This is a genomic window from Hymenobacter glacialis, from assembly GCF_001816165.1.
Taxonomy (GTDB): domain Bacteria; phylum Bacteroidota; class Bacteroidia; order Cytophagales; family Hymenobacteraceae; genus Hymenobacter; species Hymenobacter glacialis.
Genome location: NZ_MDZC01000050.1, coordinates 1 through 56,000 on the forward strand (window position 1 = coordinate 1; position 56,000 = coordinate 56,000).

At 60.7% G+C, this 56,000-nt stretch carries 55 protein-coding genes and 1 tRNA gene (1 of these 56 running past the window's edge); 29 read left to right on the top strand and 27 right to left on the bottom strand.

Annotated features, from left to right (window positions below; translation table 11 throughout):
- The first annotated feature begins 308 nt into the window (after positions 1-308).
- The gene (locus tag BEN48_RS18675) at positions 309-899 is read left to right on the top strand and encodes a class I SAM-dependent methyltransferase (RefSeq protein ID WP_125932506.1); all 591 of its coding nucleotides are present in this window, start codon (positions 309-311) and stop codon (positions 897-899) included.
- Entirely contained in the window at positions 859-1,500 is a 642-nt protein-coding gene (locus BEN48_RS06465; RefSeq protein WP_083320830.1) for an alpha-ketoglutarate-dependent dioxygenase AlkB, read from the top strand. The genes BEN48_RS18675 and BEN48_RS06465 overlap by 41 nt, the downstream gene beginning before the upstream one ends.
- Positions 1,501-1,574: 74 nt before the next feature.
- Here the strand turns inward: BEN48_RS06465 and BEN48_RS06470 are convergent, their stop codons facing one another.
- Entirely contained in the window at positions 1,575-2,042 is a 468-nt protein-coding gene (locus BEN48_RS06470; protein WP_070733793.1) for a M15 family metallopeptidase, read from the bottom strand.
- A gap of 1,129 nt (positions 2,043-3,171) precedes the next feature.
- On the opposite strand from BEN48_RS06470, the gene BEN48_RS06475 reads away from it, so the two are divergent.
- From BEN48_RS06475 to BEN48_RS06505, 7 genes are all read left to right on the top strand, one after another.
- A complete protein-coding gene (locus tag BEN48_RS06475) occupies positions 3,172-3,495 on the top strand; it encodes a hypothetical protein (protein ID WP_070733794.1) in 324 nt (107 codons plus the stop codon).
- Positions 3,488-3,883 (top strand): hypothetical protein, encoded by a 396-nt coding sequence (locus BEN48_RS06480; RefSeq protein WP_070733795.1) that lies wholly within the window; start codon positions 3,488-3,490, stop codon positions 3,881-3,883. Before BEN48_RS06475 ends, BEN48_RS06480 begins: the two co-directional genes overlap by 8 nt.
- 48 nt (positions 3,884-3,931) lie before the next feature.
- A complete protein-coding gene (locus tag BEN48_RS06485) occupies positions 3,932-4,126 on the top strand; it encodes a hypothetical protein (protein ID WP_070733796.1) in 195 nt (64 codons plus the stop codon).
- 56 nt (positions 4,127-4,182) lie between these two features.
- On the top strand, positions 4,183-4,497 hold the full coding sequence (locus tag BEN48_RS06490) for a DUF3846 domain-containing protein (RefSeq protein ID WP_070733797.1): 315 nt from the start codon (positions 4,183-4,185) through the stop codon (positions 4,495-4,497).
- 71 nt (positions 4,498-4,568) lie between these two features.
- On the top strand, positions 4,569-5,294 hold the full coding sequence (locus tag BEN48_RS06495; protein WP_070733798.1) for a hypothetical protein: 726 nt from the start codon (positions 4,569-4,571) through the stop codon (positions 5,292-5,294).
- 69 nt (positions 5,295-5,363) lie between these two features.
- The gene (locus BEN48_RS06500; protein ID WP_070733799.1) at positions 5,364-5,609 is read left to right on the top strand and encodes a hypothetical protein; all 246 of its coding nucleotides are present in this window, start codon (positions 5,364-5,366) and stop codon (positions 5,607-5,609) included.
- A gap of 20 nt (positions 5,610-5,629) precedes the next feature.
- Positions 5,630-6,271, top strand: coding sequence for a PD-(D/E)XK nuclease-like domain-containing protein (locus BEN48_RS06505; RefSeq protein WP_070733800.1), 642 nt, complete (start codon positions 5,630-5,632; stop codon positions 6,269-6,271).
- Between the two features lie 100 nt (positions 6,272-6,371).
- On the opposite strand, the gene BEN48_RS06510 is transcribed toward BEN48_RS06505, so the two are convergent.
- From BEN48_RS06510 to BEN48_RS06520, 3 genes are all read right to left on the bottom strand, one after another.
- Entirely contained in the window at positions 6,372-6,788 is a 417-nt protein-coding gene (locus BEN48_RS06510; RefSeq protein ID WP_070733801.1) for a hypothetical protein, read from the bottom strand.
- An 86-nt stretch (positions 6,789-6,874) separates the two neighbouring features.
- Positions 6,875-7,621 carry a hypothetical protein gene (locus BEN48_RS06515; protein WP_070733802.1) on the bottom strand — a complete coding sequence of 249 codons (747 nt, stop codon included), beginning with the start codon at positions 7,619-7,621 and terminating at the stop codon, positions 6,875-6,877.
- A 65-nt stretch (positions 7,622-7,686) separates the two neighbouring features.
- The gene (locus tag BEN48_RS06520) at positions 7,687-8,271 is read right to left on the bottom strand and encodes a thermonuclease family protein (RefSeq protein ID WP_241502198.1); all 585 of its coding nucleotides are present in this window, start codon (positions 8,269-8,271) and stop codon (positions 7,687-7,689) included.
- 70 nt (positions 8,272-8,341) lie between these two features.
- Between BEN48_RS06520 and BEN48_RS06525 the strand changes: the two genes are divergently transcribed.
- Positions 8,342-8,536, top strand: a complete 195-nt coding sequence (locus BEN48_RS06525) for a hypothetical protein (protein ID WP_070733804.1) — start codon at positions 8,342-8,344, stop codon at positions 8,534-8,536.
- Between the two features lie 78 nt (positions 8,537-8,614).
- Positions 8,615-9,145: a hypothetical protein gene (locus BEN48_RS06530; protein WP_070733805.1), complete on the top strand. Its 531-nt coding sequence runs from the start codon at positions 8,615-8,617 to the stop codon at positions 9,143-9,145.
- A gap of 6 nt (positions 9,146-9,151) precedes the next feature.
- Here the strand turns inward: BEN48_RS06530 and BEN48_RS06535 are convergent, their stop codons facing one another.
- The 9 genes from BEN48_RS06535 to BEN48_RS06570 all read right to left on the bottom strand — a co-directional run bounded on the left by BEN48_RS06535 (position 9,152) and on the right by BEN48_RS06570 (position 14,677).
- Positions 9,152-10,516, bottom strand: coding sequence for a site-specific integrase (locus BEN48_RS06535; RefSeq protein WP_070733806.1), 1,365 nt, complete (start codon positions 10,514-10,516; stop codon positions 9,152-9,154).
- A 163-nt stretch (positions 10,517-10,679) separates the two neighbouring features.
- Positions 10,680-10,756 (bottom strand) — tRNA-Asn (locus tag BEN48_RS06540).
- A 111-nt stretch (positions 10,757-10,867) separates the two neighbouring features.
- Positions 10,868-11,272, bottom strand: coding sequence for a Rieske (2Fe-2S) protein (locus BEN48_RS06545; RefSeq protein WP_241502199.1), 405 nt, complete (start codon positions 11,270-11,272; stop codon positions 10,868-10,870).
- 85 nt (positions 11,273-11,357) lie between these two features.
- On the bottom strand, positions 11,358-12,206 hold the full coding sequence (locus tag BEN48_RS06550) for a 3-hydroxyacyl-CoA dehydrogenase NAD-binding domain-containing protein (protein WP_070733807.1): 849 nt from the start codon (positions 12,204-12,206) through the stop codon (positions 11,358-11,360).
- A gap of 78 nt (positions 12,207-12,284) precedes the next feature.
- Complete coding sequence (gene ftsY / locus BEN48_RS06555; protein WP_070733808.1) at positions 12,285-13,256, bottom strand: signal recognition particle-docking protein FtsY; 972 nt, start codon at positions 13,254-13,256, stop codon at positions 12,285-12,287.
- A 185-nt stretch (positions 13,257-13,441) separates the two neighbouring features.
- On the bottom strand, positions 13,442-13,606 hold the full coding sequence (locus BEN48_RS18070) for a DUF4295 domain-containing protein (RefSeq protein ID WP_083320826.1): 165 nt from the start codon (positions 13,604-13,606) through the stop codon (positions 13,442-13,444).
- Between the two features lie 8 nt (positions 13,607-13,614).
- A complete protein-coding gene (gene rpmG / locus BEN48_RS06560; RefSeq protein ID WP_035567317.1) occupies positions 13,615-13,797 on the bottom strand; it encodes a 50S ribosomal protein L33 in 183 nt (60 codons plus the stop codon).
- A 373-nt stretch (positions 13,798-14,170) separates the two neighbouring features.
- Complete coding sequence (gene rpmB / locus BEN48_RS06565; protein ID WP_070733809.1) at positions 14,171-14,410, bottom strand: 50S ribosomal protein L28; 240 nt, start codon at positions 14,408-14,410, stop codon at positions 14,171-14,173.
- 84 nt (positions 14,411-14,494) lie between these two features.
- Positions 14,495-14,677: a DUF5522 domain-containing protein gene (locus BEN48_RS06570; RefSeq protein ID WP_070733810.1), complete on the bottom strand. Its 183-nt coding sequence runs from the start codon at positions 14,675-14,677 to the stop codon at positions 14,495-14,497.
- A 79-nt stretch (positions 14,678-14,756) separates the two neighbouring features.
- Between BEN48_RS06570 and BEN48_RS06575 the strand changes: the two genes are divergently transcribed.
- The 6 genes from BEN48_RS06575 (at position 14,757) to BEN48_RS06595 (ending at position 20,003) form a co-directional block, all read left to right on the top strand.
- Entirely contained in the window at positions 14,757-15,266 is a 510-nt protein-coding gene (locus tag BEN48_RS06575; protein ID WP_125932507.1) for a hypothetical protein, read from the top strand.
- A gap of 69 nt (positions 15,267-15,335) precedes the next feature.
- Positions 15,336-16,586, top strand: coding sequence for an ornithine--oxo-acid transaminase (rocD, locus tag BEN48_RS06580; protein WP_070733812.1), 1,251 nt, complete (start codon positions 15,336-15,338; stop codon positions 16,584-16,586).
- A gap of 88 nt (positions 16,587-16,674) precedes the next feature.
- A complete protein-coding gene (locus tag BEN48_RS06585) occupies positions 16,675-17,817 on the top strand; it encodes an NAD(P)/FAD-dependent oxidoreductase (protein WP_070733813.1) in 1,143 nt (380 codons plus the stop codon).
- A 330-nt stretch (positions 17,818-18,147) separates the two neighbouring features.
- Positions 18,148-18,399: a hypothetical protein gene (locus BEN48_RS18680; protein ID WP_125932508.1), complete on the top strand. Its 252-nt coding sequence runs from the start codon at positions 18,148-18,150 to the stop codon at positions 18,397-18,399.
- A gap of 98 nt (positions 18,400-18,497) precedes the next feature.
- Positions 18,498-19,484 carry a porphobilinogen synthase gene (hemB, locus tag BEN48_RS06590; RefSeq protein ID WP_070733814.1) on the top strand — a complete coding sequence of 329 codons (987 nt, stop codon included), beginning with the start codon at positions 18,498-18,500 and terminating at the stop codon, positions 19,482-19,484.
- A gap of 12 nt (positions 19,485-19,496) precedes the next feature.
- The gene (locus BEN48_RS06595) at positions 19,497-20,003 is read left to right on the top strand and encodes a GNAT family N-acetyltransferase (RefSeq protein WP_070733815.1); all 507 of its coding nucleotides are present in this window, start codon (positions 19,497-19,499) and stop codon (positions 20,001-20,003) included.
- Here the strand turns inward: BEN48_RS06595 and BEN48_RS06600 are convergent.
- Positions 20,000-20,575: a hypothetical protein gene (locus tag BEN48_RS06600; RefSeq protein WP_070733816.1), complete on the bottom strand. Its 576-nt coding sequence runs from the start codon at positions 20,573-20,575 to the stop codon at positions 20,000-20,002. The genes BEN48_RS06595 and BEN48_RS06600 overlap by 4 nt on opposite strands.
- A 23-nt stretch (positions 20,576-20,598) precedes the next feature.
- Positions 20,599-21,984 (bottom strand): APC family permease, encoded by a 1,386-nt coding sequence (locus tag BEN48_RS06605; protein ID WP_070733817.1) that lies wholly within the window; start codon positions 21,982-21,984, stop codon positions 20,599-20,601.
- A gap of 375 nt (positions 21,985-22,359) precedes the next feature.
- Between BEN48_RS06605 and BEN48_RS06610 the strand changes: the two genes are divergently transcribed.
- The 3 genes from BEN48_RS06610 to BEN48_RS19945 are packed head-to-tail and all read left to right on the top strand — an operon-like array spanning position 22,360 to position 25,063.
- Positions 22,360-23,307: a cation diffusion facilitator family transporter gene (locus BEN48_RS06610; RefSeq protein WP_070733818.1), complete on the top strand. Its 948-nt coding sequence runs from the start codon at positions 22,360-22,362 to the stop codon at positions 23,305-23,307.
- Between the two features lie 45 nt (positions 23,308-23,352).
- Positions 23,353-24,525, top strand: coding sequence for an amine oxidase (locus tag BEN48_RS06615; RefSeq protein ID WP_070733819.1), 1,173 nt, complete (start codon positions 23,353-23,355; stop codon positions 24,523-24,525).
- A gap of 46 nt (positions 24,526-24,571) precedes the next feature.
- A complete protein-coding gene (locus tag BEN48_RS19945) occupies positions 24,572-25,063 on the top strand; it encodes a methylated-DNA--[protein]-cysteine S-methyltransferase (RefSeq protein WP_070733820.1) in 492 nt (163 codons plus the stop codon).
- A 145-nt stretch (positions 25,064-25,208) separates the two neighbouring features.
- Here the strand turns inward: BEN48_RS19945 and BEN48_RS06625 are convergent, their stop codons facing one another.
- Positions 25,209-26,093: an alpha/beta hydrolase gene (locus BEN48_RS06625; protein ID WP_070733821.1), complete on the bottom strand. Its 885-nt coding sequence runs from the start codon at positions 26,091-26,093 to the stop codon at positions 25,209-25,211.
- Between the two features lie 187 nt (positions 26,094-26,280).
- Between BEN48_RS06625 and BEN48_RS06630 the strand changes: the two genes are divergently transcribed.
- Positions 26,281-27,054: a tetratricopeptide repeat protein gene (locus BEN48_RS06630; RefSeq protein WP_125932509.1), complete on the top strand. Its 774-nt coding sequence runs from the start codon at positions 26,281-26,283 to the stop codon at positions 27,052-27,054.
- A gap of 141 nt (positions 27,055-27,195) precedes the next feature.
- Positions 27,196-27,867, top strand: coding sequence for a hypothetical protein (locus tag BEN48_RS06635; RefSeq protein WP_125932510.1), 672 nt, complete (start codon positions 27,196-27,198; stop codon positions 27,865-27,867).
- A 141-nt stretch (positions 27,868-28,008) separates the two neighbouring features.
- Here BEN48_RS06635 and BEN48_RS06640 read toward each other — a convergent pair whose 3' ends face one another.
- Both BEN48_RS06640 and BEN48_RS06645 read right to left on the bottom strand, forming a co-directional pair.
- Positions 28,009-30,444: a M4 family metallopeptidase gene (locus BEN48_RS06640; protein ID WP_206599830.1), complete on the bottom strand. Its 2,436-nt coding sequence runs from the start codon at positions 30,442-30,444 to the stop codon at positions 28,009-28,011.
- Between the two features lie 539 nt (positions 30,445-30,983).
- Positions 30,984-32,297: an amidohydrolase gene (locus tag BEN48_RS06645; RefSeq protein WP_070733825.1), complete on the bottom strand. Its 1,314-nt coding sequence runs from the start codon at positions 32,295-32,297 to the stop codon at positions 30,984-30,986.
- Between the two features lie 155 nt (positions 32,298-32,452).
- Between BEN48_RS06645 and BEN48_RS06650 the strand changes: the two genes are divergently transcribed.
- The gene (locus BEN48_RS06650) at positions 32,453-33,178 is read left to right on the top strand and encodes a phosphatase PAP2-related protein (RefSeq protein WP_070733826.1); all 726 of its coding nucleotides are present in this window, start codon (positions 32,453-32,455) and stop codon (positions 33,176-33,178) included.
- 21 nt (positions 33,179-33,199) lie between these two features.
- On the opposite strand, the gene BEN48_RS06655 is transcribed toward BEN48_RS06650, so the two are convergent.
- From BEN48_RS06655 to BEN48_RS06675, 5 genes are all read right to left on the bottom strand, one after another.
- On the bottom strand, positions 33,200-33,418 hold the full coding sequence (locus BEN48_RS06655; protein ID WP_070733827.1) for a PID-CTERM protein-sorting domain-containing protein: 219 nt from the start codon (positions 33,416-33,418) through the stop codon (positions 33,200-33,202).
- Between the two features lie 94 nt (positions 33,419-33,512).
- Positions 33,513-37,313, bottom strand: a complete 3,801-nt coding sequence (locus BEN48_RS06660) for a DUF4331 family protein (protein WP_070733828.1) — start codon at positions 37,311-37,313, stop codon at positions 33,513-33,515.
- Positions 37,314-37,378: 65 nt separating this feature from the next.
- Complete coding sequence (locus BEN48_RS06665; RefSeq protein WP_083320832.1) at positions 37,379-39,214, bottom strand: DUF4331 domain-containing protein; 1,836 nt, start codon at positions 39,212-39,214, stop codon at positions 37,379-37,381.
- 578 nt (positions 39,215-39,792) lie between these two features.
- Positions 39,793-40,572: an SDR family NAD(P)-dependent oxidoreductase gene (locus tag BEN48_RS06670; RefSeq protein ID WP_070733829.1), complete on the bottom strand. Its 780-nt coding sequence runs from the start codon at positions 40,570-40,572 to the stop codon at positions 39,793-39,795.
- Positions 40,573-40,747: 175 nt separating this feature from the next.
- On the bottom strand, positions 40,748-41,563 hold the full coding sequence (locus tag BEN48_RS06675; protein ID WP_070733830.1) for a phytanoyl-CoA dioxygenase family protein: 816 nt from the start codon (positions 41,561-41,563) through the stop codon (positions 40,748-40,750).
- 469 nt (positions 41,564-42,032) lie between these two features.
- On the opposite strand from BEN48_RS06675, the gene BEN48_RS06680 reads away from it, so the two are divergent.
- Complete coding sequence (locus BEN48_RS06680; protein WP_070733831.1) at positions 42,033-43,595, top strand: hydroxymethylglutaryl-CoA reductase; 1,563 nt, start codon at positions 42,033-42,035, stop codon at positions 43,593-43,595.
- 119 nt (positions 43,596-43,714) lie between these two features.
- Here BEN48_RS06680 and BEN48_RS06685 read toward each other — a convergent pair whose 3' ends face one another.
- Both BEN48_RS06685 and BEN48_RS06690 read right to left on the bottom strand, forming a co-directional pair.
- Positions 43,715-44,239, bottom strand: a complete 525-nt coding sequence (locus tag BEN48_RS06685; protein WP_070733832.1) for a hypothetical protein — start codon at positions 44,237-44,239, stop codon at positions 43,715-43,717.
- 44 nt (positions 44,240-44,283) lie between these two features.
- Complete coding sequence (locus BEN48_RS06690) at positions 44,284-45,489, bottom strand: homogentisate 1,2-dioxygenase (protein WP_070733833.1); 1,206 nt, start codon at positions 45,487-45,489, stop codon at positions 44,284-44,286.
- Positions 45,490-45,843: 354 nt separating this feature from the next.
- Between BEN48_RS06690 and BEN48_RS06695 the strand changes: the two genes are divergently transcribed.
- Positions 45,844-46,569, top strand: a complete 726-nt coding sequence (locus tag BEN48_RS06695) for an outer membrane beta-barrel protein (protein ID WP_083320828.1) — start codon at positions 45,844-45,846, stop codon at positions 46,567-46,569.
- 302 nt (positions 46,570-46,871) lie between these two features.
- Here the strand turns inward: BEN48_RS06695 and BEN48_RS06700 are convergent, their stop codons facing one another.
- Positions 46,872-47,537 (bottom strand): hypothetical protein, encoded by a 666-nt coding sequence (locus tag BEN48_RS06700; RefSeq protein ID WP_125932512.1) that lies wholly within the window; start codon positions 47,535-47,537, stop codon positions 46,872-46,874.
- Positions 47,538-47,833: 296 nt separating this feature from the next.
- On the bottom strand, positions 47,834-49,282 hold the full coding sequence (locus BEN48_RS06705; protein WP_070733836.1) for a S41 family peptidase: 1,449 nt from the start codon (positions 49,280-49,282) through the stop codon (positions 47,834-47,836).
- A gap of 657 nt (positions 49,283-49,939) precedes the next feature.
- Here BEN48_RS06705 and ruvX point away from each other — a divergent pair.
- The 4 genes from ruvX to BEN48_RS06725 form a co-directional block, all read left to right on the top strand.
- Positions 49,940-50,365: a Holliday junction resolvase RuvX gene (ruvX, locus tag BEN48_RS06710; RefSeq protein ID WP_070733837.1), complete on the top strand. Its 426-nt coding sequence runs from the start codon at positions 49,940-49,942 to the stop codon at positions 50,363-50,365.
- A gap of 140 nt (positions 50,366-50,505) precedes the next feature.
- Entirely contained in the window at positions 50,506-51,105 is a 600-nt protein-coding gene (gene def, locus BEN48_RS06715; protein WP_070733843.1) for a peptide deformylase, read from the top strand.
- Between the two features lie 489 nt (positions 51,106-51,594).
- The gene (locus BEN48_RS06720) at positions 51,595-54,807 is read left to right on the top strand and encodes a SusC/RagA family TonB-linked outer membrane protein (protein ID WP_070733838.1); all 3,213 of its coding nucleotides are present in this window, start codon (positions 51,595-51,597) and stop codon (positions 54,805-54,807) included.
- Positions 54,808-54,826: 19 nt separating this feature from the next.
- A protein-coding gene (locus tag BEN48_RS06725) for a SusD/RagB family nutrient-binding outer membrane lipoprotein (protein WP_070733839.1) crosses the window boundary here: on the top strand, positions 54,827-56,000 show its 5' portion. It continues 362 nt past the right edge of the window; 1,174 of the gene's 1,536 nt are visible here — the first part of the coding sequence; the start codon lies at positions 54,827-54,829; the stop codon falls past the right edge of the window.

Consider the following 56,000-nt stretch of genomic DNA (forward strand, 5'->3'; position numbering starts at 1 on the left):
GGCGGCGTCATAACGCCGACGTTTGGCGGGTTGGGGGCTGTCTTTCATGACAATCGAAAGTTAAGACCCTATTCTGTCCAGATTTATCCGACCACCTCAAACGTACCCGCTACGAGCGCCCACTCGGCTACGACAATGACACCATACGGCACCGTATCCTCGAATACGGACGCGCTGATTTCCGAGTGCCTTGCCGAATCGTAAGCCCAGAGGCATCACCAGCCGACCGTGTCCTTCTTTATTGCTACTCGAACCTACGGAAGCATTTTTTCACAACACGCTATGTACTGGGGAAAATCATCCGCTCAGTGTCTAAGCAACTCCGTTCTGGTGCTCGACCTGTCTTTGTCGATTTGGGTTGTGGCCCCCTAACCGCTGGCTTGGCACTAGCTGACCTTCACCAAGAGGAATTTGGCAGCCCGCTACTTACCCATTATGTGGGTATAGACATAGCTCCTGCCATGCTGGATAAAGCACGAGAGTTTAGCAAAAGTCCTGTCTTTGCACCCGAAAGCACATTCAGTTTTTTCACTGATTGGCATCACTCTCTCGACCTATTGAGTGGTGATTTAGTGCAACTGACCAACCCTGTCATTTTGAGTGCCTCTTACTTATTTGCAAGTAACTCCCTTGAAGTAGAAAGTTTGGCTTTGTTTGTGGCGGAATTACAACGACGCTGTCCCAGCGCCCCAATTTACTTTGTTTTCCAAAACCCTAACCGCGACGACCGTAACGTAAACTATACAAACTGGAAAAAACTTTTATCAGGCATCAAGCTGTTAGAACGTGGGGCCACAAGAGTATATTACAGAACAAACCCCCGGTCTAATTGGCCACCCAGCAGCGAGGAGGTATACTATGAACTACTCACTTTTCAACCAAGTACCTTCCGCAGCTAGCGCACCTACACCATGGAAGCGGGAGCAAGACCACCTTGTTTCTGCTCCACCAGCAGGGCTACGGTACTTGCCCGGTTACGTTACTCCTAAGCTAGAAGCCCGACTTCTTGCCCTCCTTGACGAAGCCACTTGGCTTGACGACCTCAAGCGCCGCGTTCAACACTATGGATACCGGTACGATTACAAGTCCCGCCGTATCGACCATTCGATGTACTTAGGGCCTTTGCCTCAGTGGTGCGAATACTATGCGCAACAGTTTGCGGCTGAAGGCATTTTTAGCAGTCCGCCTGACCAAGTCATTATCAATGAGTATTTGCCTGGTCAGGGCATTGCGCCTCATATTGACTGCACGCCATGCTTCGAGGATACTATAGTTTCATTGAGCATAGGGTCTGCTTGCGTTATGAATTTCACGCAATTAGCTGACCCTACCCAACACTACAATCAGCTTCTGGAGCGTGGCAGCGCCGTCGTCCTCCAACACGCTGCTCGCTTTGAATGGCAGCACGGAATCAAACCCTTAAAATCGGACACTATCAATGGCCAGCGCCTGCTACGGCAGCGCCGCGTTTCTTTGACCTTTCGTAAAGTAAAGCTCTAATAGAGCCAGACAGCGAGAAGCATAAGCACAAACAAAACGAGCGGACCATCTGGTCCGCTCGCTTCATTTCTACCCTACACCTCAAAATGCGGCCGGTCCTTAAACCCCGGCCAGTCGCCGCCCCAGCGCACCCGCGCATCGGCCGCTTTCATCAGCCGCGCAAACTTGCTCAGCAGCAGCCCCGACCACGACACCTCCCCATCGGGCAGGATAAACGCCACGTCCAGCGCCGGCGTGGGCAGCTTGTTGTGCTTTGACTCACCCCCGCGCTTATAGGTCACAATCGGCCCCGGCTTGCTGCGCCCCTGCTTATACAGCTCCTCCTGCCGCTCCGGCGAACGGTAGCACTCCGTGATAATCGGCCGCCCCGTCAGCCGTAGCACCGGGTCACCCAGCCACCGGGCCAGTGCCTGAATGATGAGGTGCCCGTACTGCTCAATCTTGTCAGGGTCGGGCGGCACCAGCTCATTGCCGGCCACTTGCCCGAGAAGGGAGGTGGCAAGGATGTGTGCGAGGTGCCCGGCTTTTGTGCTGCTGAACATGACGTTTGATAATGTTACTGTGTTATAATTTGTAACAAACATACGTAGTAAATAGCAACAAGATTCACAGAGAAGGTGACAATTGTTTTGCATTATTTGGGCAGCCCCTTCGGGCCGGGCTGTCCGCCACTCCGCTTCGCTGCGGCCCTGCGGGCAGCCTTCCGTTGGTCGGCTTAGCTACCATCCCTGCTGCTGCTGACGCTTCGCCGACCGCACGGCCCGCCGTTGCCAATTCGCAAGGTCACCGCCTCCCCCTGGTCGGCACCTCCCATGCGAGGCCCCGGCGGCCTCCCCACACGACCATGACGCTCCGCCAACCCGCCGCCTGCCGTGCCACCTGCCCTGTGGGACAGGCCGCCCGTCATGCCCCTCTTACCAGCCGCCCCGGTCCCGGCCGCCGTTCCGCCTCGTCGCTACCTTGCTCCGCAGTGGTTCGGGCTGCGTTTCTACGCCCGAACTACTGCTACGCGGCGTCCGCTCCTCTGCTGCACGTCGTCCCGGCCCTCTCCCCACCGCACCGACACAACAGCAGCCCGGGATTCAACCGCCACAGCCCTGACGCCAGCCCACCGCACCACTGCCAGGCCGCGCAAGGCCCGGAAAAGGCCTCCCGCCACCTGTCAGCCCCCCCCTGATATCGTTGCAGGCCGCAGGCCAAAAGCCTGGCGCCCGCGGGTGAATTTGCGTTCAGGCCACGCAGGCAGAAGCAAGGCCCGCTTCGCGGAGAGTCTTATTGGGGTGAGCCCCAAACCCCCGCCATCATGCCCAGGCTGACGCCCGGTCATCTGCCTCGGGTTCCGCAGCCTGAAAAAGGCCACTACACCCTCATAAGGCCGGCTTCGCCGAGCGTCCATTGGTGGCTGACCGCCCCCAAGCCCCCGCAACAAGGCATTTAGGTGTCGTTCAGTCGGCCAAGTTCCAGCCAGGCCAGGCTGCCCCTGTTATAATTGTACTTTTCCGCCATGTAGTCAGCTCAAAAATATTCTAACAAGCCCTGTTATTTGGTTGCATTATGTTTGATTAACAATCATTTTGTTTGTATCTTTGGGTAGCAAGTCGGGAAAGGCCCGGCTGCCCGCCCTACCCGGAGGCCTACGCGCGGGGCATCCCACGGCTAACATCTACAGCCATGCAACCCAACCAACTTTTGCAGCTCGCCGCTGCCGCCTGGAAAGGCCCCGCCCTTTGCCCGTTCGCCGGCATTTGGGTATCGCAGTCCGCCGCCACCTACGACCAGGGCGGCACCTCGTGGTACATCAGCCTCAAGCTGGCCCAGCAGCCCGCCGAAGGGCAGCCCCGCCCGGACTTCAAAGGTACCGGCAAGTGCCCCTTTCACGCGTTGCGCGAGGCCTTCCGCTCCATGCGTGCCGCCTACCCCGGCTATGCCTTCGGGGCCGTGTGGGAGGTGATGAAAGCCGAGGATGATTTTGCCGGCGTCCCCGCTCATGCCTAGCGTCGCCATTGCCCCAGCCGCGCCCGTCGTGGGTGCGGCTGCCAGCAAGCTGGCTGCCCTGCACGCCACCCTTGCCCGGCTGGAGGTCCTGTTTCCGCCCCGGCCCCAGCCCGCTCCATGGCCCACGCCGGTCCCCATTGACCCGGCCACCGTTGCCGCCCGCGTTGCACTAGCCCGCACCCAGTCAGCCCTGTTTGACGCCCGCGCCGCCAAGTATGCGCTACGCGACGAATACCGCCCCCAGCCGGGCCGCTTCACTCAGCTCCGCGCCGCCATCATCCGCTACCGTGCGGCCCGCGCCGCTTACGCCGCCGCTGCCGCCGCTTTCCACGCCAGCCCGGCCGGCGCTGCCTTGCAGGCTGCCCGCGCCCGCTACCCCATTCTCTAGCCATCAGGCCCGCGCCGGCATCGGTGCGGGCCACCAAGCCCCTTTTTCATGGACTACGAACCAACCGAGGCCGAGCTAAACGGCCTCAGCGGCGATGAGAAGGCCGCTGATGAAGCCCAGGCCGCCTACTACGAGCAGCAGGAGGAGTGGGAGCGCCAGGCATGGTACCACCACGAACAGGAGCAGCAAGGGTGGGAAGATGGCGAGTACGAGCAGATGATGTTCGAGGTCGAAGGCTACTAATCCAATCCATTCACCACGGGCCGCCCCCGGCGGGCGGCCCTTAAAAGTGCCCCGTCATGCCAAAAACCGCTACCACTTACCAGCCCCATTTGCTCGACCCGCACAGCGCCCAGCCGCAGCCGGTCAGCCCCGCCAACGGCCGCAGCTTCAAGCTGGCCGAGTTGTACCAGCTGCTCGATTGCCGCTTGGTCGATGTCATCCGCCTCACGCCCGAGCTGATTCTGATAATCGACGACGAGGGCAAGTTCCGCAACCCGGCTTACCTCAACCTAGTGGCTACCTACCTCTGGTATCACCACCAGCCCGCAGCGCGGGGCCATGATTCCATCGTGGGCCGCGCCATCCTGTGCCACGACAAGCAATTCAAATAAGCAAACGGCGACGGGGCCGGCCGCCAACTGGCCCCACCTTTTTCACTCCCAATCCCCAACCCTTTTTCATCATGTCCACCAAAGTAAAAGCCCAGCGCAGCGCCACCACCGAAGCCGGTGCCGCAACCACCACCGCGGCTCCCGCATTCACGCTCAGCGGCCTCATTACGGCCGTGCCTGCCTACCTCATCGAGAAGGCGGACGAGGCCACCGGCGAAGTCGTGCAGGTTTCCCGCTTCCGCTACCTGCCCGGCCACCCGCGCCAGATTCGCTTTGACGCCAAAGCCGGTCAGTTCAACATCGGCGGCACTACGCCGCTCGGTAACTCGCTTCGCTTTATCCCGCTGGCCTGGCGCATCTTCCAGGATGATATTCTGAACATGGGCCGCAAGCTGTGGGCCGAGCTGTTTTTTGCCGATGACAAGGGCGCCGTGTGCGCGGTGCTGTTCCACGGCTACAGCGTCGAAAACCTGTACCGCCTGATTGAGCCGCTTTTTTACGACGACTTGACCCTGGCCGACGTGGCCGTAAAGGTCACCGCCGAGAAGAAGCAGACCACCAAAGAGGGCAAAACGGCCACCTACTACATAGCGCAGTTCAGCTACGAGGCCGCCGACCCGGCCGAGGTGGCCGCCCGCCGCGACTTCGCCCGCGACTTCCCCATCTGGCGCGCCGAAACCTACACTGGCGCGGCCGATATGCGCATCCAGCACGGCTACACCGTTCCCGCCGAGGAAGAGCACCACGAGCCGGAGCCTGCCGCCGCCGAGCCCGGCGCAGTACCTCAGGCTGCCTAGTATCCGGCCCTCACGGTGCCCGCCGTGGGGGCCATCCGGCTTCCTGCTCACTCCTTAACTCTTCAGCTCATGGATACCACCACCGACCAGCCCCAGCTACTTATCGAGCAACAGCCCCACGATGAAGCTGAGGCCGCCTCACTGGCGCAGCTCGCCGAATTGCTGGCTGGTACCGACCCGCTACCCGACCTGCGCGACCTGGCCCCGGCCGTGCGCCGGCTTTTCCCCGAGCCCGCTTATCTGGTCGGCTGCGGCAGCGCCCATATCTGGCTGCATCGGGCCGGCGGCCCGGCCCGCCTGGCTCTCATTCGCTAACTCACATTTTCACCACCGCCATGTTTCACGACCTCACCTCATACCCCGGCCTGACCCAGGAGCAGCACCGCGCCCTGCCTCACGTTTCCAATACCGACCTCTCCGAATTAAAGGCACAGGTGCTAGGCCAGCTACGCCGGCCCAACCCGCAGGCCCTGGCTTTCGGCTCCCATTTCCACAGCGCCACCCTCGAACCCGCCACCTACGCCCGCACACAGGAGAAATGCCCCTGGCAGCAGCTGGAGCAGCTGGCCCGCCAAGTGCGCCGCCACCGCTACTGCCGCGACGTGCTGTACCGCGGCACTGCCGAGCTGACTCACACGGCCACGCACACCGCTACCGGCGTGCAGGTCAAAATTCGCCCCGACCTGGTAGTAGTCAGCCCCGCCGGCCGCCGCACCACGCTCATCGACTTCAAAACCACCAGCTGCCAAGACCTGCCGCACTTCCTGGCCAGCGCTGAGCAGTACGACTACGACCGCCAGGCCGCCCTATACCTCGACGCCCTGAACGCCACCCGCTTCCTGATTATCGGCGTCCAGAAGAAGGCCCCGCACGCCGTTTGGCTCTTCGATGCCACTGCTACGCCCGGCTTTATTGAGCAGGGCCGCAAGAAGTACACGGCGCTGCTGCGCCGCCAAGCTAGTAGTGTACTACTGTAAAATGTTGTCAGAATCGTTGGCTACTGCAATCAATAAAAAAGGCCAACCCCATCAGGGCTGACCTTTTTTATTGTTCGGGGGTACTTATAACTTGGTGAGTTTAGGTAGCAGTTTCATCTGCTGGCATTCTCGCCATCTGTATGGGCGGCACAATCGGCGTACCCGCCACAACCTCCCCAAACAGCGGGTCATTGGGAAGCGGCTGCCCGCCGTTCCCATCCGGCACCTGGTTGAAAATAACCTCTTCCTCGCCGGGCGTGCTCTGCGCAAGGTGGTCTTCCAGCACTTCCTGCCCGCTGTTGGCGTGCAGCGCCTGCGTGAGCAGGGTATAGGTGCTCACGTCGACGTTGTAGAGCAGGTTCAGCGCGTTCATCTGCATGGCCGCATCTTCGGCCGCGCCAATGGCATCCGAGAGTAGCTTGGTGTAGCGCCGGGCCTTCTGGTCGGCCTTGGCCCGCAGGCGAATAGCGCGCTTCATGCGGCGCTTGAATTGAGTTTGATAGGCAGTAAGAGCCATAAATAAGAAACTTAGGAGATGAAAGAAAAGGAAAAGGAAAATGGCCAGCCGCTACCGACTGGCCATCTTACCGAGTTTGCCTGGGCCTAGGCCACATACTCAATGGCCAGCGGGTTCGTGCTGTTGTTATTGAGGGCGTAGAACTTGCCGTTAATCTGCTGGTAGAAGTTGATGCCAACTACACCCACCACCAGATTAGCCGCAGACGGAGCCGCCGGGAAGGTGGCTACCACCGACTGGTTAGCTAGGGCTGCGCTGTTGATGGGTAGGATGCCCAGCGGAGCCGCTACCACGGCGTTAGTGAAGGTCAGCGCCTCCATATCCAGGTCCGAAGCGGCAAATACCACCTCGAAGTGCGTAGCGCCCTGCGGAGCCGCAATGTCCGATGCCGGATTCAACGCCGGAATGCTCATGGTTACATTAGCACCGGCACCGGTCACCTCGTAGGGGAAGTACATGGTCTGACCGATGCCAGCCCCCGCGTTGAAGTTGAAGCCCAGCAGCGGGGCCGAGTTGCTGGCGTCGAACACCCGCAAGCCGCGGTCATTCGTGTCGTCGAGCCCAATGACTTCGCGCATCACCTTCGTGAGGCGTGAGGCCAGCAGACTGTCACTAGCCGAGGCAATGGCCACGCGCAGCGAGTCGCGGAGCAGCTTGCTGTACTTGGCGGCCAGGCCAAATTCGGCCGCATTTTCGCGGGTACGCGCCCGGCTCGGGGCGTTGGCGAAGGCCGCCTTGTCACCTTGCGGCTTTTGGGAGATGTTCCCGTTTTTGCTGAACACCAGGCCCCCTACGGTACCCTGGATGCCAATAATGCCCGTTTGACGTGCCATAGTAGTAAGTTGTTAAAGGTTGAAAATCCGTTTGTATCGTGGCTGCTTGCGCTTATGCGACGTTGCTACCAGGTGCAGCCCACCCCGTAGCGCCGCTTGTTTTTGTAATTGAGCTTGCGCCACTGGCGCGGCATGAGCACACCCACGGCTCCGCATTTCCAGAGTCCACGCCTGGCGGCCACCGCCGAGGCCTGCTGCGCGGCACGGCCCGCTACTCGGCGCTTCGGGTCGAAGGCCCACGCCCAGCCGCGCACCACCAGCAGCGAGTCCAGCGCCAGGGCAGGCTTGCCGTCCACCGGTAGCCGCATCGTGGCCAGAGCCCTCCCGTAGAGGTCCATGCCTCGCCGGGTCACCAGCACGGGCCGCTTGGGTCCGAGAAGCCGCGCCACCGAGTCTGCCGCCTGGTGCCCGTAGGGCTGGTCCGGCTCCGGTGCATCTACCCCCAGCAGCCGCACCCGGTACGTCACGCCACCGGCCAGCACGTCGTACGTATCGGCATCCACCACCCGCACCACCCGGCCCGCTTCTTCCATCGGAGCTGCGCTGGCACGGCCAGCCGGGGCTAAGCTTTTCACCGCTGCTTCGCCCAGTCCGAAACCAGTCGCAACCATTAGCAACCACCCACTGAAATACAGCGCTTTATCTTTCATAGCACGAACCTACAAGCGGCTTTTGACCGTTGTATATTCGTCCGTCCCAATCGCCCCAAGCTGCCCTAAGATGCCCCAGGTTTGCCTCTATCCCAAAGACGTTGCCCAGCTCACCGGCACCGGCTACGATGCCGGCAAGCGCCTCTTACAGCGCATCCGCATCAAGCTGCACAAGCCCGTACGCGCCTACGTTTCGGTGGCCGAATTCTGCGCGTACACAAGCCTTCCAGAGGCCGAAGTAGCCGCCGCGCTAAACCGAGGCTGAAGGCAGGACGGAGGCAGTCTGCAGGCAGTCGACAGCAGAACATTTACGGTTGAGTGAGATGACTCTATATTGTGCTCCATGAACGATACTACTATTCATGAAGAGGCGCTCGAAACGGTTGTGTTAAGCTGGAAGGGGCCTTACACTTTTGCTGAGTTGCAGCAAATAGACGAGGGGAATGGTGTTTATCTGTTGACCGGCACAAAGAAGTATAGCCACTCACAACTCATTTCAAGTGAGGTTCTATACTGCGGAATCACCCAGCAGAAGTTCAGGGTACGGATAAACCAGAAGCACCAGAAACTTCCAAAAATAAAGTCTGCCCATCTACGAATTTGGTTGGGGTGCCTTCTATACCCTGCTGCCCATACCCGCAGGCACTTAGAGTTACTGGAGACGTGTTTGATTTCCTTCTGGCAACCGGAATTAAACGAGAAAAAGCGAGCCAACAATCCCAAAACGCCCATATGCCTTGTTGTGAAATGGTGTAAACAGGATGGCACGGCCTACAAACGCTTCCCACAGGATATATCCAATCTTCAGGATGTGATTTGGTGGGACTGTAACGATTGGAGAGTAGGCGACTTGAAGTTAGTTAAGATGGTATAGCCTCAATCATCTCGTCGGCTCCCCGTCGTACCATTCACCCAGCACCGCACGCCACGCATCGAGCACCGCCGGAGCCAGAAGCCGCGCCTTGTCCTTGGCGTACCGGTCTGTCACATCCTCGTCGGCGTGCCCGAGCACCAGCTTAGCCAAAGCCTTGTTGCCGTTGCTCACCTGCTTTAACAGGGTGCCCGCTGTGTGCCGCGCCGTATGGGTGCTGATGACCTGCCAAATAGGCCGCCAGTTGTGCATCACTTTGCCGCCCGTTATCAGCCGGTCATCCCATTCACGGGTGAGGCCCGCCCCCTGCGCTATTTCCTTAATCCAGTCGCCACGCTGCTGCCAGTTGCGGGCCGGAAACTGCCAGCCCCACCGCTCACCGATTTTCAGGGCAATAGGAGGCAGCGGTACGGCCGCGTCATTGCCCGTTTTACCCTGCGCGTGGAGCAGTGCTGGCACCTGGCTACCATCTTCCAGGGTCAGCGTGATTCGCTCGCGCTTGTCGAATTTTTCCAGGTCCTCGTACCGACGTCCGCTGAATAGCTGAAACAGCCACCGGTCCCGCTCTTCGGCCAGCTGCTCAGAAGTCGGCCGCCACCGAATCAGCTTACGCACCTCCTCAATCTCCAAATCCAGCTGCGGTGCGTTCTTGGCCGAGTACTGCAGCCACGCCATGTCGGCCGGCAGCCCCAGCTGCTCCAGGCACTTGCGGATGCCTCCAAAATGCACCTTCACCGTCGCATCTGACTTCTGCAGGTCCAGCAGGTGCTGCTGATATTCCTTGGCTACTTTCTGCGTCACCTGGTCGGGCCGCAGTTCAGGCCGCCAGACTTCCATCATCGTAGCCAGCTGGTCGTACTTGCGCAACGAGTCCTTGGCCAGGTTGCGGTTCTCCGCTTTCCATTCTTCCAGTACCTGCCGGAAGGTGCGGCTCACCGCCGGCGCAACCTTTGGCGCGGCCTTCTCTTTGCCCGGCACCAACTCGGCCGCCAGCACGGCTTTGGGTATTCTCCCCGGCTCTCCGTTGTCAAACAACCGGCAGAACGTATCCTCGACCGTTTTCCTGCGCGACATCAGGTGTGCGTTGATGTTGGTGGCCGTGTCGGGGTGCGTCGGAACGGTGGCCATTTCCTTCACCGTGAGCCTGCGCCCATCCAACGCCCGCTGCGCCTTGATATCCCACAGCGCTTCGACACCTTGGCCATTCGGGCCGGGCCGCTCCGGCAGCACCAAAACCCCGGCATCCAGCTGCAATTCCTGGCCGTGCCACCGCAATGTCATGCGCACCGGGCAGTACCCGCGCTTGTTTCGGGCGGCAAGCCGCAGGTAGAACTGCACGCTGATGGTGCGCTTGTAGAGGGTAGGGGTCAGCATCTGTTTGGCCTTTATCCCAGGTTTTGTCCCGGTATGTGTCCCGGTTCATGTCCCGGTCTAAGCCAAAGTTAATCGGAGATGCCCGCAGATGCAAACTGCGAATGTGCCTTGGATGGCCTTAAAACGAAGAAAGTCCGCCTGGATGGGCGGACTTTCTAAGCTGTGGCGCTCCCTCCTGGGCTCGAACCAGGGACCCTCTGATTAACAGTCAGATGCTCTAACCGGCTGAGCTAAGGAAGCAATTGCTTGCCCGAAACCCGGTTGTTCTTGTTTCGGACTGCAAACTTACGACCTTCTCTAAAAAAGCACAAGCCAAAAGCAATATTTTTTTCTAAAAACTTATGCAAACCCCTAGTTTGTGATGCTGAGCAGGCTGCCTTGCAAGCTGGTGCTGTACTGCTTCAGCGGCCTTGGGGCCGGACCACCAGTGACTTGGCCGCGTAAATCGAATTGTGAAGTGCAGCACGAGTCACGCATGAATAAACGGGAATTTCGGTCGAGGCTCACGGTCGCGCAGGCATCGTAGGGCTGATAAGGGCAATTGCGCTCGAATGCCAGGAAGGTACTGGCACTCTGGCGGACCACAATCACGCCTTTCACGCCACCCAGTCCGGCGGGGCCCTGCACAGGCAAGGTCACGGCGCCGTTGTCAAAGCGTAGGGGCGCGTACTGCTGGTTGGTGATGTTGATGCTCAGGTTGACCGGCGCGTTGGGTATCAGCGGCTGGTCACTGGCGTTGTCGACGCACGCTGCCAACAGGGGTAACGCCAGCAGAGTCAGCCAACGTGCGAATCCACGAACAGAGGGCTGGAATTGGCATGTGGTCATTGCGGGGAGCTTGTTAGTAGGTGTAGAAGCCTTGCCCCGTCTTGCGGCCGTGGTGGCCGGCGTCCACTTTCTGCTGCTGAATGCGGCTAGGCCGAAACTTGGCATCCTGGTGGAAAGAGGCAAACATGGCACTGGTCACCGAAAAGTTGGTGTCGACGCCAATCAGGTCTATCAACCGGAACGGACCCATTTTGAATCCGCTGGCCTCCAGCAATTCATCCACTACCTCAAAGGAAGCCACGTTTTCTTCCACAATTTTCAGGCTCTCCACGTAGTAGTGGCGCGCCACCCGGTTCACAATGAAGCCGGGGGCATCGGCGGCCCGCACGGGCGTTTTGCCCAAACGCTTGGCCAGCGCCTCCACGGCATCGGCCACGGCGGGGGCAGTAGCCACGCCACTTATTACCTCCACCAGGGGCATCAGCGGGGCCGGATTGAAGAAGTGCATGCCCACCACCCGCTCCGGGTGAGGAACGGGCGCTGCGAGCTGCGTAATGGGCAGCGAGGAGGTGTTGGACGCCAGTATGGTTTCCGGGGTGTTGATGGTGGCCAGCTCCCGGAACAACTGATGCTTCACATCGAGCCGCTCCACCACGGCCTCGATGATGAGGTCGGCTTGCACGATGCTCATATCGGTAGTGGGCGTGAGCAGGGCCAGGGCTTCATCGCGGGCTTCGGCGGTGAGCTTGTTTTTGGCCACCAACTTGCCCAGGCCGGCCGCAATGGCCGAGTGGGCCTTTTCCAGCGCCGAGGGGCTCAGGTCGAAGAGAATGGTGGGCAGGCCGTGCTGAATGCCCAGCTGCGCAATGCCCAGCCCCATGGTGCCAGCCCCCACCACGGCCAAGGTTTGAATGTCTTTCATAGCGCGAAGGTAAACGGCCCGCCCCAGCAAGCAGGGCTTGACGAGGCGGGCCGCACCGGAAACCTCCGTTTGAAAAGGTTATTTCTTAAACAGCGAATTGACGAACGTGTGCCGGTCAAACAGCTGCAGGTCGGTCATCTTCTCCCCCACCCCAATGTAGCGCACCGGAATGCTGAATTGGTCCGAAATGCCGATGACCACGCCGCCCCGGGCGGTACCGTCGAGCTTGGTGATGGCCAGAGCCGTGACTTCGGTGGCCTTGGTAAACTCCTTGGCCTGCAGAAACGCGTTCTGACCCGTGCTGCCGTCCAGCACCAGCAGTACCTCGTGCGGGGCATCGGGAATCACCTTTTGCATCACACGCTTTATTTTGGTCAGCTCGTTCATCAGGTTCACCTTGTTGTGCAGGCGGCCGGCCGTGTCGATGATGACCACGTCGGCGCCCAGCTCCACGCCTCTGCGCACGGCGTCGTAGGCCACGGAGGCGGGGTCGGTATTCATGCCGTGGCTCACCACGGGCACGCCCACCCGTTCGCCCCAAATGATGAGCTGGTCAACGGCGGCGGCCCGGAAAGTATCGGCGGCTCCCAGCACTACTTTTTTGCCCGCAGCATGGAAGCGGTGGGCCAGCTTGCCGATGGTGGTGGTTTTGCCCACGCCGTTCACGCCCACTACCATGATAACGTAGGGCTGGCCGGTGGTACCGGCACTGTCCAGCACGGCCATGGAGCCGGAATTATTGTCTTCCAGCAGGGCCACGATTTCCTCGCGCAGGATGCGGTCCAGCTCGCCGGTACTCACGTACTTGTCGCGCGCCACCCGGGCCTCGATGCGGTCAATCACCTTCACCGTGGTTTCGATGCCCACGTCGGCGTGTACCAGCAGGCCTTCCAGGTCGTCGAGCACCGCCTCGTCCACGGTGCTTTTGCCCACCACGGCCTTGCTTAGCTGGTCGAAGAAGTTGGTTTTGGTCTTTTCCAGGCCGGCGTCAAGCGACGCCTGCTGCGTGGTGCTTTCCTTGTCCTTTTTAAAAAAATCGAAGAGGCCCATTGAGGTTCTGTCATGCTGAGCTTGCGAAGCATCTTATCACGTTCGCGGTGCTCAAAAATAAAATGGACGCTGACGAAAGCAGCCGTGATAAGATGCTTCCTTCGTCAGCATGACAGGGGTATTACACGCAAAAAGTCCCACGAAGGTGGGACTTTTTAAACTTTTACAAAGCTGGTGGGGGCAACTTATTTGTTGCCGGTAGCCAAGTAATCCTGCACTTTATCGAGCAGAACCATTTCCTCGCGGAAGGTATAAGCACCGGTTTTCTCCGATTTAACGGCACGAATCACCTTAGCCCAGTTCTTGGCGTTCTCTGTGGTTTTCAGAGTTGCTACTACTTTCTTAGCCATTGTTCAGGTTATTTAATTTCCTTGTGAACGGTCATTTTCTTGAGGATGGGGTTGAATTTCTTCAACTCGATGCGCTCGGGGGTGTTCTTGCGGTTCTTGGTGGTGATGTAGCGCGAGGTGCCCGGCATCCCCGAGGTTTTATGCTCGGTGCATTCCATGATAACCTGCACCCGGTTTCCTTTCTTGGCCATCTCGACGGGGGTGTTGTTTTTTTAAAATTTAGGACTGCAAAGGTACGGGTCTTTTTGTAAACGACAAAGGAAAACCACTGCCAACTTTCAGTTGGCGAAGCAGAACGCCATTAGAACCCGTCAGCATTGCCAACAAATAATGCCCAGGCAACACGGTAATACGGTTATGTATGCCCGGCGGCAGCTACTGGCTGCGGTTGCTTTTCCTTTGCTACGTGGGCCCGGCGCCAGTGTTCCGGGGCTACCACCTGACAAAGCCAGCGCCGATACAGTTGCCACAGGGCAAGCGTATCGGCGCTGGCTTTGGGTGTGTAGGGACGAATAGCGACCAGCCCAATCCGGGCTCGCGCATCCTCAGCCCCGGCTACTCACTCTAGTAAACGATGAAGCCCTGCTCCTTGGCCTTCTTCAGGACGGCCATGATGCCGTTCTTGTTGATGGTGCGGATGGTGGAGGTAGCTACTTTCAAAGAAACCCAGGCGTCCTGCTCGGGGATGTAAAAGCGCTTTTTCTGCAGGTTCGGATAGAACTTGCGCTTGGTCTTGTTGTTAGCGTGCGATACGTTGTTACCAACGCGGGTACGCTTGCCGGTCAAATCACAAACACGGGCCATAATATCGAAGGGTTAAAAATTACAATGCAGGGAAACGGGCCGCAAATATCGGCAAAATTCTGGCGTTCACCAAGCACCCTACCCTTATTTCTGTCCGGATGCGCCCTGAGAGCCTGCTTTGGCCCGAAAATTCCAGGGACAGTGCCGGCAACTGCTCTGGCAACAGCTGCCCCGGCGTCGGTGGTACTGCTCGGTGAAGACGAGGTAGCCCTCGGCGGTGTAGTAAAAATCGCCGGGCTGCAGCGGCTGGGGAACGATGGGCGGCATGGGTGAATCAAAGATACGGTGGGCGTCGTTGCAAGCGTTTCTGCTCGTAACTTGTTATCACTGCTTTCAGCCCTTTATCATGAAAACAACACTCGCTTTCTTGCCGTTGCTCCTGATGGGAACGGCGCTGCTCGCTGCCCGACACGCTCCTAGCCAAGGCGACCGGCCCGTGGTGCTGACCGCTGCTACGGCCCCGGTAGGCCTGCGGGCAGCTCTGGACCGCGCCCAAACCTCGCTGGCCGACCCATTGCGCGAAGCACTGCGGACCCTGCCAGCTGCCAAAAAACGGTTTCAGGTGGGGCTGCCCCAGGGCGACCAGCTGCTGCTCTCGGTGCGGGTGCAGGCCAGCGACACCAGCTTCCGCCAGGCTTCGGCCCGGGTGCTGGGGTGGCGCGGCAGCAGCATTCAGGCGCTGCTGCTGCCCAGCTCGGTGGGCGCCACCAGCCTGGCCGAGCCACTGCCCGTGAGCTTTCCCGAAACGGCCGTGGTGGACTGGACGCTGCTACGCGCCGGCGGCCGCGAGGAAGGCAACTACGTGGGCCGGCACCTCGACGCAGTCCAGCATCTCGAACGCCTGCCGCTCCGCTAGACATGCGCGGCGACTTTGCGGCGTGAAAACCGTAATTTCGCACCCTCATCACCATTTCCGCCCCACCGTATGCAAACCTCCACTCCTACCGCCACCTCTAGCCGCGCCGAGCAGCTGATGCAGCTCGAAGACCAGTACGGCGCCCACAACTACCACCCCTTGCCCGTGGTGCTCACCCGGGGCGAAGGCGTGCACCTCTGGGACGTGGATGGCAAGCGTTATTACGACTTCCTGTCGGCCTATTCGGCCGTGAATCAAGGGCATTGCCACCCGCGCATTATTGGGGCGCTGACCAACCAGGCCCAGCAGCTTACGCTCACATCGCGGGCTTTTTTTAACGACCAATTGGGCGCGGCCGAGAAGCAGCTGTGTGAGTTGTTCAATTACGACAAAGCCCTGCTGATGAACTCGGGGGCCGAAGCCGTGGAAACTGCCCTGAAACTGGCCCGCAAGTGGGGCTATCAGGAAAAGGGCATTGCGCCGAACATGGCCCGCATTCTGGTGGCCGAGCACAATTTCCACGGGCGCACCACGGGCATCATTTCCTTCAGCACCGATGGCGATAGCACGGGTGGCTTCGGGCCTTTCATGCCGGGCTACCAGGTGGTGCCCTACAACGACATCGCGGCGTTGGAAGAGGCACTGAAAGACCCACACGTGTGTGCCTTCATGGTGGAGCCCATCCAGGGCGAAGCCGGCGTTATGGTGCCGTCGGTAGGCTATTTAGCGCAGGCCGCTGCCCTGTGCCGCGCGCACAACGTGCTGTTTGTGGCCGATGAAATCCAAACCGGACTGGGCCGCACCGGCAAGCTGCTGTGCTGCGACCACGAGGCGGTGCACGCCGACATCCTCATTCTGGGCAAAGCCCTGAGCGGCGGCGTGCTGCCCGTGTCGGCGGTGCTGGCCGACGACGTCATTATGCTGACCATTCAGCCAGGGCAGCACGGCTCTACTTTTGGCGGCAACCCGCTGGCCTGCGCCGTAATGCGCGCCGCGCTCGATGTGCTGCAGGACGAGAATCTAACCGCCAACTCTTACCGGCTGGGCGAAATTTTCCGCGAGCGGATGCGTCAGGTGCAAGCCAAGTGCCCCGAAACGGTGGAACTGGTGCGCGGCAAAGGCCTGCTGAACGCGGTGATTATCCGGCCTTCCGACGACGGCCGCACCGCATGGGACGTGTGTGTGACGCTCATGGAGCGCGGCGTGCTGGCCAAGCCCACCCACGGCGACATCATTCGCTTTGCCCCGCCGCTGGTGATTACGGAGGAGCAGCTGCACGAGGCCTGCGATATAATTGAGGAGGTTATTCTGGCCTTCTAAGCGCAAGGTTTCGCGAAGTTTTAAAAGTTAAGTTTCGTGAGGTTTTCTTCGCCGGACTTAATTTTTGCGGGACTTAACTTTTGAAACTTTGCGAAACCTTGCGCTATCGTACTGGGAGCACCAGTCCTTTTTCGGGCCAGCCGATGTCGTAATCGTCGGCGCTGGCATAGTGGGGCTTACGGCCGCATTGTACCTGAAGCAGCGGCGGCCCGCCTGGCGCGTGGTGGTGCTGGAGCGCGGGATGCTACCGAGTGGTGCTTCTACGAAAAACGCCGGATTTGCCTGTTTCGGGTCAATCTCAGAGTTGATGGAACAAGAGAGGCGCGGCGATTTACAGGCCGTGGTGAGTGCCCGCTGTGAAGGACTGGCGCGGCTGCGCGAGCTGGTTGGCGATGCCGAGCTGGACTACCAGCCGGTGGGCGGCTACGAGCTATTCCGGCACAAAGAGGAGGAATTGGCCACGGAATGCCTCACCAAAATTGGCTACTTCAATGAGCTGCTGGCGCCGGTAATGGGGCACGCGCACACGTTTCGTGACGCCAGCAGCGAGAGTGGCCGCTTCGGCTTTGCAGGCGTGGGGGCTTTGCTCAAAAATGAATGCGAAGGCAGCCTGGATGCCGGGCGCATGATGCGGGCTCTGCTGGCCCGAGTGTGGGCCGCGGATGTGCCCGTGCTCACCAGCTGCGGCGTGGAAACCATAGAAACCACGGCGGGTGGAGGCTCGCGGGTGCATCTTAGCAACGGGGCGGGCATAACGACTGAACAGGTGCTGGTGGCTACCAATGCCTTTGCGGCCGAACTGCTGCCCAACCTGGGCGTGGTGCCGGGACGCGGGCAGGTGCTGGTGACCGAGCCCCTGCCGGACGTGCACCTGCCAGGCACTTTCCACTACGACCACGGCTACGCCTACTTCCGCCAGCTGCCCGATCAGCGCCTGCTGCTTGGCGGGGGCCGTAACCTGGACTTTGCCGCCGAAGCCACCACCGTGCCCGGCCTGACGGAACCCGTGCAACAGTACTTGGAAAAGCTGCTGCATGACGTCATCCTGCCCGGCCAGCGGCCCCGCATCGATTACCGATGGAGTGGGGTGATGGGGTTTGGCGCGGAACTGGCACCACTTATCGACTGGGTGAAGCCCGGCGTGCTGGCCGCCGTGCGCTGCAATGGCATGGGAGTGGCCATGGGGGCCGGCACGGGCTGGCAGGCGGCCGAGAAACTGGCCCTCGGGTAGCGAAAACCGGCAGATATTCGTACAGCATAGCTCAGCTCCCAACCCTGCTTTTCATTTATGAATTTTTCTACGCGTCCCCGTTCGTTGCAACCCGGCCTGCTGGCATTATTGATGGTTTTCGCGGGCCTGGCCAGCGGCTGCCAGAGCAGCCGGCCCGGCTTTTCGTTTCAGCCGGCTCCGGGACGGGTTCGGCCAGTGCCAGTGGCCTTGCCAGCGGCTGTTGAAGAACCGAAGCTAGCAGCTAAAGCGACTTTGGTAGCGGTAGCGCAACCGCGCGTTGAGGTACGGCCGCGCAAGCAATTGCGGCAATTGCGGACGCCAGTTCCAGCCGTGGCAAAGTCACCGATTCCGGCCGCGGTAGCTACGAGCAAGATTGTACCGCATCGCCGGACACTGCTGCAGCGCCCACAGGCCCCGGCGGAAATGGGACTGGGCACCACTGTGCTGGGGGTTTTGGGGTTGATACTGCTGCCCGTGGCATTGGTGGGGCTGCTGCTCAGCGGCGGGCTGGTGTGGGGCGTGGTGGCCGGACTGGCTGCGCTGGCCGTGCTGGTGGCCTACCTCGACCCTTTTGGGCGGTAGTTGGCGGTTCGGAACGAACTTTGTGCCGGCGTCGCGCTTGTTAAGCCGGGCTTTTTTCAACATTTTACGCCAGGGCTCTGCGCCTTTGATTGATACATATGCTCCCTAACCACCGCCCTCGTCGCAACCGCAAGTCTGAAGTTATCCGTGATATGGTGCAGGAAACCCGCCTCACCACCCACGACTTCATCTTTCCCCTGTTTCTCATCGAAGGCCAGAACCAGGCCCTGGAAGTGAAATCTATGCCGGGCATCTTCCGGTATTCGGCCGATAGGATTGTGGAGGAAGTAGGAAAATGCGTAGAGCTGGGCATTAAGGCCTTTGCGCCGTTCCCCAGCATCAACGATGGGCTGAAGGACCGGCTGGCTAAAGAATCGGCCAATCCCGAGGGCTTATATCTAAAGACCGTGGCCGACATCAAGCGCCAGTTCCCGGACGTGGTGCTGATGACCGACGTGGCCATGGACCCCTACAGCAGCGACGGGCATGACGGCGTGGTAGACGCTGAGTCCGGCGAAATTCTCAACGACGCAACACTGGAGGTACTCGGCCAGATGGCCCTGGCGCAGGCCCGCGCCGGCGCCGACATCATCGGGCCCAGCGACATGATGGACGGCCGCGTGGCCTGGATTCGGCGGGTGCTGGATGAGAATGCCTTTCAGCACGTGAGCATCATGAGCTACACGGCCAAATACGCCTCGGCGTTTTACGGCCCGTTTCGTGATGCGCTGGATTCGGCCCCGAAGAAAGGGGACAAGAAGAGCTACCAGATGAACCCCGCCAACAAGCGCGAAGCCCTGCGCGAGTTGGCTCTCGATGAAGCTGAAGGCGCCGACATGGTGATGATAAAGCCCGCCCTGAGCTACCTGGACGTGATTCATGCCGTGAAAGAGCGCACGCACCTGCCCGTGACGGCCTACAACGTGAGCGGCGAGTACGCCATGGTGAAAGCCGCTGCCCAAAACGGCTGGCTAGACGGGGACAAGACCATGATGGAAGTGCTCACCAGCATCAAGCGCGCCGGTGCCGATGCCATCCTGACTTATTTCGCCAAGGAAGCAGCCGCCGTGCTGCGCCGCGGCTAGACCACGTCCAGCATGCCAGCAACCCGCCGCGCCACGCTGACCGACGTGCCCGCCATACTGGCCCTGATACGGCGCGTGGTGCCGCTGATGCACGCCAGCGGCAACTTTCAATGGTCGGGGGACTACCCCAACGAAGCCGTGTTTACCACCGATATTGAGCGCAACCACCTGTGGGTGGCCGAGCTGGATGGCGCGGTGGCCGGCGTGGCCGCCCTCACCCAGGACCAGGACGCTGAGTACGCCCAAGCCGACTGGGACGTGACCGAGCCGGCCTTGGTGACGCACCGCCTGGCCGTGGACCCGGCCGCGCAGGGCCGCGGCGTGGCCCTGGCCCTCATGGCCCAAGCCGAGATGCAGGCCGTGGCGCAAGCCCTGCAGGTGCTGCGCGTGGACACCAATTCGGAAAATGCTGCCACGCAGCGGCTGTTCCCGAAGCTGGGTTATCGGTTTGCGGGCGAGATTACGCTGGCGTTTCGGCCGGGGCTGCGGTTCTTTTGCTACGAGAAACGGCTGGCTTAGTCGGGTACTGCGAAGGCGGCCAGCTCGGCCAGTTCACTCGCGAGCAGGCGTTCCCAGCCGGCCTGCTTGTCGAGGAAGAGGCCGTATTTGGTTTCGTCGGCGTATTGAATCTGCCGCTTGTTGGCATTTTCGTAGGCCGTTCGGAACAAGTCGTTGATATCGGGCTTGCCTATCAGCAGCATGCGTTTGGCACCGGCTCGCAGCTCCTGCCGCAGGTGCCGGGCGGCCACTTCGTTGATATCCCACAGGGTCTGGAGGTAGCGAATTTGCAAGGCCACACCCGTTTGGTCGGTAGAATCGAGGTAGGAACCGGCGCTGTGGAAGACGTTCTGGACTACCCGGTTGGCTTTTTTGCCAAACAGGTCGCCCACCACGCCGTCCATCTGCAGGCCCATGCTGCCCATGCTCTGGCTTAGGTTATTCTGAGGGCGCAGTTGAAACTGGAAGTCGCGCGGTTGCAGGCGGTGGGTGGTGCTCCAGAGCAGGTAGCCGGGGGGCAGCGGCTTTCTGATTTGGGCAAAGCCTGACTGGCTGAGCCACAGCAGGGAAACGAGCAGTGCAAAACGAACCATCGTGAGTTGACGACTGGTGTGGGCTAAGTGTTTTTCTGCTCAAATGGCCAACGCTTCAGCCGGCGGCTCCAGAGCAGAAACACTACCACGCCCAGCACCGTCACGGCCAGGCCGGAGAGCATAAACTGCGGGCCCGTGCTCCAGAAAATCAGCAGCCACACCGCAATGGCAATGAGTACCGGCAGCGGGTAGAGCGGCATTTTGAAGGGCAGCGAGGCCGTGCCGCGCCGGCGGCGCAGCAGCATCAGCCCCACGGCCTGGCCCACGAACTGCACCAGAATGCGCATGGCCAGAATGGCCGTAATTACCTCGCCCAGTCGAAACAACAGACTGAACACGAAGCCCACCCCGCCAAGAATGAGCAGCGACACGTGAGGAAAGTTTTTGGTGGGGTGCAGCCGGCCGAACACGGACAGAAACTCGCCATCGGCAGCGGCGGCGTAGGGGATACGCGAGTAGCCCAGCAGCACCGCAAATAGCGAAGCAAACGCCACCAGCAGCACCAGCGCCGTGGCGGCCTGCGCGGCGGCCACGCCGTAGAGCCGCTCCACAAACAGGCTCACGATGAACTGCGACTTGTCGGCAATGGCGCCGGCGCCGCCGGCCTGCCAGCTTTGCACCTCCTGCCACGGAATAACGGTGCCCACGCTCCAGTTCAGCAGCAGGTACAGGGCCATGATGCCGAGGATGCTGAAGAAAATGCTGCGCGGAATCACGCGCTGTGGATTCACAATTTCGCCGCCCAGGTGGCACACGTTGTAGTAGCCCAGGTAGGAATACACGGTTTTGATGGCGGCCTGGCCCATGGCGGCCGACAGCAGCACGCCCGGCAGGGCCGAGACGCCGCCACTGGGCAGCCAGGCCACCTCGTGGTTGGCGTGAGTGAGGCCACCGAAAATCAGCCAGCCCATCAACCCCAGCACCGCCACCCACAGCATCACCCCCAGCCGGCCAATGTCCTCGATGCGGCGATAGAGCAGCACGATAAGCAGCAGCACCACGGCGCCCGAAACTATTTTGGGCTGCCACCACTCCGTCATGGGCACGAGGTAGCCAAAATACTGGGCAAAGCCGATGGCGCCCGAGGCCAGCACCAGCGGCGACTGCACCAGCGTCTGCCACACGTAGAGAAACGACATCAACCGGCCCCATTTGTGCTCGCCATACGCCAGCTTGAGGAAGCGGTAGGAGCCGCCGGCTTCGGGATAAGCCGCGCCCAGCTCGCTCCACACCAGGCCATCGACCAGGGCCAGGCCGGCGCCTACCAGCCACGCCAGCAGGAAGTTGGGACCCATAAAACCCATCACGAGCGGCAGGGTGACAAAGGGGCCAATGCCCACCATGTCAATCATATTTAGCGCGGTGGCTTGAACGATGCCGAGGCGGCGCTGCAAAGTGGGTTGGGACATGGCAACGAAAGTAGTACCTGATGCGCTAGTTCTAGCCTCCTCCGTAGGCTGCTGCTCCGTTGCGCGGTAGCAGAGGGCATATCGGGAGTTGTCAGTTCCCCTTGCCGGGCCTGCGAGCGGCACAAGGCCACGCCTGCCAACACCAGCACGGATTATGTCCTAAGGCCCGACACGAGGACAACCGCCTCTGCACTTTTTTGTCGAGGCCAAAGCCCTGGGTTAAAAAAGAGCCGGTGGCCTTCGCTGCTAGCAGCCATTCGCGTTTGGTATTTCGGGCCAGGCCCAGCGCAGCTGGCTTGGGAGTTTCCAACCTCCCGGCCCAGTCTGCGTAGGTTTAGGCAGCTTTTCTTCGCTTTTTTATTCATTTCCTCCTTTATGGCTGGTGCCTCTTCTTCCAAAATAGTCGTTTACGGCGCCATTGTAGCCAATCTGGCCATTGCCGTTTCCAAGTTTGTGGCGGCATTTTTCACGGGCAGCGCGGCCATGATGTCGGAAGGCATTCACTCCCTCGTCGACAGCGGCAACGGCATGCTCATCCTGCTTGGCATGAGCCGCAGCACCCGCCCTGCCGATGCCAAACACCCTTTCGGCTACAGCAAGGAAATTTATTTCTGGACGGTGATTGTGGCCGTGCTCATCTTCGCCGTGGGTGGTGGCATGTCCCTCTACAAGGGCTACCAGTATTTGAAAACCCCCGCCCCCCTCACCGACCCTACCTGGAACTACTGGGTACTGGGCCTGGCTATCATTTTCGAAGGTGTGGCCTGCACGCTGGCCTACCGCGAGTTTCGCAAAACCCAGGGCGACTACGGCTTTTGGCAAGCCCTGCGCCGCAGCAAAGACCCGGCGGTGTTTGCCATTCTGCTCGAAGACCTGGCCGCGCTGGTGGGTCTTGCTATCGCTCTAGCCGGCATCTACTTCGGGCACCTGCTCAACAACCTGTACTTCGATGGCGGTGCGTCTATGCTCATTGGGCTGCTGCTGGTGGGCATGGCCGTGTTTATGCTCAACGAAGCCAAGGGCCTGCTTGTGGGCGAAGGCGCCGATGAATCCGTATTGCGCGACCTCGAAACGTTGGCCCGCCAGGACGCGGCCGTGGAGCAGCTGCGCACCCCCCTCACCATGTTCCTGGGACCCAGCGATGCCGTGCTGGCCCTGGACATCTCGTTCCGGGACCAGCTCACCGCGGTGGAGGTTGAAGAAGCCGTAGAACGCCTGCAAACCGCCATCAAGGCCAAGTACCCCGTGTTTCAACGAATTTTCATTGAGGCCAGCGCCCTCACGCACCACGGCGCGGGCAGCGCCCTGCCAGCGGCTGGCTAGCGCTAGCGGTAGCACGTTCCGGGCATCCTGTTAGCTTAATCTGCCATGACATCACTTTTTTCCAATCCCTTCCGCTCGTTTTGGTGGGGTGGCTACGAATGCACCGACCAGCTCAACGCCTTCGGGCACCGCGTCGATTTCCTGCCGCTCACCGGTCATTTGCAGCTCATCAACGAAGACTACGCGGCCCTGCACCAGTTCCAAGTGCGCACCGTGCGCGAGGGTATTCGCTGGGCCCACATCGAGAAAACGCCTTATCAGTACGATTTCAGCACGGTGCAAGCCATGCTGGAAGCAGGCCAGCGCCACGGCATTCAACAGGTGTGGGACTTGTGCCACTTTGGCTACCCCGACGACCTCACGCCGCTGCACCCGCTGTTTGCCCGGCGCTTTGCGGCACTGTGCCGCGCCTTTGTGGCGTTCTACCGCAGCCAGCGGCCCGATGACGTGCTCATTGTGACGCCCATCAACGAGGTTAGTTTCATTTCCTGGCTGGGCGGCGATGCCCGAGGCACGGCGCCCTACTGCAACAACCAGGGCTGGGAGGTGAAATACGGCCTGATGCGCGCCTACATTGAGGGCGCGCACGCCCTGCGCGAAGCCGACCCCGGCATCCGCATGCTCACCACCGAGCCGCTCGTGAACATTGTGCCGCCGCCACGCCCCACGCCACGGGAGAGACGCGAGGCGGAGGAAGGACACCGCAACCAGTTTCAGGCCACCGACATCCTTTCGGGGCGCTTGTGTCCGGAACTGGGTGGCCGTTCTGAGCTGCTCGACATGGTGGGCTTCAATTACTACTACGACAACCAGTGGCAGAACCACACCGACCTGAAGCTGGGCTGGAACGACGACGTGCACGACCCCCGCTGGCGCCCCCTGCGCACGCTGCTGCGCGACGCCTACAAGCGCTACCAGCGCCCCTTTGCCCTCACCGAAACCAGCCACCCCGGCGAACACCGTCCGCAGTGGCTGCGCATGATTGGGGAAGAGTGCGCCGCCGTCCTTAGCGAAGGCCTGCCGCTGTGGGGTGCCTGCCTCTACCCCGTTGTGGACCGGCCCGACTGGGACCACCTCGACCAGTGGCACCAGTCCGGCCTCTGGGACGCCGACCTGAGCCAGCCCGGCCCGGCCCGCGTGCTGCACCAGCCCAGCGCCGATGCGCTGCTCGAGGCACAGGCACGGGTAGCCACTGCCCTCGTGGCTGGCCATCGGTAAGTACCAGCCCGGTCCACCTATCAGGGGTCGTTGCTACTTTTAAGCCATGGCAACCACAGCGTACCTGGATTCTCCTTTGGGCTTGCTCTCGCTCACGGGCTCCGACGCCGGGCTGAGTGCGGTCAGCTTCCATTATACCGAAGGGCACGTGGCCACGCCGGCGCATGTGGTACCCACCTGTTTGCAGGATGGGCACCGGCAGCTACAGGCCTATTTCGGGCGCGAATTGCGCGATTTCGACCTGACCTATGCACCCGAAGCCGGCACCGACTTTCAACGCCAAGTGTGGCAGGCGCTGGGAGGCATTGGCTACGGCCGCACGGCATCGTACCTGGACGTGGCCAAGCTGCTGAACAACCCGAAATCGGTGCGGGCCGTGGGCGCGGCCAATGGCCAGAACCCGCTGGCCATCGTATGGCCCTGCCACCGCGTCATCGGGGCCGATGGTAGCCTGACGGGCTACGCAGGCGGCATGCACCGCAAAAAGTGGCTGCTGGAATTCGAGCAGCTCGTGCGGCAGGGCGGGCTGTTTGGGTGAGGTGGTATAAGGAATACTAAGAAAAGAACGTCATGCTGAGCGCAGCCGAAGCATCTCGCGTGCAACCACTAAAATTGATTAGTTGCGCGGTAGAGATGCTTCGACTCCGCTCAGCATGACGTTCTTTTCTTCTACAGTTCTGGTGCTACGCCCCCACCATTTTCAGCAGGCCTTTGTAGATGATGTTATTCTGCCAGTAAAGCTGCAGCACCATGGGAATGTGGTGGCGGCCGGCAATGACGGTATAAGGCGCGGGCTGCCCAATGGCCTTGAGGCGGTCGCGGAAACGGCCCGAGCTCTCGCTGATACTGGGGTAGGTTTCGCCGCCGATGTAGAAAAGGAACGGCGGGATGCCCGGCCGAATTTTGTAGATGGGCGACTGCTCCTTCCACACGGTGGGGTCGTTGCCGAAGGGCACGAGGTATTGCTGGTCGCCCTCGTACTTCATTTCCTTGAGGTAGCTGTACATGTCCAGGCCCGCGGGGTCGTCCATGATGGCGCCGCGTACGGGGTTTTGGGGCAGGCCATTGGCAGCCAGCAGGGCATCATCGGTGGCCAGCAGGGCAGCTAGGCCGCCGCCGGCCGAATGGCCCATGACAAAGACGCGGGCCGGGTCGCCGCCGTAGGAGGTGATGTTTTGCACCGTCCAGGCCAGGGCGCGGGCGCAGTCGGCGGCCTGCTCGGGCACGTGCACGGGCGGCGCCAGGCGGTAGTTGATGATGACAGCCACCACGCCCTGCTTGGCCAGCCGCCGGCCAATGAAGGTGTAGATGTTCTTGCTGCCGCTGGTCCAGCTGCCGCCGTGAATGAACAGCACCACCGGATAGCCGCCCGCCGCAGGGGCTTTTTTCTTGGGCGAATACACGTCCAGAATGTGCCGCTCTTTATCGAAACCGGGGGCCGTGGCGGGCAGGTACGCCACGTCTTTGGCACGGCGGCTGGGGCGAGCTACCACGTACTCAGTGGCCAACATTACCACCACAGCGGCCAGCAGCAGGGCCACGGGCATCAACAAAAGAAAACGGCGCATAAAGGTTAAAATACCACCGCCAACCACTGGCGAGGTGGCTCACCTACGCCCCTGGGCCCGCCACAGTTTGCCCATGGCCCCGTTTGGAGCGGGGGAGGGGCTTGAAAGTATTGGCTTTATCTTTGTCTGAAACCGTGTTCGGCCTTTTTATAGCAGCCGGGCTCCGTCCTCATTTATTTTCATTCCCGTGTTGATTTCCGCTTCGCTTAAAACCATTTCGCAGTCTGTGGCCGCCGCTGTGCTGCTGGGGCTGCTGCTCGCCTCGCCGGCCCAGGCCCAGCGCAAGGGTCGCACTACATCGTCCACCAACGCCGACGGTAGCCTGGCCACTACGGCCGGCACGGCTGCACAATCGGCCCGCCTGCAGCCCCTGTTTGGAGGCCTCACGCCCGCGCAGGCCACCCAGCTCATCGGCGAAACCCAACTCAAAGCCATTGCCGCCAGCTTTGCCTCGGCTGCCGAAGCCAGCGCGTTCTTCACCACCAAGGGCTACGAGTACCTGGGCGAAAACCAGCCCGACACCGCCGCCTACCGTTTCAACCTGGCGTGGCTGCTCGACCCCAAAAACGCCGAAGCCTACCGCGGCCTGGGCATTGTGTCCAGCAACCGCGCCGCCTCCGATGCCGCCATAGAACTGCTGGCCAAGGGCTACGCGCTGGCTCCGGGCAGCGCGCTGCTCATGGGCGACCTGGGCGCGAGCTACCTCATTCGCTACGGCAAAACCAAAAAGAAAAAAGACCTGAGCGCCGGCATGGAGCTGCTGCAGCGCGCCACCACCACCGAGCCCGCCAATGCTGTGGCGTGGCAGCAGCTGGCCCGCGGCCTCTACTACCAGGAAAAATACGCCGAAGCCTGGGACGCCGTGCACAAGGGCCAGTCCATGAACGTCAGCAGCCTCGATTTTGACCTCATCAGCGACCTCAAAGACAAGCTGGCCGACCCCAAGGGCATCTTCAAATAAAATTTCGGGTCATCTTATTTTCAGCGGTTTGCTCGTTGTCGGCCGTATAAATGATTTTGTTCACTCTAACTGGATAGTATGCGGTTTCGCGCGTTAATTTTTGGAATTGTAGCCGCTGGAATTTTCAGCAGCCATTCTGCTTTGGCCCAGTACCACTACAAGGTTCGGCACTACGACAGCCAGGGCCGCCCCTATTACCGGGGACCTCTGCACCTAACCTTGGCCGGTGGCACGGCGCTCTACGACGGCGATTTGGGCAACAGCCCGAGTAATAATTTCTTTGGGGCCGCCGTGAGCGTGGGCGTGCTCCAGCGCCTGACGCCCCATTTCCACATCGGCAGCGAGCTTTCCTACGCCTACTTGGGCGCCCGCGACCAAGCCAAGGAGCGCGGTCTGGCCTTCGCCAGCAACAACGGCATGGGCACCTTATTCTTCCGCTACGACTTGTTTCGCGACGAATCCATTTACGCCAGCTCTTTGGCGGAGGCCCCCACTTTCCAGCTGTATGTGCAAGCCGGCGCGGGCCTGCTGCTCTACAATCCCAGAGCATACAACGGCACTGAGCGCCCAACTGCCAACACCACATATCTGAACCCCGAGCGCAACGACTACCCCGCGCTGGCTGGGGTGCTGCCAGTGGGTGGCGGCTTCAGCGTGCGCGTGCTGGACCGGCTGCGCGCCGGCCTTGAGGCCAACTACTACTTCACAAGCACTGACCAGTTGGACGATGCCAACACCCGCCTGGGCGGAGCTTCCCTGAATAAAGACGGTTTCGCAACCGTAATGCTGAAGCTGGATTATTCCCTGCGGTAAAGACTTGGTAAATCAGGCACAACGAAAGCCCCGCCAGCATTGCTGACGGGCCTTTCGCATTTACATCCTCGCCAACGCAGAACAAAAAAAGGGCCGCTGACTAAGTCAGCGGCCCTTTTCAGGTCCTTACATCTGGGAAGCCTATTGCTTCACCAGACGCTGGTGGAACGTTTTCTGGCCGTCGCTCACGGTCAGGGTGTACATGCCCCGGGCCAGGCTCGACACGTTCAGCGTACCGTTGCTGAAGGTGGTGGTCGATACGCGGGCGCCGCGCAGGTCGGTTACGGTTACCATCGTGGCTTCGGCGTTGCCGGGTAGCACAATGCGTACCGCATCCGTAGCGGGGTTGGGGTACACTTCCAGAGTGCGGGCCGCCTCGTTGCCAATAAGCGATGCGTTGCCGGTCAGTCCGTTGATGGTACCGCCAGAGACACCGGCGATGGCCGCGCCGCCAGTGATGTTGACGGTGTAGTCCTCGGTTTCGCCGTAGTTGTAGCTGTTACAGCTGGTGGTAGCCGAAGCGTCGCTCATCACCAAGCGCATCCGGGTATTGCCGGTTTTGGCCGTGGTGGGCACTGTGAAAGTGGCCGCCAGGGTGGCCGCGCTAGCCGACGAGCCCGACACGACCAGCTCGCCAGCGTCGGTGAAGACGCCGTTCTGGTTGTAGTCGATGTACACCTCCCAGTATTCCGTGTAGGCCGTGCCAGCATAGCCGGCCGAGAAGTTGATGGTTTGCGACGTGCCGGCGCCGATGCTCGGGGCGGCCAGGGCCGTGCCATTGTAGTAGCCGGCGTCGGCGGCCGAGGTGCGGGCCAAGGTGCCCAGCTTCACGTAATCAATCCACTCGTAGGCTACGCTGGTGCCCTTGCTGGCGCAGTAAACAATGGCCGCGGGGGGAGTATACTTGGCGCCCACGCCTACGGCGGCCCAGGCGTTGGTCACCGATTGCTCGGCGGCAGAGCCGGCGCCGAACAAGTCCTTGGCCGCCGTGATGCTGGCGGTGCGGGCGCTAGCGTAGGTAGCCGACGAGGTCAGGTACACACTCTCGGTGCGATAGGCAATTTTAGCTGCGTTGGTGATACCCAGGCCAGCCACCGAGTAGGCCACGCCTTTCTCGTCGGTGCCGGTTTTACCGGCCGAAACCAGGTAGAACCAGTAGTTGAGTACGCCCGAGTTGGTGTGCACGCCGCCGTTGTCGCCGGTGCCGGTGTACCACTTCAGGCCCTTGTAGTAAGCGGGCTGGTTCAAGGAGTTGGGGTCGCTCATGGAGCGCAGCGCCACTTGCACCTTGTCGATTTCCTCGCCGATGAGCCAGGTCGATTTGGCTTTCACGCCGCTCGATACCGCGCCGAGCGAGGCCACCGAATACGCTTCCACGGCCGCACCCCAGATGTCGGAGAAGCCTTCGTTCATGGCGCCCGACTCGTTTGAGTACACCAGGCCAGCGGTTTTTTCGCACACCGCGTGACCAATTTCGTGGGCCACTACGTCCATCGACGTCAGCGGGCGGAACCGGGTGGCACCATCGCCGTACGTCATTACCGTACCGTTCCAGAAGGCGTTTTCGTAGCCCACGCCGTCGCCGGGGGTATCGTCGAAGTGAACGTAGCTTTTAATTTTGGCGCCGGCGTTATCGTAGCTGTTGCGGGCGTGCACGTTCTTCCAGTAGTCGTAGGTGGCCTGGGCACCGAAGTGGGCGTCGCCGGCTACGTTGTCGAAGTTGGCGTTGTTGTACTCGGCGGCTGTCCAGTTGTTGTCGGCGTCGATGAAGTCGACCGCAGCGGTGTAGCTGTTGCCCTTTTTGGCGTTGTAGGTTTCAATGCCCAGGCCGCGGGTAGTGCCTTCGCGCAAACTGTAGCCGCCGGTGGCAGTGCTGTTGGCAAGGGAGCGCGAGCCGCTGTAAGCGGTAGCGAACGTGCCGGTAGCCGCGGCGTGCTTGATGATGTCGTCCTTCAGCACCACTTCGCCCGAGCGGGCGTCCACGTAAATGTTGGCGCGGCTAATGGGCTGTGACGCGTACACGTTGAACTTCCAGGCCAGCACCATCGGGCCGTTTTCGCCGCGGCGGGTGTCGCGCACTATCACCAACTCGCCTTTGGGGGCGTAGGTGGCTTTTGCGTTATTTTCCTGGCGCTTCAGGCCGGCTTCCTCAGCAGCGTTCTGCCACATGTACTTGCGGGCGCCTACACTGGCCAAGGCCTGGGCCAGGGCAGCGGCTTCGTTGAGCGAAGGCGTGGTATTAAGAGCTGTAATTTTCTCAAAATCGCCGCTGATGCTTTCTACTGCGCCGCCTTTGGCGTGCACGCTGTAACTGGCGTGCTCCACCTTTACGCCTTTGTAGTACTGCGAAAACTTTTGATGGGTGAAACCCAACTGGTCGGCCTCGGTACGAACCGAGAGCATCTGGTCTTCGGTCGTGAGGCCAAGCTCCTGGCGCAACACCACGGCTGCGTCGGCGGCTTTATAGCTGGCCTTACCGGCGGCGTTGAACACCACCATCTCAGGCTGGTTGTCAGGCCCGATAATCTTATTTTGGATGCGCATGGCATCCTGAGCCTGGGCGGTGGTAGATGCCAAGGTGCCGAGCATTAGCAATGCGGCAGCAGAGTACTGTTTTCTCATGTATCAACATTATTATGAGTGAGGGTTACGCATTGTGCAAATTTTCATTTTTTCGCACCAATACCTTCGCAACATAAGCATTTTTACTATGAATAATGATTTTTATTAAAAAAAATGCAGATAAGCCCGAATTATATTAAATAGAAGGATATTTAATTGTACTATAACAAATTGAAATATTTATTTGGCGTGAAATAAAAACGAGCCGATTTTTGCTAAAGAAATGAGCTTGATATTGACTATATTTTGCAAGGTCCTGTTTCTTCTCATATTTCAATTTTTGTTAACGCACCTGCTCTCTTTGGTAGCGCTAGATTTTGGTGCCGCGAACGGTAGGCGGTGATGGCTTGTCACGCGGTGGTTTTCGCTGGAGCATTGGGCCGTCAGCCACCAATAAAAAACCCCTGCCACGGCTTGGCAGGGGTCTTCTTGTAATTGAACTTTCGGGCGTAGCGCTGCCTGTGCGGCAACCTCAACGGCCCTGTGGTAGCTCCTTAGGGCTTTTTGGCCGTCAGATAGTCGGCGGCCAAGGTCGCCAGGGTTTTAACGCCGAGCGTCAGGCCGCTTTCGTCGATGCGGAAGCCGGCGGTGTGGTGGTCGGCGGCGGTGGCGGGGTCCTGCCCTTTTTTCATGCCGCCCACAAAGAGAAACACACCGGGCACCTTTTCCTGGTAGTAAGAAAAGTCCTCAGCCCCCGTCACGGCCTTGATTTCGCGCACGTGGCCCGCGCCGGCCACGCTTTGCAGGGTGGGCAGCATTCGGGCCATGAGGGCGGGGTTGTTGCTGGTTACGGGCACGTAGGGCTCAATGGTGACCTCGGCGGTGGCGCCGGCACTCTCGGCAATGTTGGTGGCAATGCGCTTGATAGATGCCCAGATTTGCTTTTGCACTTCGGTATCCAGGGCGCGTATGGTGCCGCTCATTTCCACATCGGGTGGGATGACGTTGTAGCGCACCCCGGCGTTTATGGTGCCCACGGTGACCACGGCCGCGTTATCAATCAGCTTTACCTGGCGGCTCACTATGGTTTGCAGGCCCAGAATAATCTGAGCGGCCGTTACCACGGGGTCCACGCTGTTCCAAGGGTATGCACCGTGCGAGCCCTTGCCGCTCACCTTGATAGTGAACCGGTCCGAGGACGCCATGACGCCACCGGAGCGGTAGGTCAGGTTGCCCACCTCGGTCTGGGCATTAATGTGAACGCCGAATACGGCGTCCACCTTGGGCTTGTCCAGCACTCCTTCCTTCACCATGAGCTTGGCGCCGCCCTCCACGCCGGGCAGGGAGCCTTCTTCGGCGGGCTGGAAAATAAATTTCACGGTGCCGGGCAGGTCTTTTTTTACCTGGCTCAGCACTTCGGCAGCGCCCATGAGCATGGCCACGTGGGTGTCGTGCCCGCAGGCATGCATCACGCCCACGGGCTGGCCCAGGTAAGTGGCCGTTGCTTTGGAAGCAAAGGGCAGGTCGTTGGCTTCGGTGATGGGCAGGCCGTCCATGTCGGCGCGCAGGGCCACCACGGGGCCAGGCTTGCCCCCGCGCAAAATGCCCACCACGCCGGTGCGGGCCACGCCGGTCTGCACTTCCAGGCCCAGCTTTTTGAGGTGCGCGGCAATGATGCCGGCGGTGCGGGTTTCCTCGTTGCCCAGCTCAGGGTGCTCGTGCAGGTCGCGCCGCCAGGCGATGACCTTGCTTTCTTCCTGCGTGGCCAGCTGCGCAATGCGGGCGGCAAGGGCTGGGTTTTGGGCCTGGGCGGCCAGGCCAGCAGACTGGAGCAAAACACCGGCAAATAGAATGATACCAAAGCGCATAGGACAAGTGTGAGTTAGTGACATCAATGGGACGACGCGGGCTTCAGCGACAGACAATGTTACGCCACAGACCGGGACTCCCGGGCTACTGTTCGGGCGCCGGCGTATTTTTACGGCGGCTTACGTGGTCACCTTCTCTCCCCTTATTCTATCCGATGGCTTCGTTTCTGGAATCCGTTGAGTTGCCCTCGGCTCAGGCAGCACCGCTGGCCAGCCAGCCGCCGGGCAAGTCCTGGCCCGTGGCCTGGGCCCAGCCGGGCTTCCGCGCGCGCCTGATGCTGGTGCTGGGGCTGCTGGTGGGCTTGTTGGCCGTGGTGCCACACTTCTACCAGTTCATTCAGTCGCGCCCGGGCCAGCTCCTGCCCGACCCGTTGCTGGGGCGGCTACCCGTGCACGACGTATCGGCAGTCACCTTCACGCTGATGTACGGCAGCATTGTGGCCGCGCTGGTGTTTCTGCTGCCCCGGCCGCTGCTGCTAGTGCGGGTGTTGTGGGCGTATCTATTGCTGCAATTGCTCCGCATGCTCACGCTGTGGCTGCTACCCCTGGACCCGCCCGCCGCTCTGGTCATGCTGCACGACCCGGTGGTGGACCGCCTCTTTGGAACAACTACCCAACCCGTGGTGCGCGACCTGTTCTTTTCGGGCCACACCGCCACCATGGCCCTGCTGGCCTTGGCGGTGCGGGGCCGCTACTGGCGCGTCGCCCTAGCGCTGGCCACCATGGCCGTGGGCACGCTGGTACTGGTGCAGCGCGTGCACTACTCCTATGATGTGCTGGCCGCGCCACTCTTTGCGTGGCTGGCTTATTACCTGGCCGGGTGGTGGGCTTGCCACGCCCCCAAACACAAACAGCCCCGCCGGATAGGCGAGGCTGTTTGATAACTATAACTACTGCGAAGGTTATTTTTTGGCGCGGGCAGCGCGTAGCCGCTTCAGGCCATACGCGCCACCGGCCGCCAACAGCAGCGAGACCCCACCGTCGATGGGCACCGGCGTGGGGTTGGGAGGCGTACCGGGCACGGGACCACCCGAGCCCGGCTGAGCCAGGGCGGCACCCGCCGTGAACAGTACACAAGCCACAGCGCCGTAGAATGCGTGTACAAGAGACGATTTATTCATTGTGGAGTCGTTGAAATAAGAGTTGAAATTACTAAGTATTTGGTATACAACCGGGGCCGGCATTTCCAGCCCCGGTTGTGTTATCCAGCATTCGCTATTCAATCACCACGCGCTTCACTACCGGGGCCGGGCCACCGATCAGGCGTAGCGAGTACACGCCGGGGGCCAGCCCCGAAACATCAAACTGAGCCGAAGCGCCCGCAGCGGTAACCGACAGGGTGCGCTGGGTAACCAGCTGCCCAATTTGGTTGTAGAGGCGCGCCGTCACGGGCACACGGCCCAGCTCGGCGGGCAGCAGCAGCGTGAAGCTGCTGTGAGCCGGGTTCGGGAACAGCTGCACCTGGTTGGCAAGGGCCGCGGCCGTGTTGGCCAAAGGAGCCGCCGACGGACCGAAGCGCAGGCTGAAACGGCCGGGCATGGTCAGGGCCTGCGCCTTGAAGGTGTAGGTGGGCTGCTCGGCCAGATTTATCCGGGCACCGGTCTCGGTATCGAGCAGGTACACCAGGGTGCCGGCGCCAAAATTCAGCAGGTCCACGGCGTTGAGCGTGTAGCTGCCCGTGGCGGGCACGGTCAGGTTGAGGGGCACCGTCACGGTACCCACTAGCATCGGCAGGCCATTCACCGACAACTCGTCGCTGGCAATGATGCTGCTTAGGTTCAGACCAGACGAGTTGGTGAGCTTGTAGGCGTCAAAACGGGCATCGAACGTAGGCGTAGCGCCCTGCTCGAAGTACACGTAAGCCTCGTCGATGAGCGGGCTGCTGTTTTGCAGGCGCAGCTTCACCAGGGGACGGGTCTCGGAAGTGCCACGGTTGAAGCTCGGAGCTGCTGCGAAGGTGGTAACCCGCGCCGCGTTGTTAAGCGCGAAGCTACCCGTGGTTTGGCCGGCACTCACCCGGGCAAAGAAGCCCTGCATGGACGATACCAGCGGGTTGCCCACACCGTTCACGTAGCTGCGGTACTGCCCCACGTACTGGCCAGTGCTCTGGTACACGTACACGGCGTCGTCCACGTTGGTGCGCGTCACGCCAGCCGTCTGGCTGAAGTCGAGCGGCGATGGGTACGGGTTGCCCAGGAACTGCCAGCCACTCTGCGGCTGCGAGCCACGGGTGAGGTTGCTGCGGCTAATGGGGCCGTTGTTGAGCGTACCATTCAAATCCACTACCTGATTAGCACCAATGTTCACCGTGTAGCCGGTCAGCAGGCCCATAGGGTCCGAAGCCAAAGGAACCACAAAGCCCTGGTCGAAGGCGGCTACCGAATTGGCGGCGCTCACCACGCGGTTCTGGTTGTAGCCAAATACCGTGGGGAAAGGCGTCACGTTGTTCGGCTCTGCTGCCGTGTTGTAGGCCTGGTTGAATACCGGCGTGAAGCCTGGGGTAGCCAGGTCGGCCAGGGTGGTATTGCTCACGGGCGAGCTGTAGTGGCGATAGCCCAACCCGGCATTAAAGGCGGGGTCGATGGCACGCTGCATCACGGCCGGGCCGGTTACGGCACCGTTGGTGTTCACTACCAGAGCCGTGCCGGCTGTGGGCGTCGAGAGCAACGTGAGCAGCTGCGCGCTGCTCGTGGTCAGGTTGCCGTTGGTCAGGGCCAGGGTCTGCACAATGCGGACACCGCCGTTGTTCAGGGTCAGGCCGGCGGCGTTGTTCACCGTGAGGCTGCGCACCTGGGCGGGCAGGCCCGCGCCGCTGGTCTGGGCATCCAGGCCGTTGTACTCGTAGTTGGCATCGGCGGCAAAGCTGCGCGAGCCAGCCAGCTGAATGGCACCCGTTGCGCCCGAAGCCGAAATGCCGTCGGAGTTGCAAATGCTTAGCGTGGCGCCGGCCTGCAGCACAAAGCTACCGGGACCGGTGATGGGCAGGCAGTTAGTAGCCAGCACGCCGCGCGTGCTCAGCGTGCCGCCCGTTTGCACGGTTAGGATGCCGTTTACCACAATAGGGCCGTTAAACGAGGCGTTGCCGGTGCGGGTGATGGTCACGTTGTTGTACGTGCCAGCTTCCACGGGCATGGCCGTGCTCACTATCAGGTCAGGAATTACCACTACGTTGGTAGGGCCGCTGGCCGAACCAGTGCCGCTCCACGGCGTCTGCACGTAAGGAAATTCGGCGCGGAACGTGGTGTCGTTCACTTCCACACCGGAGGTGAACTGCAATTCGGCCACCAGTTTGGGCGTCACACCCGACGTGCTGCCAGGCATGAAGTCGTCAAAGTACAAGCCGACAGCAGCCAGCACCAAGCCGCCCACAGCCTTCAGCTCAATCTGGTCCACAGCGTCTTCCAGGCGGCGTCCGTTAGGGAAGCCGTCCATGTTAGGAATATTCTGCAGGCTGGCATCGCCGTTAAAGCGTGGGTCGGTCAGACCCAGCACGGCGGCTTGCAGCAGCCCCTGGTTGCTGAAGTCTTTCGAGTCGCGGGGCGTGGTGGGCACGGCCATGTTCAGGCGCAACATGTCACCACCGGGATTGGACCGGCCGGAGGCCGTCAGCGGCAGGAAGTTGTTGATGAACGGCTTGCCAGCCGACAGCGGGTTTACTGCGGCGTTGCCCGTCGAAAGCGGCGTTTTGCCGGTAGCCAGCTGGTAAGGCGGCAGGTTGGGCACACCGGTGTGGAAAATGGGCTTGATGTCGGCCGAGCGGGGCTTGCCGGGCACCAGCAGATAGGGCCCGAACAAGGTGGGGTCGAAAGCCGTCCCGGTAACCAGCGAACTGCCTGCCAGGCCCGATAGGCCATTGGCCTGGTTGCGGAAGTCGAATCCGTCCGGCCCGATGACAGGCTGGCCAGCCAGCGACTTGGTTTGCATCCGCAGCGCGTTGAGGGCGGGTACGGCTTCGCCAAAGAAGGTCTGGCCGGCGGTTTTAGGCGCGGCCGGGGCTACCGGCGCGTTGTCGGCCGTGTACAGGCCCAGCTCGGGGTTCGAGAGGTAGTCGTCGGTGATGGCGGCCTCGTTGTAAGGCGTCACCGCGTTCCAGGCGTCCTTGCTGCCAATGGGGTTAATCACCTCGTTGGTAAGGGGCATGCCCAGGCGCGATACCTGTACCCAGGCGCCACTGGCCCCATTGCCGGAAGCGGCGCTGAAGGTTTGCATGGCTGGCCGGCTGGCCGAAGCCCACACCCCAATCACGTAGTTGGGGTCGAGGATGTTGGCAGCAGCCGTCACCGGCTGGTTGGTTTTCTGCAGCGTCTGAATCGGAATGCTCAGTACGATGGAGTGCGTGTTTTTGCGTGAGAGGCCATCGGTGGCACTGCCCGGCCGCAGGCCCGCCAGGTCGAATATGGCGCCCAGGTCGGCGAAGAACGGGTCGTCGGAGGGCGCGCACAGGATTTTCTCGCCGCCGCCGCCGGTTGCCATTGTAATGGCGTTGGTGCGCAGCGTCTCGTAGGGCTCGGTCAAGCCTAGGCCCGCGCCGCCGTTGATGGAGCGCGGCCCGATGTTGTTCGGGGGAACCACGCCAGACGCCACAATATTGCCCACGCTCACCCCGTCCACCAGCTTCTCGCAGACGTAAGTGGTTTTCAGGTTTTGCTTACCCAGGCGGATGTTAAAAAACGTGCTGGGGTCCTCGTTGGTGCGCGTGAACGTGAAGCGGTAGGTGATGTCGTCGACATTGGTGCTGCCGTCGTTTTTCACGTGCACCTCGTAGCGCACGTTCTCCCCAAAAGTGGAGTAGTTGGGGCCGCCGTGGGGCAGCTCAAACGGAATGTAGTTGGCGATGATAACCACGCGACTGGCGTCTTTGGGGTCGCGGAAAGCGTAGAGGTCGGTGTTGTCGGCCACCGGGTCGTCGGCAATGAGCGGAGCTTCGCGGTGGCTACTGGCCTCCAGGGGCGTGTGCTGCACCTGGCCCCATAGGGCAAGGCCAACAGCGGCCGTGGCTGCCACGGCGGGCAGCATCACGAGTTTACGTAAACGTATAAAAGTCATTATCTTCGAACGAGTCTAGTTGATGAGGAAATGAGTTAGCGCTTGACGGCGAAACCTTCCCACGGCGAGGCCAGGAACGGGAAAGTGGAGCTGAAGGGCAGGTCGTTTTTCTCAACGCCAGTGGCGAAGTTGAGCACGCCCTTCAGGCGCGGCGTCACGGGCGAGGGGCTCGTGGGCGTGTAGTCGTCGTACCACAGGCCGATGGCCGCCAGGGCGGCGCCGCTCACGGCCTGCAACTCAATTTTCACCACGTCGTCTTCCAGACGGCGCCCGTTGGGGAAGCCGTCCATGTTCGGAATGTTCTGCACGGCCGTAGAGCCGTTGAAGCGCGAGTCGGTGAGGCCCAGCACAGCCGCGGCCAGCAGGCCCTGGTTGCTGAAGTCGGGCGAATTGCGCGGGGTAGCGGGCACGGCCATATTCAGGCGCAGCATGTCGCCGCCGGGGTTCGAGCCACTCAGAGGCAGGAAGTTGTTCACAAAGGGCTTGCCGGCAGCCAGGGGGTTGCCGCCTTTGCCGGTGGCCAGCTGATACGGCCGCAGGTTGGGTACGCCAGTATGGAAAATAGGCTTGATGTCGACCGAGCGGGGCTTGCCGGGCACCAGCAGGTAGCCGCCAAACGCACCGGGCGCCAGGGCAGTGCCTTCTACGGCGCTGCTGCCAGCCAGGCCCGAGAGGCCGGCCGCGCCGTTGCGGAAGTCAAAGCCCGAAGGGGGCAGGCCTGGCTGGCCGGCCAGCGATTTGGTTTGAATGCGCAGCGCCGACAGCGCCGGCACGGCTTCGCCGAAGTAGGTTTGGCCGGCGGGCTTGGGCGCTTCGGGTGCTACCGGCACGTTGTTGGCCATGTACAGGCCCAGCTCGGGATTCGAGAGGTAGTCGTCGGTGATAGCAGCCTCGGCATAAGGCGTGGTGCGGTTCCAGGCGTCCTTGCTGCCGATGGGGTTAATCACCTCGTTGGTAAGGGGCATGCCCAGGCGCGACACCTGCACGTAAGTGGCGTTGTCAGTGGTGGCGCCGCCGGTGGCGCTTAGGGTGCGCAGGGTGGGGCGGCTGGCCGAGGCCCACACGCCAATCACGTAGTTACCGTCGAGGATGCCGCCGGCGGCGGGCAGGCCCTGGCCGGTTTTCTGCACCGTGGAAATGGGAATGCTCAGGGCAATGGACTGCACGTTGAACTGGCTCAAGCCATCGCGCGCACCCTTATTCACGCGGAAGCCCGCCAAATCGAAGGTCGCGCCCAGGTCCACAAAGAAGGGGTCGTCGGAAGAACCGCAGAATACCTGCTCGTTGCCACCGCCAGTGGCGTTCGTCACGGCATTTTGGCGCAGTTGAGCGTAAGGCAAGCCCTGGTTGAGGCCGGCACCGCCGTTGATGGAGCGCGGCCCGATGTTGTAGGGGGGCACCACGCCGTTGGTCACGATGTTGCCAACGCTGACACCCTTCACCAGCTTCTCGAGGTTGTAAGTGGTTTTCTGGTTTTGCTTACCCAGGCGAATGTTGAAGAACGTGCTGGGGTCCTCGTTGGTGCGCGTGAACGTGAAACGGTAGGTGACGTCGTCACCGGGCGATGAGCCGTCGTTCTTCACGTGGATTTCATACCGAATGTTCTCGCCAAACGTGTAGTAGTTCGGGCCGCCCTGGGGCAACTGAAACGGTACATAGTTGGCAATGAGCACCACCCGGTTGGGGTCGTTCGGCGACACGAAGGCGTACACGTCGGTGTTGTCGGCCAGGGGGTCGTCAGCAATGAGCGGGGCTTCGCGGTGGCTACTGGCCTCCAGGGGCGTGTGGCGGGTGGCGCTCCAGACCGAGAGCGTCGTGACCGCACAGACCCCGAACACCCATTGCAGGGGCTTGCTTAAAAGGTTTTTCATGAGGTTAAACAAGTAGGAAAAAGGGTTAAAAATGGACCAAACAGAACTTCTTATTATGAAATCAATTACTTGATTTTCAATTAATTACTTGATTTTCAATTAATTAAATAATTGATAGCCGCCAACATCCCCTTACCAGATGCATTGGCGACTAACAGTAAGCGGGAAGCGTAATAGGGGCCCCTGGGGCAAAATGGCAACCTGATGCCTGTAGCTGGAAATAACAGCACCCGGCCATTGCTCCCGATGCGGGAAACAGTGGCCGACTAACTAGGTGCAGAAGCCGGTTTAGCAGGCAATAAAAGCCGCTGTCGGACCGGGAAGGCAGTTATGAAGCAACATATAGCAACGCCGAGGCGCGTCCATATCATATTGATACGGGAACGCCGCTCAATTGGATTGCAATTGTAGCGCTTATTTTTAATTAAATATTTGTTTTACTACATTTTCCACAAGAAACCAAGGTTTATATTGACAAATCTTCTGGCTTAGTGGCATTTTACCCACAAACAATAAGGGCTGCCCCAGTGGAGCAGCCCATAAGCCAGCAAAACAGCTAAAATCTACTGCAGCGCCGCCTACAAATACTTCTCGTAAATGCCGGCCGCAATCTTCTCCACAATGCCCTTGGGCACAAAGCTGGTGAGGCCCGCCGACACCTTGTTCAGGACGCCGGGCACTACTTCGGCCTCGCCAGCCAGCAGGCCGGCTACGGCAGCTTCGGCCACGGCTTCAGGCGTCATCGAGACTTTGTTGGCCGTGGCTTGCAGCTCGGCGCCCATGCCGGCGCGGTCGGCAAAGCTGGTGGTGGTGGCCCCGGGGCTCAGGCACGTCACCGACACGTTGGTGGCCTTCAGCTCGTAGCGCAGGCCGCGACTGAAACTCAGCAGAAAGGCTTTGCTGGCTGCGTAAAGCGCCAGCGACGGCACGGCCTGGTAGGCGGCGGTGCTGGCCACGTTCAGCACATAGGCACGGGGCACCTGGTGCAGCGCGGGCAGCAGCAGGTGCGTGAGGGCCACGGGCAGGGCCATGTTGAGCTGCAGCATGTTTTGCTGTTCGGCCAGGCTCAGGGTTTCGAAGCGCCCCCAGAGACCGTAGCCGGCGTTATTCACCAGCACGGCCAGCTGGTCGGTTTGTTGCCGGGCCCAGGCGGCCACGGTTTCGGCGGCACCGGGCGCGGCCAGGTCCAGGGCCAGCACATGGGCCTGCCGCTGGTGCGTGGTGCCTATTTCCTGCGCCAGGGCGGTGAGCTGGTCTTCGGAGCGCGCCACCAGGAGCAGGTCGTAGCCGCGCCGGGCCAGTAGGAGGGCCAGGGCACGGCCAATGCCGCGCGATGCGCCGGTAACGAGAGCGTACATTTTCGGTCAGCAGTTAGCAGTGAACAGTTAGCAAAAGAACGTCATGCTGAGCGCAGTCGAAGCATCTCGCGTGCGCCACCACCACTCCTTATTGTTTAACGATTGAATTACCGACGCACACGAGATGCTTCGACTGCGCTCAGCATGACGTTCTTTTGCACTGCTCACTGATTTTCTACTTGACAAGGTGCAAAAAGCGCAGGTAGAACGGCGTGGGGCTGGCGTCGCTCTTGGGCTGGTACTTGCCCGCAATGATGGGCACGTACATCACGCGGCGGCGGCTAGCGGCGCCGGTAAGCGGGGAGCGCGCCACGCGGTGCCACATGCGGCCGTCGTGCACGGTGAGGTCGCCGGGCTCGGTTTCGATGGCAATTTCGTTGGGGTCGTAGTACACGTCTTTGTAGTACTTCTTCCGAAACAGCATTTTGTGCAGGCTCTGGTGGTGGGTGCCGGGTATGATGCGCAGGCCGCCGTTGTCGGCTTTGGTGCCGTCCAGGTGCAGGCCCACGTTGAGCATGGGGCCAATGCGCTTGCCGTAGAACACGTCGCGGAGCGAGTCGGTGTGCCAGCCCATCTGCGAGAACTCCGAGCCTTCTACGTTCACGTAGTGGTTCACCACCAGGCCGTCTTTTTCGTTTTCGCCCACGCGCCCGCCTTCGGCCTCGAGCAACGGAAACAGCGCCTCGAACCGTTCATCCTGCACCAGCTCGTGCAGCACGGGGTGGTGCTGCGAGGCAAAGGCAAAGCGCTGCACAATGGGCGAACCGTCTACGTCGCGGCCGTATTTGATGGGCACGCCGTTGGCTTTTTCCAGGCCCTGGGCCAGCCACTCGGCCTGCACTTCCTGCGTGGCATTGAGCAGCTGCTGGACGTGCTCGGGGGAGGCGAACGGGCGAAAGTGCAGAAAACCGTACTTGGTAAAAAAAGCGCGTTGCTCACTCGTCAGGGCCTGCCCTAACGAAAAGCGTGGATAGTCAATAGATAAGGACATAATATAGTAGCGGCAACCGATGGTCGCGGCCTTGGCGGGGGCGTAAAGATAAGAATGTGGCCGCGGGTACCATTTTGCGGGATGCAGCAAGCGCCGGCCTAGCCGGTGACAACCGGGGCGAGGCGAAGGAGTTTTCCAGCCTCACCTGCCCAGGACCGGCATTGCAGGGTCAATGCCTCCTCCCCCGCCCTGCCCCACCGCTGCACGAAGCATAACCACCTTGCTTACTACCACCTCAGTATCATCATCACATCCCCTTTATTTTCCTGGCAGCGCGGCCTCCGCTTTTCCACTTAAGGTGACTGGAATAAACCAGTTTTTTTAATCTGAACCATTCGTTTCTACTTTTTGCCGGGAAACGTAGTGGGCTGCTCAGGCCGCCGTACTTGGATATTCCGCCTAAATTTCCCCACCTTCACCCTCGTGCACCGCACGGCCTCTCTTCTATCCTCTTTCATTGCCCAGCCATATGGTTTTCACTCCCAGCCCCATGCTCCTGAAGCTGCTCTACACCCGCGGCAGCCTGCACAACCTGCCCCAGGAGGCAGGCGTAGCCTTCAGCATCAAAAACCGGCTCGACAATGCGAAGGTGACCGGTTTTAAGCAGGTGCAGATTGGGGAGGTGGTGATTCCGGCCGCGAATATTCGGGTAGACCTGGGCGGCGGCGAACTCCGGCCGGCGGCCGACATCAACGCCGACGGCCAGGCCGTGGAGCTGCCCGTGGGCCGCACGCTCACCTTTCTGCTCGACACGCCGGCCCTGGCCGAGGGCATACACCCGGTGCAGGTGTGGTTTTCGACCGATGCCTTCGGCGACCTGCACGTGGAAGTGGAAGACGCCATTGTGGGCACCGCCAACGTGAAGCCCCGCATTCCGCGCTCCGAGGAAGACGACTACTCCGAGGCCGCCATTGCGGCCCGCCAGCGCTTCGCCGAGCAGTTTTCAGACACAGAGTTCACGCACCTCAAGCATTACTCCTTTGATGCCCATCAGCTGCAGGGCAACTGCGAGCATTTCATGGGCGTGGCCCAGATTCCGGTGGGCCTGGCCGGGCCCCTCACCGTGAACGGCGAGCATGCCCAGGGCGACTTCCTCATTCCCCTGGCCACCACCGAAGGCACACTGGTGGCCAGCTACAACCGCGGCATTCAGCTCCTGAACCTGTGTGGCGGGGTGAAATGCACCGTCATTGGCGACGCCATGCAGCGCGCCCCGGTGTTTGTGTTCCACGATGCGCGCGGGGCCCGCGACTTTGGCAAGTGGGTGGAGGATAACATCGACCAGATTCGGCCGCAGGCCGAAAGCACCTCCCGCGTGGCCAAGCTGCAGTACATCGACACGTACCTGAGCAACAAGTTCGCCTACCTGCGCTTCAATTTCAGCACCGGCGATGCCGCCGGCCAGAACATGGTGGGCCGCGCCACCTTCGCCGCCTGCTCCTGGATTCTGGAGAACTACAAGGACCACAAAGTCGAGCATTTCTACCTCGAATCGAACTTTGCTACCGACAAAAAAGCCTCGCAAATCAACGTGATGCGCACCCGCGGCAAGCGTGTGGTGGCCGAAGCCGTGGTGAAGCGCGACGTGCTGATGCAGCGCATGCGCGTGACGCCCGAGCAGCTGGCCTACCACGGCCAGGTGAGCAACGTGGGTGCCTTTATCTCGGGGGCCAACAACAACGGCGCGCACTCGGCCAACGGCATCACCGCCATGTTTATCGCCACCGGGCAGGACGTGGCCAACGTGAGCGAGTCGTCGGCCGGCATTCTGTATTCGGAAGTCACGCCCGAGGGCGATTTGTACATCAGCATCACCATTCCGTCGCTCATTGTGGCCACCCACGGCGGCGGCACCGGCCTGGCCACCCAAAACGAATGCCTGCAGATGCTGGGCTGCGTGGGCCGGGGCACGGTGCGCAAGTTTGCCGAAATAGTGGCCGGCGTGGTGCTGGCCGGCGAGCTCAGCCTGGGCGCGGCCATTAGCAGCTCCGACTGGGTGAGCAGCCACGAGCAGTACGGCCGCAACCGCTAGCCGCTGTTGCTCGCCTGCTGGCCCAAACCACCAACGCCAGTCCAGCCCTTTGTTGGGGTTGAACTGGCGTTGGTGGTTTGGGCCAGTATTCGTAGCAGCTACATCAGTGCTGAAATAGCTTACAGCGGGTCGGCCGTCACTTTAAAGGTGGCGTCGGAGCGCACGGTGAAGTCGTCGGGGTTGAAGCCGTTTACGGTGGCTACGGCCGTGAGGTCGTAGGTGTCGGACTTCAGGTACTCGTCGAGTTTGGCCGTAGTAGGCTCCAGGGTAATGGTGGTGACGCCGCGGGGCACGGTGTAGAGCTTGGCCAGTAATATCTTGTTATTCGGCGTGGTGCTGATGTACAGCTCAATGCGGTCGAGGAAGTTGAAGTTGGTACCGGCCGGGTTGGTCACGGTGAGCGTGAGCCTATCAAGCAGCACGTTCTTCACCTTGTCGCGGGTGGTTTTGTTGTTCCGGAAGGAATCTTCCGATTTAGTGGTCACCTTCACGGGGGGCAGCTGCGCGCCCACCAGGTAGCCCGGAATCACCACGCTCTGCGTCACGTCCACATTAAACGTGAGCAGCTGGTCAATCTTCTTGCAGCCCATAAAGGCGAGCAGCAGCACGAGCGGCGCAAACAGGAGAATTCTTTTCGTCTTCATAAGAATGGGATAAGGATAAAATGCGGTGCAAAAAGCCCGTGGGGCTAGTCCATCATGTCGGCCGCGCGGGGCGGGTCGGGCACGAAGCCGGGGTTCCAGCTCATGGGGTAGCGGCCGTCTACATACGGCAGCGCGGCCTCGGTCAGGTATAGTGGGCGAAAGGTGTCCAACATGACGGCCAGCTCGTGGGTTTCCTTTTTGCCGATGCTGGCCTCCACCGTGCCGGGGTGCGGGCCGTGCGGCAGTCCCGTGGGGTGCCAGGTGAAGGAGGCCAAATCAACGCCTTTGCGCGACATAAAATTGCCCGCCACGTAGTACAGCACCTCGTCCGAGTCCACGTTGGAGTGGTTGTAGGGCGCCGGAATGCTGAGCGGGTGGTAGTCGAACAACCGCGGCACAAACGAGCAGATGACGTAGTTGTGCCCCTCAAACGTCTGGTGCACGGGCGGGGGCTGGTGCAGGCGCCCGGTGATGGGCTCAAAATCGTGAATGCTGAAGGCATACGGGTAGAAGTACCCGTCCCAGCCCACCACGTCGAACGGCGAGTGCGCGTAGGTTAACTCATGTAGCAGGCCTTCCTTTTTGGTGTACACCAGGTAATCACCTTCCGGAAATTCCTCGGTGATGAGCTCGCTGGGCGGGCGCATGTCGCGCTCGCAGTAGGGCGAGTGCTCCAGCAGCTGGCCGAAGTGGTTGCGGTAGCGCCGCACCGTTTCCACGGGGCTGAACGACTCAATAATCATCAAGCGCACGGGCCCTTCCTCAAAATGCAGCTGATGAATGACCGTGCGCGGCACCACCACGTAGTCGCCCGGCTCGAAGGCCACCTTGCCCATTTGGCTCCACAGCTCGCCCCGGCCCTCGTGCACAAAAATCACCTCATCGGCCTGGGCGTTCTTGTAGTAATAGTCCATCCGCCGGTCCGTGGGGTTGCAGATGCTCATGGTCACGTCGGCGTTGCCGAGCAGCGTTTGGCGGGCGGCCAGGTAGTCGCCGCCGGTGCTGGTCTGGGCCAGGGTGCGCAGGTGCTCGGGCTGCAGTGGCCGGTCCTTCAGCAGCTTGGGCGCATAGGGCTTGGGCACGCCCACGTGCTTGATTTGGGTGGGCGGGTGCACGTGGTAGAGCAGCGACGACACGCCGTGAAAACCCAGCGTACCCACCAGCTGCTCCGAATACAGCGTGCCATCGGGCTGGCGGAACTGGGTGTGGCGCTTGCGCGGAATCTGGCCGAGGCGGTGGTAGTGCGACATAAAAGCGAGGTAGGAATGGTACGTGAAGGTAAGAACGAGGACTGCGACTTTTTCGCTCGCCCCCGTCATCCGCGGGTTAGTCCCTGCACCCTTTGCTCTTTCGAAGTTGCACTCTTAAAGTGGCCCGGTTGCGGAGTTCCACTCCGTGCTACCCACTCGCTTACGGGCAGTGCCGGGGCTACAAGCCCCAGGCCAGATGCCGCTTTCGGAGTACAACCCCGAAAGAGCAGTGAGCCGGGCAGCTGCGAAAGGTTTACCGAAAGGAGGGTTAACCTAGCGCGAGTGCAGCAAGCACACAATAAACAGGTCGCTTCGTAGTTTCGTAGCAGGCTGTTTTTCCCAGCCTACCACCACATGAAGAACGACATACGCATTTTCGTAGCCGGGTTGGTTGCACCCGTATTCGGGGCGTTGCATTGCCAGGCACAAGAGAAAACCGCGGAAGCTGCTCCTCGCTTTTACGTGGGGGTGCATCAACTGTATAGAACCAGATACCAGGTGTTTTACCCGAACACTCCTGGCAGTGCCGGCGTGCACCCGTGGCAACTCACGGCGGGTGGGAACGTGTCTACCCGTTTGGCCATTCAAATCGGTTTTAGCTACCAAAACGAATACGAATACCGCGCCCCGCTGTACACGGGCACGATGCTCAACGGGGATTACATCGAGGGGTTTCAAACGTCCAAGAGCTGGACCTATTGTGTGCCGGTACTGGCCCGCTATGCGGTGGTGCGCTACCCCAAGCCCCGGTTGCAAATAGACGCCCTGTTGGGGTTCACCTTGCTGGGGGCAGAATCCACCTACGAGGTAGAGGACCGCGTGAACGGCCAGGTAGTGCGCCAGTATAGCTACGGGGGGGGCAAGGCAACGCAGGGCTACTACACCGCCGGGGTGGGCTTCCGTTATCCGTTTGGGCGGCATGTTGAAGCCGTGCTTGACTGGACCTATAACCGAAATTTTCGCTCCGCCTCGGAGGGGGTCAACTTCAACACCACCGGCAACCGATACGGCCTCACACGAGCCATTAACTTAGGGGTGCGCTACCGCTTCAACGTCCGTAAAAAGCCTGTGACCTCCTAAATTGCGGCACTTATTTCGTCTTATCAAAAATACTGGCTCCGTTCACGCAAACGGTAATTTAATTAGCCACCGTTTCTCAAGTAGGGTCCAATAAGGGCGCGCTATCGGTCTTTATTTAGCCTTGAGTTCTTTCTTATCCAAGGCCCTAAAAACGTCTTTTTCCCTGCTTGTTATTTGTGGTAGGCCACCGGCCCGTAAGCGCTGCGGACAATGCAGCCCTTGAACTGCTTGCGCAGCAAGGGCCGCTACATTGCTGGTGATGCCATCCTACGCCGCTCGCGCCGCATGAGCAGGCGTATTTGCTACCGCTTCGTGTAGTTATACAGCTCGATGGCCTGGCGCCGGTGCTCGGCGGGCTTGTCTTTCAACGCCAGCGGCACCACCAGGAAGGGCACACTGGCCCCCAGCATGCCCAAGGTGAGGTTACCGTTCAAATCAGCGCCGCCCAAATGGCCTATGGCCCGCACCATTCCGCCGAGTAGCAGGCCCATGCCCACCACGGCACTGGCCGCATTGGCCACTTCGTAGCCATGAGCGCGGGCTTCCAGAACCAAGGCGTTGGGATTGTCGCTGATGGCACGGGATAGGTTGCCGTGCGCGAGGGCGTACACCGGGCCGTCATCTTTCGCAAAGTACCCGCGGCCCGGGGGCGGTAATGCTGCCGACGTAGCCGCCTCCAACGGGCTCCCCATCGCCAGCAACGCCGAGCTCATGGCCAGCTGCCGGAAGGCCGAGGTTCGGGGTTCGTACACATTCAGCCGGCCCGGCAGCACCCGGCGCAGGGTCGCCTCCCGCAAATTACCTCGCGGCTTGGCACGGCGATAATACCCGGTTTCGTTTTCAAAAAATCCCACCTCCGTCAGGTCCAGGCGCTTCTGACCGTCCAGCAGCAGATACGAACGCCCCAGCACGGGGTGGTACGCCGCTACGTCGGTAGCGCTCAGCACCGGGCCGGTCTTCAGCCCCACCCGGAACTGGCTTGCCAGGCCCGCCGCCGCCAACGTTCCCCGGCCGCACGACCACCGGCCGCCGAGAGCCGAAGCGAATCAACTGCCAACGGCACCGGGGCTGCCGCCGGCGCCCCGCCCAATTGCCGGGGCATCTCACTGCCTGCCTGAGCGTGCGCCTGCGGGCCACTCACGCAGACAGTCAAAAACAGAACAATAACGGAAAGCTTCATGGAAGGAAGAAGAGTCGGCTACTACGCCTGGCGCAACGCCGCGCTCGCCAGCCAAGGTACTATTCCCTGGCCGATTGCACCGTGCTACTTGCCTAGCAGGGCCAGCTGGGCCGTGCTGTCGCCCACAGCGTGCAGGGCACGCTGCAGCTCGGGGTCCTGCTCGCGCAGCACGGTGTAGTAGGCCACTGGCCCGTAGGCGCTGCGGGCAATGTAGGCCTTGAGCTGGTTGCGCAGCAGGGGCGCGCAGCGGCGCACGGCCGCCACATCGGTGCGGATGCCTTCCTGCGCCGCTTGCGCCGCCAGGCTCACCAGCTGCGCGTCGCTGATGCGGAACGTGGCATTGAACTGCTCAAAGCGCAGGTCCTGCAGCTCGGCTTTGTGGGCCTGGTAGAATGAGAGGGCGAAGGCGCGGGCCACGCCGTGGCTGAGCAGCTTGGTGAAGTAGGCCGAATGCGCTAGCGTGTCGCGGGGCACAAACACGTCGGGCATGATGCCGCCACCGCCGTACACGGGCCGGCCGTGGTCGGTGCGGAAGCGCAGCTCCTTAGCAAAGCGGTTGCTGTCGGCCGAAGCCAGCTCGCCGCGGGCCGAGCGGCCGGCCAGCTCCTGGCTGTATTCGGCGTAGCTGGCGCCGTAGGGCTTCTGAATGGAGCGGCCCGCCGGGGTGTAGTAGCGGGCTATGGTCAGGCGCAGCTCGCCGCCGTCGCTCAGGCTGATGGGCTGCTGCACCAGGCCTTTGCCAAACGTGCGGCGGCCCACCAGAATGGCGCGGTCGTGGTCCTGCAGGGCGCCAGCCACTACCTCGGCCGCCGAGGCGCTGCCTTCGTCCACCAGCACCACCAGGGCGCCTTCTTCAAACTCGCCGGCTACGCGGGCGTAAGTCTGCGAGTCGTACTGCTCGCCCTTGCCGTCGGTGTACACAATCTTGCGCGAGCCGCCAATGAACTCATCGGCCAAGCGGGTGGCCCGGTCGAGGTAGCCGCCGGGGTTGCCGCGCAGGTCCAGCACCAGGCGGCTCATGCCCTGGCGGCGCAGGTCCACCAGCGCCACCTTAAACTCGTCGTAGGTATTGGAAGCAAAGCGGCTCACCTTGATGTAGCCGGTTTTGTCGTCCACCAGGTAAGCGGCGTCGATGGAGCTGTTGGAAATGCGGCTACGCTGCATGGTGAGGACCAGGGTGCGGCCCAGGCCGCGGCGGCGCAGCTCCACGGTAACGCTGCTGCCGCGGGGGCCGCGCAGCAGCTCGCTGAGGCGGGCGGTGCTGAGCCGCCCCCCCGACACCCGGCGGTTGGCAATGGTCAGAATCTGGTCGCCGGGTTGCACGCCGGCCTGGTCGGCGGGGCCACCGCTGAGCGGAGCCACCACGGTCACGGTATCACGAAAGAGGTTGAATTCGACGCCAATGCCGTCGAAGTCGCTTTGCAGGAAGGCGTCGGCCTTGTTGCGGTCGCGGGCCGGAATGTACACCGAATGCGGGTCGAGCTTTTCCAGCATCTGCACCACGGCGTAGTCGGCCAGGCCTTCGGTGTCCACGGAGTCGGCGTAGTCGCGGTCTACGTAGCTCAGAATCTCTTTGAAACGGAGATAGCCACGGGCCGTGCGTCGGGGTTATCGGAAGATGGGCGGAACGGGTTGTTTGCCACCAGTACGCCGCAGCTCATGGCCAGCACCAGCAACACGCCCTGCCGCAGCCAGTCAGGCCGGCGCCTTGCGGCAGCCGGCCGACCAGAAACTGGAGTAGCGGGTAATGTAGAGGACATTAATAGAGTAGCGATTTTATCAATAGAAAAACGATAGGGAACATTCAAAACTATTTAAATTTTCCCAGTTAGCACCACGTCATTACCGAAATATCCAGTTTTATTCAATAAATACAATTAGTTACATGTCCAAGACTAAAATAAGCCTTGTTTATTGGCAGATTACAATTGTAAACAGACTTTTAAACACCTTAAATCGTGATTAAATTTATAACTTTAGCAAGAAACACTTTTTCAAATTTTGATGAACATGCCCAGATTCTCGCTGAGCCTGGGCTTTCGCAAACCCAATGCCCAGACCATCTGCTTCGGAACAATGCAGCTACGAAGGGCCCGTAAGTATTGGATTGAGCGCCCTTCCCCCCTGCCGTATCTTTGTAGTCCAATCCTTTCCTACTACACTTCCGCCATCCATCTTATTCCCGCACCAATGGGCCGCATTCTTGCCATCGATTACGGGAACAAGCGCGTGGGGCTGGCCATCACCGACCCCATGTGCATGATTGCCTCGCCCCTGGAAACCATTCACAGCCAGGACCTGGTGGCGTATGTGTTGGCCTACCACAAGCGCGAGCCCCTGCGGGCCGTGGTGGTGGGCATGCCACGCACGCTGCTCAACGAGCCCACCGACGTGACCAGCGCCGTGGTGGGCCTGCTGCGCCGCCTGCGCCGCGAGCTCCCCGAATTGCCCGTGCATGAGCTGGACGAGCGGTTTACCTCGCGCATGGCCCATGCCACCATGCTGGCCGGTGGCCTGGGCCAGAAGGCCCGCCGCGACAAGGCCACCGTGGACCGCATCAGCGCGGCCATCATCCTGCAATCTTTTCTGGAGTCGCCGCAGATGCGGGAAGTCTAGTTTTTTCGTTAGAACGTCATGCTGAGCGCAGCCGAAGTATCTCGCGTGCTGCCACTACTCATTACCAGTTGAATTGCTGCCCCGAGCGAGATGCTTCGGCTGCGCTCAGCATGACGTTCTGTTTATACACAACCATTACCATGATTTATTCCATCGTCGCCATTGGCGACCCCGTGCTGAAAACCAAAGCCAAGAACCTGGCTGCCGATTTGCCCGCCGCTGAACTGCAGCAGCTCATTGCCGACATGTATGAAACCATGTACTACGCCCATGGCGTGGGCCTGGCCGCCCCGCAGATTGGCAAGGGCGTGCGCCTGTTTGTGATGGACTCGGGGCCCATGGTGGAAATAGACGAGGAAGACCAGGAAGAAGGCGAAGAGCTGGAAGACCCCATCAAACGCGCGTTCATCAACCCGGTGATGGTGAGCGAAACCGGCGAGCAGTGGGGCTTCGAGGAAGGCTGCCTGAGCATACCCGGCGTGCGCGAGCTGGTGAACCGGCACGCCGACATTGTGCTGCGCTACGAGGACGAGAACCGCCAGGTACACGAGGAAGCGTTTTCGGGCATGGCGGCCCGCATCATTCAGCACGAGTACGACCACCTGGAAGGTGTGCTGTTCACAGACAAGCTTTCGGGTTTTAAGAAGCAGCTGCTGAAGGGCAAGCTGGCCCGCATCAGCAAGGGCGATGTGAAGCACGACTACCGCATGCGGTTTGCCGGCGACGGCAAGCGCCGGTAGCATGCTGCCGCTACTGCCTGGTACATACCTCCCAGTGAGCTGAAGTGACTTGTTTGGCGCCGGGGCTCATCCCGACTCGGCCGTTTTTGCCAATGCCTGCTGTGCTTGCGAGTGCCTGGCAGGCGCTGGCACCGATGTGCCCGGCGCGGCGCGGTGTAGCAGGTACTGGCCGGGGCGTTGCCAGCCGTGTGGCTGCTATATGACCAATTGCGAACACGCAGGTGGCATCATGCGCTTCTAAATGGCTTAAAGCCTGTACGTTTAGGGGATGGGCCATTCCAAAAAGATATGACCATCATTACCCGAGAGGAATGATGTATTTTAAAATACTTATAATCAGTCTGTTGTTCGTCATTATGAGTTTACCAATTGATTATTTTTGTGGTATTCCGAGATTAACTGTCTTATAAACAGGCTACCCGTCTCGTTATTACTATTAAAGAAGTGTACATTGCTACTGATAATTTGTAACATAAAAATCAGTAGCCCATGAAAAAACTTTTACTGTTAGGTATACTGTTTCTGTGCAGTGTACTTCAACACGCCGCAGCCCAGGACCGGAAGGTGTCTGGGCGGGTGACCGATAAGCAAACATCGGAGGGATTGCCTGGGGTAACGGTGCTGCTGAAAGGCACCTCCGTGGGCATGTCGACCAATGTGGACGGAGCGTTTTCGCTGAGTGTGCCGGCCTCCGGGGGCACGCTGGTGTTTAGCTCGGTGGGGTTTGCCACCGTGGAACAGCCTCTGGGACCGCGCTCGGAGTACAACGTGGCACTAGCCAGCGACTCCAAGCAGCTCAACGAGGTGGTGGTGACGGCACTGGGCATCGAGAAGGATACCCGCTCATTGGGTTATTCGACGCAGCAAATCAAGGCGGAGCAGATTTCACAGAAATCTGAGCCCAACGTCCTGAACTCGTTGCAAGGCAAAGTGTCGGGCGTGAACATCAACTCGGCCAGCGGCTTGCCCGGCTCGTCCACCAACATCAACATCCGGGGTATTACGTCGCTGCAGGGCAGCAACCAGCCGCTGTTTGTGGTCGACGGTATTCCGATTAGCAACGACCTGGAGCGCGGCTTCGGCGGCGGCGGCCAGGGCAGCCTGGGCGCTGCGCAGGTCTCGAACCGGGCGCTGGACATCGACCCCGAGTCGATTGCCAGCATCAACATTCTGAAAGGCCCGGCGGCCGCGGCGCTCTACGGTTCGCGGGCGTCTTCGGGGGCTATCATCATCACCACCAAAAACGGCAGCAGCGCCAACAAGAAACTCGAAGTAACCGCTACCTCAAGCTTCAACGTGCAGAATGTGTACGGCACCGCTCGCCTGCAAACCGAATATGGCCAGGGCTCCAACGGCGTTATCAACACGGGAGGCACGGGCAACGTTTTCAACCCCAGTGCCAGCTCCGCGTCATTCGGCCCACGCTTCGGCACCACTCCTACGCTGGTCAACGGCCTGTTGCTGACCGACGGCAGCCAGCTTCCCTACCAGAACTACCCGAACAACATCCGGGACTTCTACCGCCAGGGCACCATCCTGACCAACGGCGCAAACATTGCAGGCGGCAACCCCGACCAGAACGTGTCGCTGAACGTGAGCAACACCACGCAGAAAGGCATCGTGCAGAATTCGGAGCTCAACCGTACCAATGTGCTGCTGGGGGGCAACGTTAAGTTGCAGAACAAGCTGAGAGCCGGCGGTTCGGTAAGCTTCATTCAAACCAACCAAAGCGGGGTAAGCCAGGGCAACAACAACTCGGCCTTTTCGAACCTCTCCTTCGCAGTGCCCCGGAGCCTTGACCTGCAGGGAATGCCGTTTGTGGACCCGCTGACGGGGGCCAGCGTGTTTTTTCCCAATACGGAGAACCCCTATTTTAGCGTTAACCAAAACACCACCACTTCGGCCGTAACCCGTTTTATCAACGTGGCCAACCTCGGTTACGACATTACCCCCTGGCTGAACGTGCTGTATCGGGTAGGTCTGGACACCTACACCGACCGCCGCAAGACGGTATTCGTGCGCGGTTCCGCCCGCAACCCGTTGGGTCTGATTCAGGACCAGGCGCTGACTCGCACCGAGTTCAACAGCGACATCATTGCAACGGCCAAAAAGGACAACATCTTCATGGAGGGGCTCAACGCCAGCTTGCTGGTGGGCCAGAACGTTAACCAGCGGCGTACGCAGACCATTACGTCGCAGTCGGAAAACCTGGCGGTGCCGGGCTTTTTCAACGCGCAAAACGGCACTGTATTTTCGAATGGCACGGGCGAAAACAACAGCCTGCGCCGCCTGCTGGGCGCCTACAGCCAGCTGTCGCTGGGCTACAACGACTACCTGTTTTTGGAATTGACGGGCCGGGTCGACCAGTCTTCGACGCTGCCGGTGGCCAACAACACCTTCTTTTACCCATCGGCCACCGCCAGCTTCGTGTTCACCGACGCGTTTAAGATTTCGAATAGCTTCTTCTCTTACGGCAAGCTGCGGGCGAACATTGCGAAAGTGGGCAAAGACGCCGACCCGTACGCTCTGGAAACCCTTTACCGCTCGGGCAGTGTGGGCAACAACGTGGCAAGCATCAACTTCCCGTTCTCAAACGTCAACGGCACATTCCCCGGTTTTGTCATCGCCAACACCATTGGCGGTGGCAACACCCTCAAGCCGGAATCCACGAAGTCGTACGAAGTGGGCACCAACCTGGGCTTTTTCAACAACCGCCTGAGCTTCGAAGTGACGGGCTTTTACACCCGCAGCGAAGACCAGATTATCCCGGTTAGCATTGCCAGCTCCTCGGGGTTTGGTACTCTTTTCGCCAACGTGGGTCGTTTGGACAACAAAGGCATTGAGGGCATCATGCTCGTGAACCCCGTTAAAACGTCCGCCTTCCGCTGGGACATCAGCGCAAACTTCACCCGGATTAAGAACGAGGTCATCAGCATTGCGCCGGGCATCACCACTTCTACCATCGCGGGCGGCGGCTTCATCGGCTCGCAGCCCAGCTTCCGGGTGGGCGAGGCTTATGGCGTTATCATTGGCAACGCCCTGCCGCGGGTGCCCGCCAAGGACCCCGTGACGGGCCGGGAGAACGACCCCTCGATTGTGGGCAAGTACATCATCAACCAGACCACTGGCACGTTCGCGCCTGGTGTTCCCAACTCGGTGATTGCCGACCCGAACCCGCTGTGGCAGGGCGGCGTCACGAACACCTTCAATTACCGGGGCGTAGAAGCCTCCTTCCTGGTTGATGCCAAGTACGGCGGCGAAGTACTATCCTTCACCAACGCTTCGCTGAAAAGCAGCGGCAACCTCTACGAGACGGGCATCGACCGCGAAACCCCACGCATCATTCCTGGCGTTATCCGCAACGCCGACGGCAGCTACCGTCCCAACAACATCGAAATTGATGCTCAGACGTACTGGGGCGCTTCCGGGGGCCTGCAGAGCCCGCTAAACGTGTACGATGCCACGGTGTACCGCCTGCGGGAGGTTTCGCTGGGCTATTCGGTGCCAAAGGATTTGCTGGGGCGCACGCCTTTTGGCCAGGTGCGCCTGTCGGTATCGGGCCGCAACCTGCTCTACTACGCACCCAACGCCAACTTCGACCCGGAGTTGAACACGCAGGGGGCCGGCAACATCCGGGGCCTCGACCTGCAAGGCGCACCCAACACGCGCAACTACGGGGTAAACCTGCGCTTTACCCTCTAATCCAGCCATTCAATTTCTCATGAAAAATCAGAAACTAGCAGGCATTGCGCTTGCAGCGGCGGTAGCATTCTCGACCCTTAGCTGCGACCGGGACAAGTTCCTGGACGTGAACGTAACCCCCAACAGCCCGACCGTGGTAACCATGCCGCTGCTCTTCACCAGCACGGTTGTCTATTCCGGGTTTGTGGCCACCAACGACCTGGGCCGCGCCGCCTCGCTCTTTATCCAGTACCAGGCGGGCACGGCCAACCAGATGGTGCAATACGACCGGTACGACATTCGCGGCTCGTTTGACAACCAGTGGAACGGGGAACTCTATGCTGGCGCACTGATTAACTCCCAAACGCTGATTGACTTAGCAGCTGCCAGAACAAGCCCGGCGTATGGGGGCATTGCCAAACTGCTGAAAGCGTATAATTTCTCCATCGCCACGGACATGTATGGCGACGTCCCGTATTCGCAGGCGCTCAAGGGCAAAGACAACACCAAACCGCGCTACGACAAGCAGGAAGACATCTACAAGGGCAACTCTGCGCTGGGCATCCAGGGCTTAATTGACCTGGTGAAGGAAGGACTGGCGGATTTGGATAAGCCCAGCACACAGAAGCCCGGCACCACCGATGACCCGGTGTATGGCAAAACAGCCAACAACATTGCCCAGTGGAAAAAGATGGGCAACACCCTGTTGCTCAAATTTGCCAATACCATCAGCAAGCGGGAGCCGGCCCTGGCCGCTTCCATCATCAACCAGGCAGCAGCGGGGGCTTTTACCTCGAATGCTGACGATTTCGAAGTTCCGTTTGGCTCCAGTCCCGGCAACCAGAATCCGCTGTATTCCTTCAACTTCGTGAACCGCACCGGCGACCAGATGCTGAGCCAGCGCCTGCTCGACAGCATGCGGGTGATGAACGACCCGCGGCTGCCCATCTATTTCACGATGACGCCTACGCCAACTGCAACGGTGAACACCACTGGCACGGTAACGAGCGTTGGCGTTTTCACCGGCTACCAGAACGGTGGCATAGCGAGCGGCCTTACGGTTCCCGCTCTAGCTAACCGCTCGCGCTACAACGTTTACATTCGAGGCAACTCCGGAGAAGCTCCGGCTCGCTTGTTGACCAACGTGCAGCGGCTGTTCATCTTGGCGGAGTCGGCGTTAACGTTGCCCGGCATTACGGTAGCAGGCACAGCCC

Coding starts and splice junctions, on each gene's coding strand:
- BEN48_RS06465 (WP_083320830.1), top strand. CDS start 859: ATGAACTACTCACTTTTCAACCAAGTACCTTCCGCAGCTAGCGCACCT.
- BEN48_RS06470 (WP_070733793.1), bottom strand. CDS start 2,042: ATGTTCAGCAGCACAAAAGCCGGGCACCTCGCACACATCCTTGCCACC.
- BEN48_RS06475 (WP_070733794.1), top strand. CDS start 3,172: ATGCAACCCAACCAACTTTTGCAGCTCGCCGCTGCCGCCTGGAAAGGC.
- BEN48_RS06480 (WP_070733795.1), top strand. CDS start 3,488: ATGCCTAGCGTCGCCATTGCCCCAGCCGCGCCCGTCGTGGGTGCGGCT.
- BEN48_RS06485 (WP_070733796.1), top strand. CDS start 3,932: ATGGACTACGAACCAACCGAGGCCGAGCTAAACGGCCTCAGCGGCGAT.
- BEN48_RS06490 (WP_070733797.1), top strand. CDS start 4,183: ATGCCAAAAACCGCTACCACTTACCAGCCCCATTTGCTCGACCCGCAC.
- BEN48_RS06495 (WP_070733798.1), top strand. CDS start 4,569: ATGTCCACCAAAGTAAAAGCCCAGCGCAGCGCCACCACCGAAGCCGGT.
- BEN48_RS06500 (WP_070733799.1), top strand. CDS start 5,364: ATGGATACCACCACCGACCAGCCCCAGCTACTTATCGAGCAACAGCCC.
- BEN48_RS06505 (WP_070733800.1), top strand. CDS start 5,630: ATGTTTCACGACCTCACCTCATACCCCGGCCTGACCCAGGAGCAGCAC.
- BEN48_RS06510 (WP_070733801.1), bottom strand. CDS start 6,788: ATGGCTCTTACTGCCTATCAAACTCAATTCAAGCGCCGCATGAAGCGC.
- BEN48_RS06515 (WP_070733802.1), bottom strand. CDS start 7,621: ATGGCACGTCAAACGGGCATTATTGGCATCCAGGGTACCGTAGGGGGC.
- BEN48_RS06520 (WP_241502198.1), bottom strand. CDS start 8,271: ATGAAAGATAAAGCGCTGTATTTCAGTGGGTGGTTGCTAATGGTTGCG.
- BEN48_RS06525 (WP_070733804.1), top strand. CDS start 8,342: ATGCCCCAGGTTTGCCTCTATCCCAAAGACGTTGCCCAGCTCACCGGC.
- BEN48_RS06530 (WP_070733805.1), top strand. CDS start 8,615: ATGAACGATACTACTATTCATGAAGAGGCGCTCGAAACGGTTGTGTTA.
- BEN48_RS06535 (WP_070733806.1), bottom strand. CDS start 10,516: ATGCTGACCCCTACCCTCTACAAGCGCACCATCAGCGTGCAGTTCTAC.
- BEN48_RS06550 (WP_070733807.1), bottom strand. CDS start 12,206: ATGAAAGACATTCAAACCTTGGCCGTGGTGGGGGCTGGCACCATGGGG.
- ftsY (WP_070733808.1), bottom strand. CDS start 13,256: ATGGGCCTCTTCGATTTTTTTAAAAAGGACAAGGAAAGCACCACGCAG.
- BEN48_RS18070 (WP_083320826.1), bottom strand. CDS start 13,606: ATGGCTAAGAAAGTAGTAGCAACTCTGAAAACCACAGAGAACGCCAAG.
- rpmG (WP_035567317.1), bottom strand. CDS start 13,797: ATGGCCAAGAAAGGAAACCGGGTGCAGGTTATCATGGAATGCACCGAG.
- rpmB (WP_070733809.1), bottom strand. CDS start 14,410: ATGGCCCGTGTTTGTGATTTGACCGGCAAGCGTACCCGCGTTGGTAAC.
- BEN48_RS06570 (WP_070733810.1), bottom strand. CDS start 14,677: ATGCCGCCCATCGTTCCCCAGCCGCTGCAGCCCGGCGATTTTTACTAC.
- BEN48_RS06575 (WP_125932507.1), top strand. CDS start 14,757: ATGAAAACAACACTCGCTTTCTTGCCGTTGCTCCTGATGGGAACGGCG.
- rocD (WP_070733812.1), top strand. CDS start 15,336: ATGCAAACCTCCACTCCTACCGCCACCTCTAGCCGCGCCGAGCAGCTG.
- hemB (WP_070733814.1), top strand. CDS start 18,498: ATGCTCCCTAACCACCGCCCTCGTCGCAACCGCAAGTCTGAAGTTATC.
- BEN48_RS06595 (WP_070733815.1), top strand. CDS start 19,497: ATGCCAGCAACCCGCCGCGCCACGCTGACCGACGTGCCCGCCATACTG.
- BEN48_RS06600 (WP_070733816.1), bottom strand. CDS start 20,575: ATGGTTCGTTTTGCACTGCTCGTTTCCCTGCTGTGGCTCAGCCAGTCA.
- BEN48_RS06605 (WP_070733817.1), bottom strand. CDS start 21,984: ATGTCCCAACCCACTTTGCAGCGCCGCCTCGGCATCGTTCAAGCCACC.
- BEN48_RS06610 (WP_070733818.1), top strand. CDS start 22,360: ATGGCTGGTGCCTCTTCTTCCAAAATAGTCGTTTACGGCGCCATTGTA.
- BEN48_RS06615 (WP_070733819.1), top strand. CDS start 23,353: ATGACATCACTTTTTTCCAATCCCTTCCGCTCGTTTTGGTGGGGTGGC.
- BEN48_RS19945 (WP_070733820.1), top strand. CDS start 24,572: ATGGCAACCACAGCGTACCTGGATTCTCCTTTGGGCTTGCTCTCGCTC.
- BEN48_RS06625 (WP_070733821.1), bottom strand. CDS start 26,093: ATGCGCCGTTTTCTTTTGTTGATGCCCGTGGCCCTGCTGCTGGCCGCT.
- BEN48_RS06645 (WP_070733825.1), bottom strand. CDS start 32,297: ATGCGCTTTGGTATCATTCTATTTGCCGGTGTTTTGCTCCAGTCTGCT.
- BEN48_RS06650 (WP_070733826.1), top strand. CDS start 32,453: ATGGCTTCGTTTCTGGAATCCGTTGAGTTGCCCTCGGCTCAGGCAGCA.
- BEN48_RS06655 (WP_070733827.1), bottom strand. CDS start 33,418: ATGAATAAATCGTCTCTTGTACACGCATTCTACGGCGCTGTGGCTTGT.
- BEN48_RS06660 (WP_070733828.1), bottom strand. CDS start 37,313: ATGCTGCCCGCCGTGGCAGCCACGGCCGCTGTTGGCCTTGCCCTATGG.
- BEN48_RS06665 (WP_083320832.1), bottom strand. CDS start 39,214: ATGAAAAACCTTTTAAGCAAGCCCCTGCAATGGGTGTTCGGGGTCTGT.
- BEN48_RS06670 (WP_070733829.1), bottom strand. CDS start 40,572: ATGTACGCTCTCGTTACCGGCGCATCGCGCGGCATTGGCCGTGCCCTG.
- BEN48_RS06675 (WP_070733830.1), bottom strand. CDS start 41,563: ATGTCCTTATCTATTGACTATCCACGCTTTTCGTTAGGGCAGGCCCTG.
- BEN48_RS06680 (WP_070733831.1), top strand. CDS start 42,033: ATGGTTTTCACTCCCAGCCCCATGCTCCTGAAGCTGCTCTACACCCGC.
- BEN48_RS06685 (WP_070733832.1), bottom strand. CDS start 44,239: ATGAAGACGAAAAGAATTCTCCTGTTTGCGCCGCTCGTGCTGCTGCTC.
- BEN48_RS06690 (WP_070733833.1), bottom strand. CDS start 45,489: ATGTCGCACTACCACCGCCTCGGCCAGATTCCGCGCAAGCGCCACACC.
- BEN48_RS06695 (WP_083320828.1), top strand. CDS start 45,844: ATGAAGAACGACATACGCATTTTCGTAGCCGGGTTGGTTGCACCCGTA.
- ruvX (WP_070733837.1), top strand. CDS start 49,940: ATGGGCCGCATTCTTGCCATCGATTACGGGAACAAGCGCGTGGGGCTG.
- def (WP_070733843.1), top strand. CDS start 50,506: ATGATTTATTCCATCGTCGCCATTGGCGACCCCGTGCTGAAAACCAAA.
- BEN48_RS06720 (WP_070733838.1), top strand. CDS start 51,595: ATGAAAAAACTTTTACTGTTAGGTATACTGTTTCTGTGCAGTGTACTT.